The sequence below is a fragment of the Cryobacterium roopkundense genome, assembly GCF_014200405.1.
Classification (GTDB): Bacteria; Actinomycetota; Actinomycetes; order Actinomycetales; family Microbacteriaceae; genus Cryobacterium; species Cryobacterium roopkundense.
Genome location: NZ_JACHBQ010000001.1, coordinates 340683 through 396157 on the forward strand (window position 1 = coordinate 340683; position 55475 = coordinate 396157).

General features: G+C 67.1%; 57 protein-coding genes (1 of these 57 only partly in view). 36 read left to right on the forward strand and 21 right to left on the reverse strand.

Annotated elements, in window-relative coordinates:
- Nucleotides 1-210 carry the 3' portion of a hypothetical protein gene (locus BJ997_RS01650; protein WP_035835508.1) on the forward strand. Its footprint begins 42 nt before the window's first position, so the window shows 210 of its 252 coding nt (coding positions 43-252); its start codon lies off the left edge, out of view; it ends in the stop codon at nt 208-210.
- A 224-nt stretch (nt 211-434) separates the two neighbouring features.
- Entirely contained in the window at nt 435-767 is a 333-nt protein-coding gene (locus BJ997_RS01655) for a GNAT family N-acetyltransferase (RefSeq protein WP_268871352.1), read from the forward strand.
- 1 nt (nt 768) lies between these two features.
- Here BJ997_RS01655 and BJ997_RS01660 read toward each other — a convergent pair whose 3' ends face one another.
- The 5 genes from BJ997_RS01660 to BJ997_RS01680 form a co-directional block, all read right to left on the reverse strand.
- Nucleotides 769-2229: a multicopper oxidase family protein gene (locus tag BJ997_RS01660; RefSeq protein WP_035835507.1), complete on the reverse strand. Its 1461-nt coding sequence runs from the start codon at nt 2227-2229 to the stop codon at nt 769-771.
- The gene (locus BJ997_RS01665) at nt 2229-2474 is read right to left on the reverse strand and encodes an SHOCT domain-containing protein (protein WP_035835506.1); all 246 of its coding nucleotides are present in this window, start codon (nt 2472-2474) and stop codon (nt 2229-2231) included. The genes BJ997_RS01660 and BJ997_RS01665 overlap by 1 nt, the downstream gene beginning before the upstream one ends.
- A 65-nt stretch (nt 2475-2539) precedes the next feature.
- Nucleotides 2540-3211 (reverse strand): M23 family metallopeptidase, encoded by a 672-nt coding sequence (locus tag BJ997_RS01670; RefSeq protein WP_160175842.1) that lies wholly within the window; start codon nt 3209-3211, stop codon nt 2540-2542.
- Nucleotides 3212-3655: 444 nt separating this feature from the next.
- Nucleotides 3656-4999, reverse strand: coding sequence for a threonine/serine exporter family protein (locus tag BJ997_RS01675; RefSeq protein ID WP_035835505.1), 1344 nt, complete (start codon nt 4997-4999; stop codon nt 3656-3658).
- 15 nt (nt 5000-5014) lie between these two features.
- The gene (locus BJ997_RS01680) at nt 5015-5923 is read right to left on the reverse strand and encodes a DUF4349 domain-containing protein (protein WP_035835504.1); all 909 of its coding nucleotides are present in this window, start codon (nt 5921-5923) and stop codon (nt 5015-5017) included.
- Between the two features lie 157 nt (nt 5924-6080).
- Between BJ997_RS01680 and BJ997_RS01685 the strand changes: the two genes are divergently transcribed.
- A complete protein-coding gene (locus BJ997_RS01685) occupies nt 6081-6281 on the forward strand; it encodes a hypothetical protein (protein WP_035835503.1) in 201 nt (66 codons plus the stop codon).
- Nucleotides 6282-6284: 3 nt separating this feature from the next.
- Nucleotides 6285-7166 (forward strand): alpha/beta fold hydrolase, encoded by an 882-nt coding sequence (locus BJ997_RS01690; RefSeq protein WP_035835502.1) that lies wholly within the window; start codon nt 6285-6287, stop codon nt 7164-7166.
- 17 nt (nt 7167-7183) lie between these two features.
- On the opposite strand, the gene BJ997_RS01695 is transcribed toward BJ997_RS01690, so the two are convergent.
- Entirely contained in the window at nt 7184-7477 is a 294-nt protein-coding gene (locus BJ997_RS01695; RefSeq protein ID WP_052541979.1) for a hypothetical protein, read from the reverse strand.
- Between the two features lie 32 nt (nt 7478-7509).
- Nucleotides 7510-8529, reverse strand: a complete 1020-nt coding sequence (locus BJ997_RS01700) for an LLM class flavin-dependent oxidoreductase (RefSeq protein WP_183323223.1) — start codon at nt 8527-8529, stop codon at nt 7510-7512.
- A gap of 12 nt (nt 8530-8541) precedes the next feature.
- Between BJ997_RS01700 and BJ997_RS21705 the strand changes: the two genes are divergently transcribed.
- Both BJ997_RS21705 and BJ997_RS01705 read left to right on the forward strand, forming a co-directional pair.
- Nucleotides 8542-8676, forward strand: a complete 135-nt coding sequence (locus BJ997_RS21705; protein WP_268871351.1) for a hypothetical protein — start codon at nt 8542-8544, stop codon at nt 8674-8676.
- Between the two features lie 62 nt (nt 8677-8738).
- The gene (locus BJ997_RS01705) at nt 8739-9155 is read left to right on the forward strand and encodes a hypothetical protein (RefSeq protein WP_035835500.1); all 417 of its coding nucleotides are present in this window, start codon (nt 8739-8741) and stop codon (nt 9153-9155) included.
- A 1-nt stretch (nt 9156) separates the two neighbouring features.
- On the opposite strand, the gene BJ997_RS01710 is transcribed toward BJ997_RS01705, so the two are convergent.
- The gene (locus tag BJ997_RS01710) at nt 9157-10110 is read right to left on the reverse strand and encodes an SDR family oxidoreductase (protein ID WP_035835499.1); all 954 of its coding nucleotides are present in this window, start codon (nt 10108-10110) and stop codon (nt 9157-9159) included.
- Between the two features lie 163 nt (nt 10111-10273).
- On the opposite strand from BJ997_RS01710, the gene BJ997_RS01715 reads away from it, so the two are divergent.
- Together BJ997_RS01715 and BJ997_RS01720 are read left to right on the forward strand one after the other, a co-directional pair.
- Nucleotides 10274-10426 (forward strand): hypothetical protein, encoded by a 153-nt coding sequence (locus BJ997_RS01715; protein ID WP_169743163.1) that lies wholly within the window; start codon nt 10274-10276, stop codon nt 10424-10426.
- Between the two features lie 84 nt (nt 10427-10510).
- Entirely contained in the window at nt 10511-11497 is a 987-nt protein-coding gene (locus tag BJ997_RS01720) for an aldo/keto reductase (protein ID WP_035835498.1), read from the forward strand.
- Nucleotides 11498-11654: 157 nt separating this feature from the next.
- On the opposite strand, the gene BJ997_RS01725 is transcribed toward BJ997_RS01720, so the two are convergent.
- Complete coding sequence (locus BJ997_RS01725; RefSeq protein WP_035835497.1) at nt 11655-12479, reverse strand: aldo/keto reductase; 825 nt, start codon at nt 12477-12479, stop codon at nt 11655-11657.
- Between the two features lie 164 nt (nt 12480-12643).
- On the reverse strand, nt 12644-13852 hold the full coding sequence (locus BJ997_RS01730) for an MFS transporter (RefSeq protein ID WP_035835496.1): 1209 nt from the start codon (nt 13850-13852) through the stop codon (nt 12644-12646).
- A gap of 84 nt (nt 13853-13936) precedes the next feature.
- On the opposite strand from BJ997_RS01730, the gene BJ997_RS01735 reads away from it, so the two are divergent.
- Entirely contained in the window at nt 13937-14761 is an 825-nt protein-coding gene (locus BJ997_RS01735; protein ID WP_035835495.1) for a sulfurtransferase, read from the forward strand.
- Here the strand turns inward: BJ997_RS01735 and BJ997_RS01740 are convergent.
- Nucleotides 14758-15273: a pyridoxine/pyridoxamine 5'-phosphate oxidase gene (locus tag BJ997_RS01740; protein WP_035835494.1), complete on the reverse strand. Its 516-nt coding sequence runs from the start codon at nt 15271-15273 to the stop codon at nt 14758-14760. The two genes, BJ997_RS01735 and BJ997_RS01740, sit on opposite strands and share 4 nt — an antisense overlap.
- An 88-nt stretch (nt 15274-15361) precedes the next feature.
- Here BJ997_RS01740 and BJ997_RS01745 point away from each other — a divergent pair, with 88 nt between their 5' ends.
- The 8 genes from BJ997_RS01745 to BJ997_RS01780 all read left to right on the forward strand — a co-directional run bounded on the left by BJ997_RS01745 (nt 15362) and on the right by BJ997_RS01780 (nt 23496).
- Nucleotides 15362-16354, forward strand: a complete 993-nt coding sequence (locus tag BJ997_RS01745) for a siderophore-interacting protein (protein ID WP_236628823.1) — start codon at nt 15362-15364, stop codon at nt 16352-16354.
- Between the two features lie 83 nt (nt 16355-16437).
- On the forward strand, nt 16438-17424 hold the full coding sequence (locus tag BJ997_RS01750; protein ID WP_183323224.1) for a FecCD family ABC transporter permease: 987 nt from the start codon (nt 16438-16440) through the stop codon (nt 17422-17424).
- Between the two features lie 8 nt (nt 17425-17432).
- The gene (locus BJ997_RS01755) at nt 17433-18563 is read left to right on the forward strand and encodes a FecCD family ABC transporter permease (RefSeq protein WP_236628822.1); all 1131 of its coding nucleotides are present in this window, start codon (nt 17433-17435) and stop codon (nt 18561-18563) included.
- Nucleotides 18563-19408, forward strand: coding sequence for an ABC transporter ATP-binding protein (locus BJ997_RS01760; RefSeq protein ID WP_035835492.1), 846 nt, complete (start codon nt 18563-18565; stop codon nt 19406-19408). Before BJ997_RS01755 ends, BJ997_RS01760 begins: the two co-directional genes overlap by 1 nt.
- Nucleotides 19409-19460: 52 nt before the next feature.
- Entirely contained in the window at nt 19461-20480 is a 1020-nt protein-coding gene (locus BJ997_RS01765; RefSeq protein WP_035835491.1) for an iron-siderophore ABC transporter substrate-binding protein, read from the forward strand.
- A gap of 320 nt (nt 20481-20800) precedes the next feature.
- Nucleotides 20801-21691 carry an ABC transporter substrate-binding protein gene (locus BJ997_RS01770; RefSeq protein ID WP_035835490.1) on the forward strand — a complete coding sequence of 297 codons (891 nt, stop codon included), beginning with the start codon at nt 20801-20803 and terminating at the stop codon, nt 21689-21691.
- A 3-nt stretch (nt 21692-21694) separates the two neighbouring features.
- Nucleotides 21695-22693: an amino acid ABC transporter permease gene (locus BJ997_RS01775; protein ID WP_052541978.1), complete on the forward strand. Its 999-nt coding sequence runs from the start codon at nt 21695-21697 to the stop codon at nt 22691-22693.
- A 50-nt stretch (nt 22694-22743) separates the two neighbouring features.
- Nucleotides 22744-23496 carry an amino acid ABC transporter ATP-binding protein gene (locus tag BJ997_RS01780; protein ID WP_035835527.1) on the forward strand — a complete coding sequence of 251 codons (753 nt, stop codon included), beginning with the start codon at nt 22744-22746 and terminating at the stop codon, nt 23494-23496.
- Between the two features lie 251 nt (nt 23497-23747).
- On the opposite strand, the gene BJ997_RS21140 is transcribed toward BJ997_RS01780, so the two are convergent.
- The gene (locus BJ997_RS21140) at nt 23748-27899 is read right to left on the reverse strand and encodes a DUF3418 domain-containing protein (RefSeq protein WP_035835489.1); all 4152 of its coding nucleotides are present in this window, start codon (nt 27897-27899) and stop codon (nt 23748-23750) included.
- 55 nt (nt 27900-27954) lie between these two features.
- On the opposite strand from BJ997_RS21140, the gene BJ997_RS01795 reads away from it, so the two are divergent.
- From BJ997_RS01795 to BJ997_RS01820, 6 genes are all read left to right on the forward strand, one after another.
- The gene (locus tag BJ997_RS01795) at nt 27955-28377 is read left to right on the forward strand and encodes a VOC family protein (RefSeq protein WP_035835488.1); all 423 of its coding nucleotides are present in this window, start codon (nt 27955-27957) and stop codon (nt 28375-28377) included.
- Nucleotides 28378-28426: 49 nt separating this feature from the next.
- Nucleotides 28427-29260 (forward strand): aldo/keto reductase, encoded by an 834-nt coding sequence (locus BJ997_RS01800; RefSeq protein WP_035835487.1) that lies wholly within the window; start codon nt 28427-28429, stop codon nt 29258-29260.
- Between the two features lie 202 nt (nt 29261-29462).
- Nucleotides 29463-30128 carry a nicotinamide riboside transporter PnuC gene (pnuC, locus tag BJ997_RS01805; RefSeq protein ID WP_035835486.1) on the forward strand — a complete coding sequence of 222 codons (666 nt, stop codon included), beginning with the start codon at nt 29463-29465 and terminating at the stop codon, nt 30126-30128.
- A 22-nt stretch (nt 30129-30150) separates the two neighbouring features.
- A complete protein-coding gene (locus BJ997_RS01810) occupies nt 30151-32055 on the forward strand; it encodes a thioredoxin domain-containing protein (protein WP_035835485.1) in 1905 nt (634 codons plus the stop codon).
- Between the two features lie 68 nt (nt 32056-32123).
- The gene (locus BJ997_RS01815) at nt 32124-32552 is read left to right on the forward strand and encodes a DUF1761 domain-containing protein (protein WP_035835484.1); all 429 of its coding nucleotides are present in this window, start codon (nt 32124-32126) and stop codon (nt 32550-32552) included.
- A gap of 229 nt (nt 32553-32781) precedes the next feature.
- On the forward strand, nt 32782-34539 hold the full coding sequence (locus BJ997_RS01820) for a stealth family protein (RefSeq protein ID WP_084141067.1): 1758 nt from the start codon (nt 32782-32784) through the stop codon (nt 34537-34539).
- On the opposite strand, the gene BJ997_RS01825 is transcribed toward BJ997_RS01820, so the two are convergent.
- The gene (locus BJ997_RS01825; protein WP_035835483.1) at nt 34466-35419 is read right to left on the reverse strand and encodes a phosphodiesterase; all 954 of its coding nucleotides are present in this window, start codon (nt 35417-35419) and stop codon (nt 34466-34468) included. The genes BJ997_RS01820 and BJ997_RS01825 overlap by 74 nt on opposite strands.
- Nucleotides 35420-35554: 135 nt before the next feature.
- Between BJ997_RS01825 and BJ997_RS01830 the strand changes: the two genes are divergently transcribed.
- Nucleotides 35555-36472, forward strand: a complete 918-nt coding sequence (locus BJ997_RS01830; protein ID WP_035835482.1) for an NADP-dependent oxidoreductase — start codon at nt 35555-35557, stop codon at nt 36470-36472.
- A gap of 171 nt (nt 36473-36643) precedes the next feature.
- Here the strand turns inward: BJ997_RS01830 and BJ997_RS01835 are convergent, their stop codons facing one another.
- Nucleotides 36644-36916: a hypothetical protein gene (locus BJ997_RS01835; protein ID WP_152602082.1), complete on the reverse strand. Its 273-nt coding sequence runs from the start codon at nt 36914-36916 to the stop codon at nt 36644-36646.
- A gap of 48 nt (nt 36917-36964) precedes the next feature.
- Between BJ997_RS01835 and BJ997_RS01840 the strand changes: the two genes are divergently transcribed.
- From BJ997_RS01840 to BJ997_RS01865, 6 genes are all read left to right on the forward strand, one after another.
- Nucleotides 36965-37867 (forward strand): phosphatase PAP2 family protein, encoded by a 903-nt coding sequence (locus BJ997_RS01840; protein WP_084141066.1) that lies wholly within the window; start codon nt 36965-36967, stop codon nt 37865-37867.
- 64 nt (nt 37868-37931) lie between these two features.
- Nucleotides 37932-39161, forward strand: a complete 1230-nt coding sequence (locus BJ997_RS01845) for a type III polyketide synthase (RefSeq protein ID WP_035835480.1) — start codon at nt 37932-37934, stop codon at nt 39159-39161.
- Nucleotides 39158-39937, forward strand: coding sequence for a class I SAM-dependent methyltransferase (locus BJ997_RS01850; RefSeq protein ID WP_338080914.1), 780 nt, complete (start codon nt 39158-39160; stop codon nt 39935-39937). Before BJ997_RS01845 ends, BJ997_RS01850 begins: the two co-directional genes overlap by 4 nt.
- Nucleotides 39930-41057, forward strand: coding sequence for an FAD-dependent oxidoreductase (locus tag BJ997_RS01855; RefSeq protein ID WP_035835479.1), 1128 nt, complete (start codon nt 39930-39932; stop codon nt 41055-41057). The genes BJ997_RS01850 and BJ997_RS01855 overlap by 8 nt, the downstream gene beginning before the upstream one ends.
- 31 nt (nt 41058-41088) lie before the next feature.
- Nucleotides 41089-42651, forward strand: a complete 1563-nt coding sequence (locus BJ997_RS01860; protein ID WP_183323225.1) for a DUF7059 domain-containing protein — start codon at nt 41089-41091, stop codon at nt 42649-42651.
- Nucleotides 42652-42784: 133 nt separating this feature from the next.
- Nucleotides 42785-44221 (forward strand): flavin monoamine oxidase family protein, encoded by a 1437-nt coding sequence (locus tag BJ997_RS01865; protein WP_152602081.1) that lies wholly within the window; start codon nt 42785-42787, stop codon nt 44219-44221.
- Here BJ997_RS01865 and BJ997_RS01870 read toward each other — a convergent pair.
- From BJ997_RS01870 to BJ997_RS01885, 4 genes are all read right to left on the reverse strand, one after another.
- Nucleotides 44180-44947 carry a Pr6Pr family membrane protein gene (locus BJ997_RS01870; protein ID WP_152602080.1) on the reverse strand — a complete coding sequence of 256 codons (768 nt, stop codon included), beginning with the start codon at nt 44945-44947 and terminating at the stop codon, nt 44180-44182. The two genes, BJ997_RS01865 and BJ997_RS01870, sit on opposite strands and share 42 nt — an antisense overlap.
- A gap of 99 nt (nt 44948-45046) precedes the next feature.
- The gene (locus tag BJ997_RS01875) at nt 45047-45316 is read right to left on the reverse strand and encodes an acylphosphatase (RefSeq protein WP_035835476.1); all 270 of its coding nucleotides are present in this window, start codon (nt 45314-45316) and stop codon (nt 45047-45049) included.
- Nucleotides 45317-45432: 116 nt separating this feature from the next.
- Entirely contained in the window at nt 45433-46116 is a 684-nt protein-coding gene (locus BJ997_RS01880) for a hypothetical protein (protein ID WP_183323226.1), read from the reverse strand.
- Between the two features lie 141 nt (nt 46117-46257).
- A complete protein-coding gene (locus BJ997_RS01885) occupies nt 46258-47856 on the reverse strand; it encodes a PucR family transcriptional regulator (RefSeq protein WP_052542647.1) in 1599 nt (532 codons plus the stop codon).
- Nucleotides 47857-47909: 53 nt separating this feature from the next.
- Here BJ997_RS01885 and BJ997_RS01890 point away from each other — a divergent pair, with 53 nt between their 5' ends.
- The 5 genes from BJ997_RS01890 to BJ997_RS01910 are packed head-to-tail and all read left to right on the forward strand — an operon-like array spanning nt 47910 to nt 52688.
- The gene (locus BJ997_RS01890) at nt 47910-48824 is read left to right on the forward strand and encodes a hypothetical protein (protein ID WP_052542646.1); all 915 of its coding nucleotides are present in this window, start codon (nt 47910-47912) and stop codon (nt 48822-48824) included.
- Entirely contained in the window at nt 48821-49930 is a 1110-nt protein-coding gene (gene menC, locus BJ997_RS01895) for an o-succinylbenzoate synthase (RefSeq protein ID WP_035839572.1), read from the forward strand. Before BJ997_RS01890 ends, menC begins: the two co-directional genes overlap by 4 nt.
- A gap of 49 nt (nt 49931-49979) precedes the next feature.
- Complete coding sequence (locus tag BJ997_RS01900; RefSeq protein ID WP_052542645.1) at nt 49980-50912, forward strand: ABC transporter substrate-binding protein; 933 nt, start codon at nt 49980-49982, stop codon at nt 50910-50912.
- A 4-nt stretch (nt 50913-50916) separates the two neighbouring features.
- Nucleotides 50917-51891 carry an amino acid ABC transporter permease gene (locus BJ997_RS01905; RefSeq protein ID WP_052542644.1) on the forward strand — a complete coding sequence of 325 codons (975 nt, stop codon included), beginning with the start codon at nt 50917-50919 and terminating at the stop codon, nt 51889-51891.
- Complete coding sequence (locus BJ997_RS01910; RefSeq protein ID WP_276525037.1) at nt 51888-52688, forward strand: amino acid ABC transporter ATP-binding protein; 801 nt, start codon at nt 51888-51890, stop codon at nt 52686-52688. Before BJ997_RS01905 ends, BJ997_RS01910 begins: the two co-directional genes overlap by 4 nt.
- Nucleotides 52689-52711: 23 nt before the next feature.
- Here the strand turns inward: BJ997_RS01910 and BJ997_RS01915 are convergent, their stop codons facing one another.
- Nucleotides 52712-53545: a hypothetical protein gene (locus tag BJ997_RS01915; RefSeq protein WP_052542643.1), complete on the reverse strand. Its 834-nt coding sequence runs from the start codon at nt 53543-53545 to the stop codon at nt 52712-52714.
- A complete protein-coding gene (locus BJ997_RS01920; protein ID WP_035839567.1) occupies nt 53521-54135 on the reverse strand; it encodes a hypothetical protein in 615 nt (204 codons plus the stop codon). Before BJ997_RS01920 ends, BJ997_RS01915 begins: the two co-directional genes overlap by 25 nt.
- A gap of 125 nt (nt 54136-54260) precedes the next feature.
- Between BJ997_RS01920 and rraA the strand changes: the two genes are divergently transcribed.
- Nucleotides 54261-54728: a ribonuclease E activity regulator RraA gene (rraA, locus tag BJ997_RS01925; RefSeq protein ID WP_035839565.1), complete on the forward strand. Its 468-nt coding sequence runs from the start codon at nt 54261-54263 to the stop codon at nt 54726-54728.
- Between the two features lie 70 nt (nt 54729-54798).
- Here the strand turns inward: rraA and BJ997_RS01930 are convergent, their stop codons facing one another.
- The gene (locus BJ997_RS01930; RefSeq protein ID WP_160175918.1) at nt 54799-55359 is read right to left on the reverse strand and encodes a PepSY domain-containing protein; all 561 of its coding nucleotides are present in this window, start codon (nt 55357-55359) and stop codon (nt 54799-54801) included.
- Nucleotides 55360-55475: the final 116 nt, after the last annotated feature.

A 55475-nucleotide genomic window follows, 5' to 3' on the forward strand; every position in this document is an offset into this window, starting at 1 on the left:
AACCCCATGGCTTCCGGCATGGAACTCGACCTGGAATTCGTGGACGGCGAGTACCAGGACACCGTCGTGCTCGAGGCCGTCGACGAGGGCATCGTGATCATGCGCAGCTATCGTCGCGGTCACGAAACCGAGGAGCCCGTGCCGTACCGATTTTTCGAAGAGGTGGACGAAGAGCTTTCGGGCCAGGCCGAACCCGACGTGCCCAACTAGTCGTCCCGTCGTCGGAGTTTGCGGCGGACGGTCGCCAGCGCGCGGCACGTAGGGTGTAGTTCATGGTGCCCGCCCTACCCGTTATCGTTTCCGTGACGTCGCCGACATCCGCTGACGCGCTCGACATATCGTTTCGCTACTACGAGGAACTCGTGGGGCGCTATCATGGGCGTTCCGCTTCCTGAAAAGAGATTCTCGACGCCCAGCGCGAGTATCCCGGTGATGTGCTCGCGGCCCCGACGGGATTGCTGCTCCTTGCCCATCGGGGAGCTGGCGTGCTTGGCTGTGCGGGACTACGGGTGTGTGCCGGCGGGGTCGGCGAGGTGACGCGAGTATTCGTGCTGCCGACCGCACGTGGGCAGGGCGTGGCACGGCTGCTCATGCGGGAGCTCGAACGCGAGGCGCGGGTTCTGGGGCTGCAGGCTCTCCGCCTGGACACCCGAACCGATCTCGTCGAAGCGCGCGGCCTCTACTCCTCTCTCGGCTACCTCGAAGGGGAGGCGCACAACGCCGACCCATACGCGAACCACTGGTTTCGCAAGGATCTGGTCGGCTGACTCAGCGCGCCTCTACGACGCCCATCATGCCGGCATCCTCGTGATCGAGAATGTGGCAGTGATAAACGGTTCGTCCGCTGAAATCGCTGAACGCGATCCGAACACGCGTCGTGCTGCGTGCCGGGATGTTGACGACGTCCTGCCAGATCACGGTGTCGACGGGCTGGCCGCCCTCCTCGACAATTTGCATCGGCCACACGTGCAGGTGCAGGGGGTGATCCAGCGTGCTGGTGTTCGTGAGGAGCCAGTCTTCTACGCTTCCGAGCTGCACCGTCTCGTCGATCCTGGCCGCATCGAACGCGCGGCCGTTGATGGTGGGTGCCATCATGGCACCCCCCATGCCGCCCATCCCCATCGAGAAGACAAGCTCCCGTCGCGCGGTCACGGTGGCGGTACGCAGGTCGCGTGGAGTCGGCTGGGCGGGCACGGCGGCCGCTGCTGCGACGGTCTCGCCCGCGACCCTGAACGTGGCCAGGGACATGTCGCCGCCGGCCGGGGATATACCGCCGCCCATCATGCCTCCGGCTGTTCCGCGGTCGTAGTTGAGGGCGCGAAGCGCAGCGTCACCGCCGGTGACGGTCACCAGGAGGTCGGCGCGATTTCCGGGCGCGAGCACGATCTCGGTCACTGGGCGAGCGGATGCGAAACGTCCGGAGTCCAGACCGAGGAGCGCCAGCTCGTGCCCGTCGAGACGCAACCGCAGATATCGGGACACGCAGGCGTTGACGATGCGCCATCGTTCACGTTCGCCGGGGCGGGCCGTCATGGTGGGCCCGAGCTGCCCGTTGATCAGAACCAGAGCTCCCTCACGACCTGACATCTTCTCCGTCGCCCGTGCTGCGGCCGGTGCTCCTGTCGAGTCGACGGTGATGTCGGAGATCACGAGCAGGCGATCCCTGCTCGCGGGGATCGGAATCGGATCTTCGACAACGATTGCTCCGTACAGGCCGCCGAACACCTGGTCGGCGACCAACCCGTGATGGTGAGGGTGATACCAGTACACGCCGGGGGGATGGTTCGCCGGCAGCTCGTATCGATAGTCGAAGGAGTCTCCGCCCGGGACAGTGACGAACATGTTGTCGCCGTTGCCTTCGGGGGAGACGTGTAGGCCGTGCACGTGAAGGTTGCTCGGGTCCGTGAGATCGTTGCGCAGACTCACACCCAGGGCATCGCCCGCGCGAAGGCGCAGCGTCGGTCCGGGCACCCCGTCGTTGTAGGTGAGCGCGCGCACCGAGCGCCCGGCGAGGGTCACCTGTCGGGCTGCGGCGTTGAGGGTGACGGCCAGGGCGCCATCCGTGCTGTGTAGCTCGAGAGGTTCCAGGAGTTCGGTGCCGCTCGCGGACGCGGCCGTTGGAGGGGACGAGACTTTTTGGGTGACAAGCAGGCCCGTTCCGCCGACGGCCACACCTGCAAGCCCCACGCCGCCCAGAATCAGGGCATTGCGCCGGGTGAGCGGGCGCACTATCTACCCTCGTCGAGCATCCGCAGGTGGTCGCGATATTGCTCGGCGGTCAGCTCCCCTCGCGCGAAACGCTCATCCAGGATGCGTCGGGCACCGGTCGGCTCTGGCGAATTGGGGACCGAGGGGGGTGGTGCGCCCGTGTTCGCGAGAAGACGAACGACGACGTACATAATCACCGCTAGGCCCGCGATCGCGAGCAATCCGAAGACCCACGACCAGCCCATCGTTCCCAGGCCCCACATCATCAGCTCGCCCCTTCGTCGACTCCGTCGCCGCCATATTATACCCGTGGGGGGTATTAGCGCGGTGCTCAGCCCAGATAAACTCCGCGGGAACTCATGAACGTCTCGGGGTTGAGCATGGTTCCGTCCACTCGGATCTCAAAGTGCACGTGGCATCCGCTTGAGGATCCGGTGGAACCCACCAAAGCGATGACCTGGCCGGCGGCGACGCTTTGCCCAGTGTCGACGAGGAGTTCGCTGCTGTGGGCGTATCCGGACTCCACGCCATCGCCGTGGTCGATGAGGATCCACTGACCGTAGGACCCCCGATAACCTGACTCCACAACGGTTCCTCCCGTCGCGGCGAACACGGGCTGGCCGCAAGGGGCGGCGATGTCGGTTCCGTTGTGGTGGTCCCCGACGCCTTCGACCGGCTTGTCCGGGCGAGGACCGAAGGTGCTCGTGATGCGGCCGAGCGCGGGCAAGGCCCAACCCTGGTCTGTGAGCTGGCTCTGATCGAGACTGGCCCACTGTCCGTTGTCGGCGATCTCGGTGAACGACGCGGGCGTCGGCGTGGGCTTGGGAATGTCGGTCACCGTGAAGCCATCGCGTTCGAGGGGAGACGACTGCGCCTGGGAGAAGGTGAGGCTTTGCGTGTCTGCGGAGTCGGCCGCCGTGGGCATGGCCGTCAGCGCCGTACCCGGGTTCACCGCCAGGGCGGGCAGGGTTGCGCTCACGGTGAAGAGGGCGATCATCGCCATGGCGCCAACGGCAGCCGCCCGGCTGCGAATCGAGGCCCGTTTCGTCGCGGTTCGCGCGGGCCTCGGCTGACGCGGAAGGGATCGGCTCGCGCGCACCCGGTTCTCGAGCGCACGAAGGTCTCGCCGAGACATCGTCGGTGAGCCGGCGCTATCCACGCAAGGCCGCGGGGTGACTGACGTGCGGAGGAGAGAGGAAAAGCATTGAAAGAATCCTTGCGGGGGTGTGGAAAATGGAACAGGGCGCAGGCACGACGGTGCCTTCGCCAGTCGACGGGTGGACAGGCGCACCGTCGTGGTGGCCCGCTGCAGGGGGGAGAAGCTCCGCCATGTGTTGATACCTGCGCGGTCGGAGGCACCCAAGTCTTATGTTGAACGTTAGCTCATCGTCCCCTGTGGAGCCTGAGAGCGTTGTCGAGTTGGGCTGGCTCCGCCCTGCCGCGGAGGCTAGATGCGTTTCGTGCTGCCGCGGCCCAGGCGCACGGGCAGCGCCATGAGGGGCCCCACGAAGCGTCGCTGCAGCCGGCGCGCGGGGCCCCAGACGTACTGCACAACATACTGGGCCAGGATGGCGCCGGCAGCGAGTGCGAGCGCCACCGCGGCCGCGGTCAGCAGGTTGAGGAGGCCGTTAATATCGCCGTTCGAGAGTTGCAGCAGCCCGCGGAACAGGATGAGCCCCGGCACGAGCGGCACGAGAGCGGTGACCATGATCACGAGGGGCGGGGTTCGCACGATGCGGGCCGCCACGGACGCCGCGAGGCCCACGCCGATGGCGCTCATGCCCGAGGCCCAGACCAGCCCGAGGCCGGCCAGGTCGCCGATCAGGTAGAGGAACTCGGCGAGGGCGCCCAGCAAGCACACCACCCACCACGCCCGCCACGGCACCTGCACGGCCAGGCTGAAGCCAATGACGATCACAACGGATGCCGCAAGAAGCAACGGCAGATCGAGCAGAGTCGGCACCCACCGCGACTGCACGGTGAGATCGAGTCCGAATCGGCTCACGAACAGGGTGGCGCCAGCGACACCGGTGACGAGGCCGCCGGTAATGAGCACGGCCTCCACCATGCGGGCGGTGCCGGTGAGGTAGAACCCTGAGAGTGTGTCATGCACCGCGCCGAACGTGGTCACCCCGGCGAGCAGCATGATGATGGTCGCGACCACGACGATGGACGGGTTGACCGTGGGATCGATGATGTGCACGATCGCGGCGGCGAGTGGCCCCATGGCGCCGCCGACCACGGTCTGGTAGAAGAGGGGAACCTGGCGGTGGTCAAGGGTTGTCGTGATCAGGTCGATGAGGTAGGTCGCGATGAACGCGGCCATCATGACGACGGGCCCGCCGCCGATCAGTACGGCAGCGCCGGCGCCCACGAGGCTCCACCCCAGACGACGGAAGCGCACGGTCACCTGCGGCTTGGAACTCACGATGATGGCCAAGCGCTTCCGCGCCTCGGCGATGTCTACAGGGTGCTCGATGAGTTCGGCGATCAGCTCAGACGTGAGGGTGAGCTTCGTGTAGTCCAGGGTGCGGTACTTCACGTTACGGCTACGCGTGATGGACTCGTGGGTGGCCTGGTCCTCCTGCGTGAGGGTGATGATCGTGTGCGTGATGTTCGCCTCGGTGCCCTTGAGCCCGTAGGCACGCGTGAGCGCTTCCATCGCGGCAGTGGCGTCTTCCGCGCCGGCGCCGGCCGTGAAAATGACCTCCGCGAGGCGCATTGTGAGGTCGAGAACCGCGCGTGTATAGGCGGCGTGATCGAGCGGGATTGCCCCTGTGAGGTCATTCATCTGGGCAGGGGGCTATCAGGAAGAAACGCGATCACTTCCCGAGTTTACGTGACCCTTGCGCCTGCGTGTGAACAGCCGAACTATCAGGAGCACACCGAGCCCGAGAACGGCGATTGCGCCGATCCACGGGACGGCCACGCCGATGGCCACGACGATCCCGCCGAGGGTTGCCAGGAGGGCGTTCCATCCGGCGACGAGCCCGGCCCAGAAGTCGTCCGGTGCGCCGGGGGCGACGGTGCCGTCTTCGTAGATTTCCAGCGTGATCGTGGAGAAGTCGATTTGGTCGGCCAGGTAATCGCGCTGGCTGCGCAGAGCCTCGAGCTCGGCCTGGCGCGTTGACAGGGCGCCCTCGATTGCGATCAGGTCTGTCGTGGTGGTCGCCGTGCTCATGAGGGAGAGCAGACGGTCGACCGAGGTCTGGAGAGCCGTGATGCGGGCATCGAGGTCTTGGCTCTGCTGCGTCACATCCGTTGCGTTGAGGGAGACGAAATTCACCGTACCGAGCCCCTTGAGTTCGCCGAGCGTGCGGTCGAGTTCGTCAGAGGGGATGCGCAGGGTGAGGGAAGCGCTCGCCGCCTGAGTATCTGTGGCGGGGGTTTCGTTGCGGCTGTCGACTCGGCCGTTGGCCCGTTCGGTGATCGTCGCGGCCTCCTGCGCTGTTGTGATCGGGTCGACTGCCGTGATCGACACCGAGCCCGTGGTGACCACGTCGCGGTTCGCCGTGTTCACCTCGGTCGTGGTGCCGTCGACCGAGAAGTCCGCGGACCTGTCGCCGGCTCCAGGTTCGGTCACGCCAGTGGGGACGCCCTGGCTGTCGGTGCTGCTGGCGGCTCCGCCGCTGCCCATGGTGCAGCCCGCCAGCAGCAAGCACGTCAGCACGACCGCGGCCAACGTCGCCGGTGTGCGGCCCCGTAAACGATTCATGTTTCACAGTATTCTCCGTGCCCGCCACTCTGTCTGCCCGATTTCTGGGAGACGCATCACAATTCAGACTCGATTGAGCCGCTCGAAGTAGTGTCGGGTGATCGGGCCACCATCCACGTGGTCGACGCCATCACAATTCGTTCAGCTGGAGGAATATATGGGAATCACAGACGACGCCAAGGACGCACTGAGCGCAACCGGAGAAAAAATCTCACGAGCGGTTGACGATGCCCGTGAGAAGGTCTCCGACAAGGTCGACGAGGCACAGGCCGACGCCAAGGTGAAGCACGCCGAGGCCGAGCGCGACGCCACCAAGGCCAAGAACGACTACAAGGAAGAGTTGCGCGACCATAATTGAGGTATGACGTGGTGGGCGACGGGCAATCGGCAGAGCCGACTCCGTCGTCCACCCCTCCTGCACATCGCCGCAGATGAGGGGTCCGGTCCGGTCGTCATTCTCGTGCATGGGATCGCGTCGTCGTCGGTGACATTCCAGGAGGTCATTCCCCTCCTGACGCCCCGGCACCGCGTGATCGCCATCGATATTCTGGGTTTCGGGCAATCGCCCGCTCCGGACGGTTGCGAGTACCTGCTCGAGGATCATGTTTCCTCGCTCGCCGTCACGATCCGCTCTCTTGATTTGCGAGAGCCGTTCGTTCTGGTGGGCCACTCCCTCGGGAGCCTGATCGGCACCCGCTACGCCGCGCTCAACCGCCGCGGCACCCTGCGGGGCCTCTGGAATCGACTCACTCGCCACGGCGGCGTCTCCAGGGTCGTGCTCGTGGGACCGCCGGTCTACCTCTCACCCCAAGACATCGGTGATCCGCGCGTGCGTGCCCGGGTGGCCGCGTACCTGCGTGCCTACGACTACCTGCGCACGAACAAGGACTTCACCCTCGCCAACGCCGGCATCATCTCCCGGCTGCTGCCCAAGGGAATCTTCGAGATCACCACGGACAACTGGACGCCATTCGTCAAGTCCCTCGAGCACTGCATCGAATCGCAGACCGTGGTGAGCGACATCGCGAGCCTGCACGTGCCGATCGACGTGATCTACGGCGCGCTCGACCAGTTCATCGCACCGGGCAGCATGACAGTGATCGAGCGGATGCGCCACGTCACCATGCACCGCGTCGAGGCCAACGACCACATCATTCGACGGGGCCTCGCACGCGTGCTCGTGCGGGTCATCGAAGCGGATGGCGCGGCGCCCGCCGAGCCCGCCGCATCCGGATCTCGCTGACATCAGCTGGTGATTTTCTACGGGTCGGAGAGATACCCGGTTGCGGGGTCGATCCCCGCGAGGAAGTCACGGATAGCGTCCACGTGCCGTTCAGGACTGCGCGGCCCCCGGCCGCCGGATTCGCTGAACCCATAGCCGTCATTGGGCCCCGAGATCCAGTCATAGTGCGTCGAACCATCGTTGTCGCGCGTGCGCACAAAGAAAGTCTCGCCATCCACTGTGACGGTCCCGAGTTGTGTGTAGGTGTCAGCGTCCGGTGGCGCAGGGGCATAGAACCCGCCCGCGCCCGTGGGGTTGCGATCGCTCTCCATGCGTTCCACCCTATCGGCGGCCTGGGCCACTGCTAGCGCCAGCCGAGGGCGGGGGCGACCTGCTGCACGATCGTGCCGAGCAGGTGCGCGTTGTAGTCCACGCCGAGCTGGTTGGGGATGGTGACGAGCACGGTGTCGGCGGCGTGCACCGCGGCATCCGTTTCGAGTTGCGTCACGATGGCGGCGGGCTCGCCCACGTAACTCTTGCCGAAGCGGGCGAGGCCGCCGTCGAGGTGACCTACCTGGTCCTCGCTGCCGGCCTCCGCCGCGCGGCCGAAGTAGGCACGGTCGAGGTCGTTGACGATGGGCATGATGCTGCGGCTCACCGAGACCCGCGGAGTACCGGCGTGCCCGGCGTCGGTCCAGGCCTGCCGGTAGATGCTGATTTGTTCGGCCTGCAGGTCACCGAACGCCACACCGGTGTCTTCGGTGAGCAGGGTCGAGCTCATCAGGTTCATGCCCTGTTCGCCGACCCACTTGGCCGTCTTGCGGGTGCCGGCGCCCCACCAGATGCGCCCGCTCAGCCCGGGGGACTGCGGTTCGATGGCGAGGAGGCGGGAGTGGCCGGTCATCTGCGGGTTAGCCGCGGCCATTCCGGATCCGCCGATGGCGGCGCGGAAGACGGCCGTGCGGTCGCGGGCGTCATCGGCATCGGTACGGCCCACTGCGGGTACATACCCGAAGGCTTCGTAGCCGCGCAGCGCAGTCTCGGGCGACCCGCGGCTGAGGCCGAGCTGCAGGCGGCCGTTGCTGATGAGGTCGGTGATCGCCGCCTCCTCGGCCATGTACAGGGGATTTTCGTAGCGCATGTCGATAACGCCGGTGCCGAGTTCGATGCGGCTGGTGCGCGCGGCCATCGCCGCGAGCAGCGGGAACGGCGACGCAAACTGGCGCGCGAAGTGGTGCACCCTCAGGTAGGCACCGTCGATGCCGAGTTCTTCGGCCGCCACGGCGAGCTCGATGGCCTGCAGCAGTGCGTCGCTCGCGGTGCGGGCCGCCGAGCCGGGCACGGGCTGGTAATGGCCGAAAGAGAGAAATCCGATGCGCTTCATGCTGGCTGTAGCGTGCGCGGGGCCCGCCTATTCCCGGGCTGGGGCGCCGTGTTGCCGTGGCGAATTCAGGAAAACCACGCCGGGCTGGCCTGGCTGCCCCCTGAGCTGCGGCAGGTGGCATCCGCAGCGGAGGATCTCCTGATTTAGCCACGCGCGGGTCCGCGAGGTGAGGCTACGATCGGGGCACCGTCGCACACAGGGGAGAGCGGATGCCGACTCGCATCGAATCAGCGCAGGGCAAGGCCGGCTACGTCATTGTGGGACTTGTTTTCGGCGTATTTGCGGCGATGGCCCTCGCCGTCACCGTGGAGGGGCCCGCAGCATCCTTGGGTTGGGGGATCTACCTGCTGGTCTGGGTCGGCCTCGCCGCGCGCACGTTTCGGGGAGACAACGAGTCTCTCGCTGCTCCGCGCGCATGGTGGCGCATGACGGCCAGGCCGCCGAGCGGCTTCGTTTTGGCGACGGTCTTTGTGGCCCAGGCGTATCTCGCCATCACGTCCGGCCGGAGGCCCGACGACGGCTCGGCTCTGGCAGTCGCGGCGCTGAACGCGCTGATCGCGGTGGCCTACCTGCACTCGTCGGTCCGGCTGCGCGCCGCCGCCGAATCGACCGGCGCGGGCGCGTAGTTCAGGCCGGAACGGCGCTGGGGAATGCTGCCGTCGTGAGCTGCTCCGACACGCGCCACAGTCGTTCTGCGTCGGCATCGTTGAGCGCGCGTACGGGCAGGCGTGCAGGTGAGGGGCCACCGGTGAGCTCGCCGAACCCGTCGGGCCCGTAGTAGCCGCCGCCGGCCGCCTGTGGACTCGTTGCCGCGAAGAGTGCGGGCAGGATTCCCTGGGGAATCTGCTGCCACAACCAGCCGATGCGCTGGGTCGCCTCGGTGATGGTGAGCATGGCCTTGGCCGAGGCCCCGCCGTGGGTCGGGCCGGTGATCTGCAGGTTGGTGACCGTGGCGCCGGGATGCGCGGCCACGCTGCGGATACCCCAGCCCGCCGCGACGCTGCGACGATTGAGTTCGCGGGCGAACATAAGCGTCGCGAGCTTGGACAGCCCGTAGGCGCGGGTCGGCCGGTAGTTCTTGCCTTGCAGATCGTCGAAGTCCAGGCGTCCGGTGCGGGCGATCAAGCTGCTCAGGCTCACGACGCGCGCGTCGCCGGCCGCCTGCAGCAGCGGCAGCAGATGCGCGGTCAGCGCAAAGTGGCCGAGGTGATTACTGCCGAACTGCAGCTCGAAGCCGTCTTCGGTCACATCGCGCTTCGGCGTCATCATGATGCCCGCATTGTTGATGAGGATGTCAATCGGTCGCCCCTCGGCAGCGAGCTGCTCGCCGAGCGCGGTGACCGTCTTCAGCGACGCGAGGTCGAGATGGCGGATGCTGAGCTTCGCACCCGGCACCTGCGCGAGGATGCGCTCGATCGCTGCCTCACCCTTTGCCTGGTTGCGAATGGCGAGGATCACCTCGGCGCCCGCCTTCGCAAGCCGGCCGGTGAGGCCGAAGCCGAGGCCGCTGTTGGCGCCGGTGACGACGGCCAGTTTTCCGGTGAGGTCTGGGACCACGATGTCCGCCAGCTCGCGTGCCATGAGTTCTCCCGTATTCGTTTGGTGTGTCGACTATCCAACTCTCTCGACCGGTCGAAGTCGAACTCGCGCGGCATATTCACGGCTGCGTGGTTCGGCGGTTCTGCCCTGGGCCGGATGGGGCGCGGCCGGAGGGCCTCTGCTTGGCGGGCCGTAGGATTCAGCCATGGATGGTTCAGTGGTGACGACAGGTGCGCTGGCGGTTGTGAGTGCGGCCGGGGGCTTCTACGTTTTTTACCTCGTGGTGCGCGCGGCGGTGCGGGACGGCATCGTGCAGGCGAGGGAAGACAAACCGGAAGAAGGCACCGGGCCGGCGTAAAAATCTCGCCGGTGTGAACGATTGAGGTCCTTTACACTCAGGTTCACTGCGACTCAGTGGGGCGCAGAATAATAAACTTGCTGCATGCAGACAAGAATCCTGGGACGTACCGGCCGCGCAGTCTCCGTGATGGGCCTGGGTACCTGGCAGCTCGGCGGAGATTGGGGAGCCGTCACTGATGCTGATGCGCTCGGCGTGCTCGCGGCATCCGTTGACGCCGGCGTCACCTTCTTCGACACCGCCGACGTCTACGGTGACGGGCGCAGTGAGCGTCTGATCGGGGATTTTCTTGCCAATGACGCGCAAGGTGAAGAGATCACCGTGGCCACGAAGATGGGGCGTCGACTGGCTCAGGTGCCGGAGAACTACGTTCTCGCGAACTTTCGAGAGTGGACAGACCGCTCACGCCGCAACTTGCGCACCGAAACGCTCGACCTCGTGCAGGTGCACTGCCCGCCGAGCGCCGTGCTGGAATCCGACGAGGTGTACGACGCCCTCGACACCCTGGTGGCCGAGCAGGTGATCGAGAGCTACGGTGTGAGCGTGGAGACGTGCGAGCAGGCGCTCGCCGCCATCGCGCGGCCCGGCGTGGCCACCGTACAGATCGTGTTCAATGCGTTCAGGCTCAAGCCGCTCGACGCCGTGGTGCCGGCGGCCCGCGAAGCCGGAGTGGGCATTATTGCCCGGGTTCCGCTCGCGAGTGGCCTGCTCACCGGCAAGTACACGACCGCCACCGTGTTTGCGGAGTCCGATCACCGCAACTTCAACCGCGACGGCAGCCACTTCGACGTGGGAGAGACCTTCTCGGGCGTGGACTTCGAGGTAGGGCTGCAGGCGGCCACGGAGTTCGCTGCGCTCGCGCCCGCCGGAGTCACCGCCACACAGGCAGCCTTGTCGTGGGTCGCGCAGATCGATGGCGTAAGCGCCGTGATCCCTGGCGCGCGTTCGGTGGCGCAGGCGCAGGGCAACGCGACCGCCGGGGTGGCCGAGGAACTCAGCCTCGAGTTCAACGAGGGCGTGCAGGACATCTACGACCGCTTACTGCGCGACGCGATCCACCCGCGCTGGTAGCCGGCGGCGCGCGCCCCTGTGGCCGCGCGCTGCCGCTGTGGCGGCCGCGCCACGCGGTAGCGGCGCGTGCGTCATACCGGCGCGCCGCTGCGGCCGCATGCTGCCGCTGTGGCGGCAGCGGGCCGCGATAGCGGCGCGGATGCCCGCACCGCTGGGGTCAGCCCAGGTCGTCGGGGTCCTTGCCGGTGCGCTCGCCGGAGTCGAGCGCCGCGATCGCGGTCAGGTCGGCGGCGTCCAGCACAAAGTCGAACACGTCGATGTTGTCGCGGATGCGCTGCGGCGTCACTGACTTGGGAATCACCACGTTGCCCAGCTGCAGGTGCCACCGGATGACGACCTGCGCCGCGGACTTGCCGTAACGTGCCCCGATGCCGTCGAGCGTCTCGTTACCGATCGCGCGACCGCGGGCGAGCGGCGACCAGGCCTCGGTGAGGATGCCGTGGCCCGCGTCGTACTCCCTCACATCGGCCTGCTGCAGCCACGGGTGCAGCTCTACCTGGTTGATCGCCGGCACGACCGCGGTCTCGGCGAGCAGGCGGTCGAGGTGGTGCGTGTGGAAATTCGACACTCCGATCGAGCGTGCGCGGCCGTCGGCGCGCAGGGTCTCGAGGGCCCGGTAGGTGTCGACGTACCGGTCCTGCCGCGGGGCCGGCCAGTGGATGAGGTACAGGTCCACGTAGTCGAGGCCGAGCTTGCCGAGGCTCTCGTCGAACGCGCGCAGGGTCTGGTCGTAGCCGTGCTGGTCGTTCCAGACCTTGGTCGTGACGAAGACATCCTCCCGGGGGAGACCGGCGCGGGAGAGGCCAACGCCCACGCCCTTCTCGTTCTCGTAGAGTGCGGCGGTGTCCACACGTCGGTAGCCGGCCTCGAGGGCCACGGCCACGGCATCCGCTGCGAGATCGTCGGCGATCTTGTAGACGCCGAGGCCGAGCTGTGGGATCGAGTGTCCGTCGTTGAGAGCAAGGAGCGGGGAAGAAGTCATTCTCCTATTTAACCCGGTCGGCGTCGTGGCCAATGCAGGCTATCCGAGCCCTGTTGCCGGTCGGTGCCCCACAGGCACCGGCGGGGCCGGCCCGTCTCGCTTAGATTTCCTGAACTGACCACAGGGCTGCGGGTCGAACGGGGGAGCGGATGCCCCGGCGCGTTTTAGGAGACCATCACCTGGATCGGCTCGGTGTCGGGGATGGGGCTCGGGTCGCGCCCTCGCAGGTCGGGGTGCCAGCGCCGACCGAGCGCGGGGATGATGCAGCCGAGCCCGGCGAAGCCAGCAGCGAGGAAGATCGCCGACGCGGCGCCGGAGTGGTCGATGGCGAACCCCGCGAGGGCCGACCCCATCGCGGCGCCTATCAGCTGGCCGGTGCCGATCCAACCGTAGGCCTCGGCGGTGTCGCTGAACTTCACGCTCGCCGAGACTATGCCGAACAGCACCGCGAACGCCGGCGCGATGCCGATGCCGGCCAGAAAGAGCGTGGCTGCGAGCCAGGCGAAGTTCAGCCAGATGCCGGCAAGGGCCATGCCAACGGCCACGATGAGCATGCGGCTCGCGAGCGCCCACGGGCCGATGGGCGCGTGGCCGAGGGCGAGCCCTCCCACGAGGGAGCCGAGGGCGAAGATGCACAGGATCCAGCCGGAGTTGGCGCTGCCGTGGCCGAACGCGGCGACGATGCCGGCCTCGAGAGCGGCGCATGCCGCAACGAGCATGAAGCCGACGATCGTGCTGAGCAGCACGGCCGGGCGTTTGAGAACCACGCCGAGTTTGCGGCGGCTGCGGGGGATGCGCACTCGGCCCACCTCGGGCAGCACCAGAAACCAGATGCCGCCGCCGATGAGGAACACGGCCGCGAGCAGGATGCCTGCGACGGTGCTCACCTGGATGGCCACGAAGGTGGCGATCACCGGGCCGAGCACCCAGATGATCTCCTGCGCGGAGGCGTCTAGCGAGAAGAGCGGGGTGAGCTGGCGCGAGTTGACGATCTTGGGGTAGATCGTGCGCACGGCAGGCTGGATGGGCGGGGTCGACAACCCGGCGATCAGCCCGATGATCATTAGCGAGGGGATCGATAAGGGCAACAGGGCCATCGAGATGATCGACGTGGCGCAAATCACCAGGGTGACGATGATCACCGGGCGGATGCCCCAGCGGCCCATCAGGCGACTCGTGAGCGGCCCTGCGACGGCCTGGCCGATGCTCATGGCGCCGAGCACAAGGCCAGCGGCGGCGTAGGAGTCGAAAATCTGCTCGATATGAATGAGGAAGGCGAGCGAGAGCATGCCGAATGGGAATCGAGCCGTCAACTGTGCGCCGATCAGGCGTGCCACGCCCGGCGTTTTCAGAAGACTCACATAACTGCTCACGGTGCAAGTCTAGGTGTCTGCCCCCTGCGGCGGGGGCGGGTGCTGTGCGGGTCGGTCGGGGCGGCTTCGGAGTACGGTGAGAGGGTGACGACATTGATCTCGCCCCACGACTTGGCCCGCGAACTCGACGCCCGCAGCGATCTCCGCGTGCTGGACGTGCGCTGGAAGCTCGGCGCTCCTCCCGGATTCCACGACTATCGCTCCGGCCATATTCCTGGAGCCGCATACGTCGATCTCGAGCGGGAGCTGGCCGGGCACGGCGCACCGACCGAGGGTCGGCATCCGCTGCCTCCGATCGATGTTCTGCAGGCCGCCGCCCGCTCGTGGGGAATCAACCCGGGCGACACCGTGGTGGTCTACGACGATCTCGGCAACCAATCGGCCGCGCGGGCCTGGTGGCTGCTGCGTCATGCGGGGGTCGAGAAGGTGCTGCTGCTAGACGGCGCTCTCGCGGCCTGGCGCCGCGCCGGGCTGCCGCTCGAGACCGGCGACGCACTGCCCGCACCGGGCACCGTGTCACTGGGGTACGGGGGCCTGCCCACGCTCGACGCCGACTCGGCCGCGCACCTGGCCCGCACGGGAATACTGCTCGACGCGCGTGCGGCCGCGCGCTTTCGCGGCGACGTCGAACCGATCGACCCACGGGCCGGCCACATTCCCGGCGCCATCAGCGCCCCGGGGGGCGATTTGCTCGACGCCGAGGATTGCTTCCTCCCGGTGGAACGCTTGCGTGCCCACTTTATTCGACTCGGGGCAACGGATGCCGTGGGCGTCTACTGCGGGTCGGGCGTCACGGCCGCGCACACCGCGGCTGCCCTCGCCATTGCCGGATTCACACCCGCGCTGTACCCGGGGTCCTGGTCGCAATGGTCGAATCTGCCCGACCGGCCCGTCGCCACCGGAGACTAGAACTCGTAACGGTGCCTCACATGGTGCCGGTCGGCGCTCGCCTGCCAGAACTCAACTTCGGTGGGGCGTAGCGCGTAGAGCTGCCAGGCAGGGTTGGCCGAGCCGTCGGTCGCCGGCCGGGCATCCCAGTCGGCGGCGGATGCCTCGGCCGAGAGCTCCCGAACGACCCCGCACACGCGCACCTGGCGGCCGAGCGCCGACCAGTAGAAATTCATCGCCGCCCGAGGATTCTCGCTCAGTTCGCGGCCCTTGCGGGAGAGCCTCGAGGTGGCGAACTGCCATCCGTCGTCGATGTCTTTCAGGATCAGCATTCGGGACGACACATTCCCGGCGGCCGTGCTCGTGGCGAGGCTGAACGCGTGCGGCTGGGGCACCCCCGCGGCCAGCGCGCCGTCGAGCCACTGGCGAAACAGGACCGTGGGGTCGGCGTCGGCCGTGGCCGGATCGAACCGGGGGAGCCCGTTGCCGAAATCGGGCAGCGCGCGCAGCATCTGACGGAAGGATTCGCTCATAAACACACCCTAGGGCCGTCCCCTGAACCGGCCCTGCGCGTGTCAGCCGGCTTGACGGAAGTGAGGTAAGGCATGCCATACTAAGGTAATGCTTACCTTGGTTGAGAATGCGGCGGTCCCGCCGGTCGTAGTAATCGAACGGATGCCCTCGGATCGCCCGGCCTACCGCCCGTACGCCGCGCAGGTGGCTGGCATTCGCACCCTCGGCGAACACTCCACCCGGGTGACGTTCACGGGGGCGGACTTCGCGACCTTCGGCACATCCGGACTCGACCAGCGCATCAAGATCGTCTTCCCGCTTCCCGGCATCGGCGTGAGCGATATCGGCGCGAGCGACCCGGCCACGATCGACGACGGCTCTTGGTACGCCCGCTGGCGAGCCCTGCCCGACGCCGCCCGCAACCCGTTCCGTACCTACACGATCCGCGCGGTGCGGCCCGCGGACCGCGAGGTGGACGTCGACTTCGTCATGCATGCCCACGCCGACGGCACCGACGACGCCGGCCCGGCGGCGCGCTGGCTGCGCAGCGTCGCGCTCCGCGACCAGCTCGTGATCATCGGCCCCGATGCCCGCAGCGCCCACGCCGCCACGGGCCTCGACTGGCACCCCGGCTGCGCCACCGTGTTGCTGCTCGCCGGCGATGAGACCGCCGCCCCCGCCATCTGCAGCATCCTCGAAAGCCTGCCCTCGCACAGCCGTGCCCACGCGTTCATCGAGTTGCCCGCCGAAACGGATGCCGCCCGCCCTGTGATTCCGGCCGGTTGCGAGATCACGTGGCTGGCCCGCGGCTCCGCGCCGCACGGCACCCTCCTCGACGCCGCCGTGCGCGGCTGGGTGGCCCGCAACCCGCACCGGCTCGCCGTCGCGCCGAGCGCACCCCTCGGCGACATCGACGTGGACCGCGACCTGCTCTGGGATTCCCCCGGCACCGCGCCCGACGGAGACTTCTACGCCTGGCTCGCCGGAGAGGCCGCGTCCATCAAGCTGCTGCGCCGGTTCCTCGTGACCGAGACAGGCATCGACCGCCGCCGCGTGGCCTTCATGGGCTACTGGCGCCGCGGCCGGGCCGAAGCACAGTGACCCGGACGACGCTATTCGGTACAGTTTCCCTCCAGCACAGCCGATCCGCGCGGGAACAGCCGCCCGCCGCCCGCCGTCGACGTATGGTCGCGGGCCTCCTCGTGGCGGTGCTCCTGCTGGCCCTCGCCATCGCGGCCTCCCTCGCCATCGGCACCCGCGACGTGAGCCTGGTCACGGTGATTGATGCCCTGTTCCGCCCCGACCCCGCCGTCACCGACCACGTGGTCGTGCGCGACCTGCGCATTCCGCGCACCGTGGTGGGCCTGCTCGCCGGTCTCGCCCTCGGTCTCGCCGGCGCACTCATGCAGGGCGTCACCCGCAACCCACTGGCCGACCCCGGCCTGCTCGGCGTCAACGCCGGCGCCTCGCTCTTCGTCGTGGCCGGCATCGCCTGGTTCGGTGTCACCTCCGCGCTCGGCTACGTCTGGTTCGCTTTCGCCGGCGCGGCCGTCGCCGCGGTCGTCGTCTACGTCATCGGGTCCCTCGGCCGCGAGGGCGCCACTCCCGTGAAACTAGCCCTCGCCGGCACGGCCCTCACGGCTGCCCTCACCTCCCTCATCACCATCGTGCTGCTGAGCAACAGCGAGGCCTTCGACCGCTACCGTTTCTGGGCCGCCGGCTCGCTCGTGGCCCGCGGCCTCGACTCGACGCTGCCCCTCGTTCCCTTCATCGCGATCGGCGTTGTGCTGGCCGTGGCCGCCGCACGCATGCTCAACGCGCTGGCCCTCGGCGACGACCTCGCCCGCGGCCTCGGCCAGAACCTCGTCACCGCCCGTATCGTGTGCGCCGTCGCCATCGTGCTGCTGTGCGGCTCGGCCACCGCCATGGCCGGCCCCATCGTGTTCGTCGGCCTCGCCGTGCCGCACCTCGCGCGCTGGTTCACCGGCCCCGACTACCGCCTCATCCTGCTGTTCTCCGCGATCCTTGGCCCCACCCTTCTCCTCGCAGCGGATGTTGTGGGCCGCGTCATCGGCCGCCCCGGCGAAATCGAGGCGGGTCTCGTGGTGGCCTTCCTCGGAGCCCCCGTGCTCATCGCGCTCGTGCGCCGCGCGAAGCCGGCCGGACTGTGAGCGGGCCCGTGCGCGAAGCGCCGGCCGGCGCCCGCAGTCAAACCGCGACAGCCTCGCCGCGCGGTTCCGGCGCGCCCGCCGGGCCGACGGCATCCGTTGTGAGAGCACGGCCCGGGGGTAACCTCGCCGTGGAGCGCGCCCGGCGGCGCCGCCGCGAACTGCGCGTCGTGCTCGTGCTCGCGGCCGCGGTCGTCGTGGTGGCGGCGTTGAGCCTCGCCGTCGGCGCGTACTCGCTCAGCGTCGCCGACCTCCTGCGCACCCTTACGGGCCAGGGCTCGCGCAGCGAGAATTTCATCGTCTTCACGCTGCGGATGCCGCGGTTCGTGCTCGCCGTGCTCGTGGGCGTGGCCTTCTCCCTGGCCGGCGCGGTGTTCCAGAGTGTGCTGCGCAACCCGCTCGCGAGCCCGGACATCATCGGGGTCACTGGCGGAGCGAGCGCGGCCGCCGTGTTCGGCATGCTCATGCTCGGCTTCGGCGGCCTCGCCACCTCGTTCGCAGCCTTCGGCGGCGCTGTCGTGGTGGCCGCGGCCATCTACCTGCTCGCCTGGCGTGGGGGAGTGGTCGGGTACCGCTTCGTGCTCATCGGGGTGGGCGTGGCCTTCATGGTGCAGGGGCTGCTCGCGTACCTGCTTTCGCGCGCCGACCTCCGTGACGCGCAGGACGCGCTTGTCTGGCTCGTCGGCAGCGTGAGCGGCGCCCGCTGGGTTGACATCGGTGTGGTCGCGGCGCTCCTCGCCGTGCTCCTGCCAGTGCTCTGGGTACTCTCCGGTCGGCTGCGCACCCTGCAACTCGGCGACGACACGGCACGAAGCCTTGGGGTGAGAGTCGAAAGCTCGCGTCTCGCCCTGCTCGCGCTGGCGGTAGCCCTCGCCGCCGTCGCCACGGCCGCGGTCGGCCCGCTCGCCTTCGTGGCCTTCGTGGCGGCGCCAATCGCGCGCCGCATCACGCGCACCGGCGGGCTCGCGCTCCTGCCAGCCGCGCTCGTGGGCGCACTCATCACCACGGTGGCGGACTTCGCTGCCCAACACCTGCTGCCCGGTGCCCTCCAACTGCCCGCCGGCATCGTCACCGGCGCGATCGGCGCGCCCTATCTGCTCTGGCTGCTCGCCACCTCCAACAAATCCGGAAAGGGAGCCTGATGCCACGTCCCACCAGCGCATCCGCTGATCGCGTCGCCGCCCACGACTTCAAAGCCGAGTCGCTTACCCTCGGCTACGACGGCACCACGATCGTCGACGGGCTCTCCCTCACCGTGGTCGCCGGCGCCATCACGGTGATCGTGGGCGCGAACGCCTCGGGCAAGTCCACGCTGCTGCGCGGCATGGCCCGGCTGCTCAAGCCGCAGGCGGGCCTCGTGAGCCTCGACGGCCGCGACATCGCCGCCCGGCCGAGTAAGGAGGTGGCCACCATTGTGGGGCTCCTGCCCCAGCAGCCTGTCGCCCCCGAGGGCATCACGGTGGCCGACCTCGTGGGCCGCGGCCGCTACCCGCACCAGGGCTGGTTTCGCACGTGGATGAGCACCGACGACGAGATCGTCGCCGACGCGATGGAGGCGACGAACACGATCGAGCTTGCCGAGCGCCGCCTCGAAGACCTCTCCGGCGGCCAGCGCCAGCGGGTCTGGATCGCCATGGCCCTCGCCCAGAACGCCGACATCCTGCTGCTCGACGAGCCCACGACCTTCCTCGACGTGGCCCACCAGGTGGACGTGCTCGACCTGCTCTTCGAGCTTAACCGCACGCGCGGCACGACCATCGTCATGGTGCTGCACGACCTCAACCTCGCTGCCCGCTACGCCGACCACCTCGTGGTCATGAAAGAGGGCAGCATCCGCGCGAACGGCTCGCCGGCCGACACCCTCACGAGCGGCCTCGTGCAGGAGGCCTTCGGCCTCGCGGCCACGATCGCGCCGGATCCGCTCTGCGGCTCGCCCATGGTCGTGCCGCGGGGACGCTTTCACGGCGCCGCCGCATCCGTTCTCTAGGCATCAGTTTATTAGGATAGGCTATCCTAACAACCCTTCGACAGGAGACCCTGTGTCACGACGCACCACCCTTACCCTCGCCGCAGCGGCGATCACCCTCGCTCTCGCCCTCAGCGGCTGCTCGGCTTCTGGCACCGACGACACAGCGGATGCCGCGGCGTCCGGCAGCTTCCCCGTCACGATGGAGCACGCCTTCGGTGAAACCACGATCGAGGCACAGCCCGAGCGCGTGGCCACCTGGGGCTGGGGGAGCGCCGACGACGCGATCGCCCTCGGCGTCGTTCCGGTGGCGATGCCGTTCCAGGAATACGGCGGCGACGAAGACGGCGTTCTGCCGTGGATCGGCGAGGCCCTCGACGAGATGGGCGCCGAGCTCCCGATCATGCTACCGGCCTCGGAGGAGCCGCCCTACGAGGAGATCGCCGCGGCGGCGCCCGACGTGATTCTCGCGGCCTACTCCGGCATCACGCAGGAGCAGTACGACCTGCTGAGCGAGATCGCCCCCGTCGTCGCCTACCCCGGCGCGGCCTGGGGCACCGACTGGCGCGAACTGATCGAGATCACCGGAACGGCCCTCGGCAAGACCGACGAGGCAGACACCGTGCTCGCCGACATCGACACCGAGCTCGCCGCGCAGGCGGCCGCCCACCCCGAGTTCGCCGGCAAGAGTATCGCCATGACAGCCGACACCACGGACACCTTCTACGTATATACCCCGTCGGACCCCCGCGTGGACTTCACCCTCGACCTCGGATTCGTGAACGCCCCGAGCGTGACCGAGCTCGCGACGGACCCGGCCGCGTTCTCCTATACGCTCAGCTACGAAGAACTCGACAAGCTCACGAGTGACGTTCTGGTGAACTTCGGTACGACCCAGGAGATGGCCGACGCCTTCCTCGGTGCCGGCTATGCCCAGGTGTTGCCGCAGGTCACCGGCGGAGCCGTCGCGTCGCCGATCGGGGAGGCTTTCACAGCCTCGGTCTCACCGCCGAACGCACTGTCCCTGCTCTGGGGCCTGGATGACTACGTGGCGCTGCTCTCCACGGCCACCGCGGCGGCCGACGCGCAGTAGCGCCGGAATCCTTCACGTCGATCATGGGCACTAGCGCGCGCCCGTCGACGAGGAATCGTAATCAGTGGCAAAATAAGGCGGCGGCGTCGCGTGGCCACGTGTCTGCGACTCGCTTCTCAGGTTCGCCCCTCTGGTTCGTTTCCTCGCCGACAAACGCTCAATCTCGCGCAACATTCCGATCATGACGCTCGTAAAGTGGGTTCAAACCTGCTTGCGACGCAAGAAATCGTCGTACGCCGGTGCTATAGGCTCGTCCCTGTCGTATCTCGTACACGGCTTCAATGACGAACCCACCTCCAGATCACAACGAAGGACTCCCAATGCGCGCCAGATACGTAATCCCGGCATTCGCTGCCGTGGCCGCCCTCCTGCTCACCGGTTGTGTCGACAACTCCACTCCCTCCACCGGGTCGACGGATTCGGGCTCGAGCGTCACGAAAGACGACGCGGCGGCCGCCCTGCTGCCCGACGCTGTCGCTTCCTCCGGCAAGCTCATCGTGGGCACGGACGCCGCCTATCCGCCCAACGAGTTCAAAGACGCTGAGGGCAAGCCGATCGGCTGGGGAATCGAGATCGCCAGTGCGATCGCCGCAAAGCTCGGCCTGGAGCCGGACTACCAGATCTCCAAGTTCGACAACATCATCCCGAGCATCATGGGCGGCAAGGTCGACATCGGTGAGTCCTCCTTTACCGACACGATCGAGCGCGAGAAGCAGGTCGACTTCGTGAGCTATTACACCGCTGGAATCCTCTGGGCCTCCGCGGCAGGTACGACGGTCGACCCCAACGACGCGTGCGGGCTCACCGTCGCCGTGCAAGCCACCACCTACCAGGACACCGACGAGGTGCCCGCCAAGAGCGAGGCCTGCGTCGCCGCCGGCAAGCCGCCCATCAACAAGGTGCCCTACGACACCCAGGACTTCGTAGCCCAGGCCGTCATCCTTGGCAGCGCCGACGCGATGAGCGCCGACTCTCCAGTGACGCTCTACGCGATCGCGCAGAGCGACGGCAAAATGCAGTCCGCCGGTGAGGCCTTCGAGGTGGCGCCGTACGGCATCGCCGTGGCAAAGGACGGCGGAATGGGTGAGGCTGTTCAGTTCGCACTGCAGTCGATGATCGACGACGGGTCCTACCAGGAGATCCTCGACAAGTGGGGTGTCGCAGACGGCGGCATCGACACTGTCACGATCAACGCCGCTGCGAACGGTTAAGCCATGAGTGGTGCACCCGAGGGGACGGCCTCCGCGCCGCCCATTAAGGCCATCAGGCTGCGGCATCCGCTGCGCAACGTTTTTGCCGTCGTGCTCGTGCTGTTCTTCGCGTTCTTCATCGTGGACGCGGCGCAGCGACCGGCCTATGACTGGGAGTCCGTCGGCAAGTACGTGTTCGACCGGCGCATTTCCGAGGCCGCCCTGAACACCCTGCAACTCACGATCTACTCCATGGTGATCGCTATCATTCTGGGCGTCACGCTCGCCGTGATGCGGCTCTCGCCGAACGTGGTCGTGAAAAGCTTGGCCTGGTTCTACCTCTGGGTATTCCGTGGCACTCCTGTCTACGTGCAGCTCGTGTTCTGGGGCCTGCTGTCGATCATCTATCAGTCGATTGACATCGGAATCCCGTTCATGGAGCCGTGGTTCTCGTTCCAGACGAACGCGGCGCTGAGCACGTTCACCCTCGCCATCATCGGCCTGGCGCTCAATGAAGCCGCCTATATGGCTGAAATCGTGCGTGCCGGGTTGCTGTCGGTCGACAAGGGTCAGGAAGAGGCCGCGACGGCGCTCGGCATGAGCTGGCTGCAGACCATGTGGCGGGTCATCCTGCCGCAGTCGATGCGGGTGATCATTCCGCCGACCGGCAACGAGGTGATCTCGATGCTGAAGACCACGTCGCTCGTGACCGCCGTGCCGTACAGCTTTGACCTCTACACCCGGTCGCGGGACATCTCCGCGGAGACGTTTAACCCCATCCCATTGCTGATCGTGGCGTCGATCTGGTACCTGTTCTTCACCTCCGTGCTCATGATCGGCCAGTACTTCCTCGAGAAGCGCTTCGCCCGCGGTGTGGGCGACCGACGCCCCGACCGCAAGGCCGACGACGCCACCGGCGCCTTCACCGGCATCGTTCCCGTCGTCGGAGCGGGCCAGGCCACCGTGATTCTGCCGCCGGCCGGCACGGAACCACCGAAACCGCCGACCGGAGGAGCGCAGTGAGTGAGCAGAGCGTGACAGTGAACGTGAGCGGGGCGGCATCCGCTGTACCGATGGTGCTCGCCGAAGCCGTGTCGAAGAGTTTCGGCACCAACGAGGTGCTCAAGAGCATCTCCCTCGAGGTGAAGCGCGGCGAGGTGATGTGTCTCGTCGGGCCGTCAGGTTCGGGAAAGTCCACGTTTTTGCGATGCATCAACCACCTCGAGGTCGTGTCGTCGGGGCGGTTGAGCGTGGATGGTGACCTGATCGGTTACCACGAGGCCAACGGCAAGCTCTATGAGATGCACCCGAAGCAAGCGGCCCTGCAGCGCAGGGACATCGGCATGGTGTTCCAGCGCTTCAACCTGTTTCCGCACATGACGGCGCTCGAGAACGTGATGGAAGCGCCCATCCGGGTGAAGCGCCAGTCGAAGGCCAAGGTTGAGGCCTCGGCCCGTGCCCTGCTGGCCCGGGTCGGGCTCGCCGAGCGTGCCGACTACTACCCGGCGCACCTCTCGGGCGGTCAGCAGCAGCGTGTGGCGATTGCCCGCGCGCTCGCGATGGAGCCCAAGCTCATGCTCTTCGACGAGCCGACGAGCGCGCTCGACCCCGAGCTGGTGGGTGAGGTGCTCGACGTGATGCAGGGCCTCGCCGCGTCGGGAATGACCATGATCGTGGTCACGCACGAGATGGGCTTCGCCCGCGAGGTGGCCGACTCGCTCGTGTTCATGGACGGCGGCGTGGTCGTGGAGTCCGGAGTGCCCACCGAGGTGCTAGCGAACCCCCAACACGCACGCACCCAGGCCTTCCTCTCCAAGGTCCTGTAGCACCTCCTTCTGCACGGGGCCCGGGCCCCGAACGCGGGCCCAGTTTATAGACTGGGCCCACGTTTGTAAGGTAGGCCCGGGTGCCGGGTGCCGGGTGCCGGGTGCCGGGTGCCGGGTGCCGGGCGCCGGGCGTGGGCGCCACGAAGGGTGCCGGGCCCGGGTGACCACGACGTGTTCCGGGCCCAGGCCCGGAACACGGGCCCAGTTTATAGACTGGGCCCAGGTTCCGGGCCCGGGCCCCGTGCAGGGTGCTAGGTGGCGAGGACCTTTTGGATGCGCTGCAGGGAGACCGACTCGGCGGCCTTCAGTTCTTGGGCGAAGAGGCTGATGCGCAGCTCCTCGATCATCCAGCGGGCACGCACGAGGTTGGCCGCGGCATCCGCTGCCAGGGGAATCGTGCCGCCGGCATTCTCGAACCGGGTCGTGGCGGCCTGGGTCTCGTTCATCCAGACCCTGTCGCGACCCGGGTTGTCGACGAGCTTCGGGATGCGCGCGGTGATGCCGGCGAGGTAGCGCGGCACGTGACGCAGCTGCGGCAGACCAGTGGCCAGCACGAACCCCGGGTACACGAGGCCCGCGAGCTGGGCGCGCGCGTCGCTCAGCGCCGGCAGCAGCGCCATACTCGTGGCGGCCTTAAGCGCCTTGTCGGTGGCCCGGCTCGCGGTGAGCACCCGGGCCACGAGGCCCACGGTCTCGAACATCGAGTCCATAACCACGCCGGAGACCCTGTCGCGGATGGTGTCGAACTCAGCCTTCATGAACACCTGCCCGTCGGGCCGCACCCTGTAGAGCACGTCGTCGACGCACGCCGCGAGGCAGTCCTCGAACAGCGCCTGGGTGCCCCGGTACGGGCTCGTGGCCAGGCTCATCTTCTCGGCACCGGTGAGGTGGTTCTGCACGTACGCGGAGGGCGAGGGCGTGGCGAGCAGCAGCAGGCGCCGCACCCCGGCCGGCAGCGTGCGCGCCTGCTCGGCCTCGGTGCTCATCATGCGAATCGACACCGACGTGCCGTCGTCGATGAGAGTCGGGTAGCCCCGAATAGTGTTGTCGCCCTGCTTCGTGTCGAGAAAACGGGGGAGCTCGCCGAGGTCCCACGTGGTGAGCCCGGCGCGCTCGATCGCGTTCTTGGGGATCGAAGCGGATACCGCGGCCACGCTTTCGCGCGCCCGGCTGCCGAGCCGCCGCTGCAACTCGGAGAGGTCCTTGCCGGCGGCGACCGTACGGCCGCGCTCGTCGGCCACCACGAAAGTCATGCGCAGGTGCGAGGGAACCCTGTCGAGCTCGAAATCCGAGGCCTTCACCGGTACGTAGGTGAGCTTCTGAATGAGCGCCGCGAGCGTCGTCGCGAACGAGTCTTCGGGAGCCGACACCTGCGCCGCGTCCACGAGGCCCGGCTGGGCGGGAAGCTCGTTCACAAGGCGCGCCGCCCAGTCCGCCGCCGGAACGACGTTACGACGGATGCTCTTCGGCAACGACTTGATCATCGCGGCCACGAGCTCGCTGCGCAGCCCCGGAACCTGCCAGTCGAAGCCCGTGGGGGAGAGGCGGGCCAGCAGCGCGAGCGGAACCTGCACCGTCACGCCGTCGTCGTCCTCGCCCGGTTCGAAGCGGTAGCTCAGTGACAGCCGCTGGTCGCCCTGCTGCCAGCTCGGCGGGAACACGCCCTCGTCGATCTCGGGGGAGTCCTCGGCCACGAGGGCATCCGCTGTCATGGTGAGCAGCTGAGGAGTCTCGAGCCTGGCCTTGCGCCACCAGCCCTCGAAGCTCTTGGTCGACGAGACGTCGGCGGGGATGCGCCGCTGGTAGAACTCGAACACTGCCTCGTCGTCGAAGAGGATGTCGCGGCGGCGGGTGCGTTCCTCGAGCTCGGCGAGCTCCGCGCGCAGCTGCGCGTTGGCGCGCTCGAACGCCCACATTCCAGGGTCGCCGGTCTGTCCGGGCCGGCCGCCCCGAGCGGCGGCCGACCCGACGCCCTGGCCGCGGCCAGCGGATGCTTCGCCGCCGTCGGCCGAAATCGACACACGTTCGTTGCGCGAGGGACCGCGTCCGCCGCGGTCTGCTTCGGTGTCGGCCGGGGTCTCGACAAGCTCGACCAGCGGACGGCGGGCACCGGACGCGCGGTCCCACTCGCCCTCGACGAGCGCGTGCCTGATGAACAGCTCGCGGGCATAGGCCGGGTCGATGCGGGAGAACTGCACGCGGCGGCGCGCCACGATCGGCACGCCATACAGCGTGACGCGTTCGTAGACCACGGCGGCGCCCTGCTTCATCTCCCAATGCGGTTCGGAGTAGCTGCGCTTGCAGAGGTCACCGGCGAGGGGCTCGGCCCAGGCGGGGTCGACGACGGCGTTCATGCGCGCGAACAGCCGGCTCGTCTCCACGAGCTCTGCGCTCATCACTGACTGCGGCTGCTTCTTGGCGAGCGTCGAGCCGGGGAACAGCACGAAACGCTGCTGGCGGGCGCCCACATAATCCTTCTTGGCCACGTCCTTCAGCCCGATGTGCGAGAGCAGCCCGGCCAGCAGGGAGCGGTGCACGCCGTCGGGGTTCGTGCTCGGCTCGCCGAGGTGCAGGCCGAGCGGTTTGGCGAGTTGGCGCAACTGCCGCAGCACGTCCTGCCACTCGCGCACCCGCAGGTAGTTGAGGTACTCGTTCTTGCACAGGCGACGAAACGCGCTGGAGCCGAGCTCGTTCTGCTGCTTCTCGAGATAGTTCCACAGGTTGAGCAGGGTGAGGAAGTCGCTCGTGGGGTCGGCGAAACGCGCGTGCAGCTGGTCGGCCTGGGCGCGGCGTTCGAGCGGGCGCTCGCGCGGATCCTGGATGGTGAGGCCGGCCACGATGGCCATCACCTCACGGCTCGTGCCCTGCTTCTTCGACTCGATCACCATGCGGCCGAACCGGGGGTCGATCGGGAGCTGCGCGAGCTGCTGGCCGATGCGCGTGAGGCGAGGGCCGGCATCCGCTTTCTGGCCGGTTCCGTCGCGCGTCGCAGGGCCGGCGCCGTCTCGGTCGGAACCGGAGTCGCCGGCCCTCACGTCGGAGCTCGGGCCACCAGCCTCGTCGCGGCGCCCGCGGGAGCTCTTGGTGCGCCCGGCGCCGGCGGCCTCCACGGCGCCGAGTTCGGCGAGCAGGTCGAGGCCGTCCTTGATGTTGCGGGAATCCGGCGGGGTGAGGAACGGAAAGGAGGCGATGTCGCCGAGGCCGAGCGAGATCATCTGCAGGATGACTGCGGCGAGGTTGGTGCGCAAAATCTCCGGCTCGGTGTACTCGTCGCGGCGCAGGAAGTCTTCTTCGGAGTACAGCCGAATGGCGATGCCGTCGCTCGTGCGCCCGCTTCGCCCGGAGCGTTGGTTGCCCGACGCCTGCGAGATGGCCTCGATCGGCAGGCGCTGCACCTTGGAGCGCACGCTGTAGCGACTGATGCGCGCCGTGCCGGCATCGATCACGTAACGGATGCCCGGAACGGTCAGGCTGGTCTCGGCCACGTTCGTGGCGAGCACGATCCGGCGGCGCACCCCGGCCACCTTCGAGGGCTGGAACACCTTGTGCTGATCGGCGGAGGAGAGCCGCCCATACAGCGGCAGCACCTCGGTGGGGTTCGTGCTCGCGGAACGGGCGTACTTGCCCTGCAGGGCGTCCGCGGCGTCGCGGATCTCCGTCTCGCCGCTGAGGAACACGAGCACGTCGCCGTTCGACTCGCGTTCGAGCTCGTCAAGCGCCGCGGTAATGCCCTCGATGTAGTCGCGGTCGACGGGAGGGGCGGCATCCGTCGTGTCGTCGTCTTCGACGCCAGGCTCGGCCACGAGAGCACGGTAGCGGATCTCCACCGGGAACGTGCGCCCGGAGACCTCGACGACCGGTGCCGGGGTGCCGTCGGCGGCGGCGAAGTGCTTCGCGAAGCTCTGCGGGTCGATGGTGGCGGAGGTGATGATGAGCTTGAGTTCCGGGCGCTTGGGCAGGAGCTGGCGCAGGTAGCCGAGCAGGAAGTCGATGTTGAGGCTGCGCTCGTGCGCCTCGTCGATGATGATCGTGTCGTACTTGCGAAGCATCCGGTCGCGGTGGATCTCGTTGAGCAGGATGCCGTCGGTCATCAGCTTGATACGGGTATCGGGCCCCACGTGGTCGGTGAAGCGCACCTGGTAGCCCACGATGCCGCCGACTTCCTGGCCCATTTCCTCGGCGATGCGCTCGGCGATGGTGCGCGCGGCGAGGCGGCGCGGCTGGGTGTGGCCGATGTTCTTGCGGCCGAGCTCGAGACAGATCTTGGGCAGCTGGGTGGTCTTGCCCGAGCCGGTGGCGCCGGCCACGATCACCACCTGGTTGTCGCGGATGGCGTGGGCGATGTCCTCCCGACGCTGGCTGACTGGAAGTTCGGGCGGGAAGGTGATCTGAACGTGTTCCATGGATCTTCTATCGTACTTCTCCCGACCGTAACCCCGGCGGGGTACGGTTTTGCATATGGAACAACGCGTCAGCCTCATCACCCTCGCCGTTGCCGATACCGCGGTGTCGTACCGCTTCTACATCGAGGGGCTCGGCTGGGAAGCGAAGATGTACGTGCCCGGGGAGGTGCTGTTCATCACGGTGGGCGCGCAGCTCGTGCTCTCGTTGTGGAGCGAAGCGGAGTTCGAGCAGGAGGCGGGACCGATCAACCGAGGCAGCGGTACCGCCCCGGTGATGCTCGCCCACAACGTGGCCACCCCGGCCGAGGTGGACACCATCCTCGCGGAGGCCGTCACGGCCGGCGCCCGCCTGATCGCCGCCGGGAAGCAGGCCGCATGGGGTGGATACAGCGGGTACTTCGCTGATCCCGATGGTTATCACTGGGAGGTGGCGTACAACCCCGACGCCATCGGCCAGGCCGTGCTCGACACCGAGTGACGCGCACCCGGTCAGGCTGCTGATCAGGTCGGACGCCTAGAGTGTTCAGATGACGAATTCTGTACCCACGATCACCCTCAATGACGGCCACACCATTCCGCAGCTCGGTTTCGGAGTGTTCAAGGTCGATCCCGCCGAGACGACTCGCATCGTGCGGGACGCTCTTGAGGTGGGCTACCGGCACATCGACACCGCAGCGATTTACGGCAACGAGGAGGGCGTCGGTGCGGCGCTCGCCGAGTCCGGCGTGGCCCGCGATGACCTCTTCATCACCACGAAGCTCTGGAACGACCGCCAGGGCACCGAGTCGGCCTTCGCCGCCTTCGAGGAGAGCCTCGAGAAGCTCGGCCTCGACTACGTCGACATGTACCTGATCCACTGGCCGGCTCCCGCGAACGACAAGTTCGTCGAGAGCTGGAAGGCCCTCGAGAAGATCCGCGAGAGCGGTCGCGCCCGGTCCATCGGAGTCTCGAACTTCCTCGTGCCGCACCTCGAGCGACTGCTCGGTGAGACCGATATCGTTCCCGTGGTCAACCAGATCGAACTGCATCCCGCGCACCAGCAGCGCGAGGTCACGGAGTTCTCCCGCGAGCATGGCGTGCACATCGAGGCGTGGGGCCCGCTTGGACAGGGCAAGTACCCGCTCTTCGACGAGCTGGTTGTGGCGGATGCCGCCCAGGAGCACGGCAAATCGCCCGCCCAGGTGGTCATCCGCTGGCACCTGCAGACCGGAAACATCTTGTTCCCGAAGTCGAACCGACGCGAGCGCATGATTGAGAACTTCGACGTGTTCGACTTCGAGCTCAGCTCCACCGAGGTCGCGATGATCTCCTCCCTTGAGCGCGCCGGCCGCGTTTCCGCGCACCCGAACGACGTCAACTAGCCGGACGGTCGCCACGGCGCGCCTCCGGCGCCCGAAACCGGCTCGTGCGGGCGCGTTACCGCAAGCACGAGCCGGTTTGCGTCGCGCGGGCGTAGGGTTACGCGTCGTTGCACGCGCGAGCCGGGCATAACGCGCACGGGCGTAGCGTTACAGGCAGCAGAAGTCGCTGCGACGCCCGTTCGCAGCCCCGCCAGGGAGCACAATGAATCCGATCGAGTGGTTGTTCGACGCCCAGCTGCACATCGGAACCCAGACCATACTCTGGCGGGAGATCGTGGGCAACGGTTTCGGCATTCTCAGCGCCGTCGGCGGTATGCGCCGCAAGGTGTGGGCGTGGCCGGTCGGCATCGTGGGCAATGTGCTGCTGTTCACGGTGTTCCTCGGCGCGGTGTTCGGTACCCCGAACCCGGTGAACCTGCTCGGCCAGGCGGGGCGCCAGATCATGTTCATCGTGGTGTCGATCTTCGGCTGGGTGCAGTGGCAGCGCAGTAAGGACTCCGCCGTGCACGTGGCGGTGGTTCCGCACTGGGCCGGCAACCGTACGCGCATCCTGTTGGCCCTGGGCCTCGTCGCCGGCACGCTCGTGCTCACACCGATTTTCCGCGCGCTGGGATCCTTCGAGCCGGTCTGGGCGGATGCCTGGATCTTCACGGGTTCGCTTCTCGCCACCTACGGCATGGCCAAGGGCTGGACCGAGTTCTGGTTGATCTGGGTGGCCGTCGACATCGTGGGTGTGCCCCTGCTGATCAGCGCGGGTTACTACGCCTCCGCCGTGCTCTACCTGTTCTACGGCGCGTTCACCATCGTGGGCTTCATCGTGTGGGCGCGCGTGCACCGCCGCACCCAGACGCTGCTCGGCACTCCCTAACTCGGCGGAGCACAATGGAGGCATGCCCAACCTCCTCGCCGATGCCATCAGCCCCTACCTGCGCTCGCACGCCGACAACCCGGTGAACTGGCAGGGCTGGGGCGCTGAGGCCTTCGCCGAGGCTCAGGAACGCGACCTGCCCGTTCTCGTGTCGATCGGCTACTCCACCTGCCACTGGTGCCACGTGATGGCGCGCGAGAGCTTCAGCGATCCCGAGCTGGCCGAGTACCTCAACGCCCACTTCGTGAGCATCAAGGTAGATCGCGAGGAACACCCCGATGTCGACGCGAGCTACCTCGCCGCCGCGAGCGCCTTCGTTCAGGGCCTCGGCTGGCCGCTCAACGTGTTCGTCACGCCAGAGGGCCGGGCCTTCCACGCCGGCACCTATTTTCCGCCGCAGCCGATGCAGGGCCATCCCTCGTTTCGACAGGTGCTTGAAGCCGTAGCGGATGCGTGGGCCACCCGGCGCCCGGAGGTCACGGCCGGCGCTGCACGCGTTGCCGAGGCCCTCGCGGAGTCCGCCCTGCAGTCGCGCGCCACGGGCACACTGCCGACCGAGGCCGTGTTCGAACGCGCGGTGGCCGAACTCGCCGCCTCCGAGGACGCCCGGTTCGGCGGCTTCGGGGGAGCGCCGAAGTTTCCAGTGGCACCGGCGCTCGGCTTTCTCCTGGGCCGCATCGACGGCCGGGACCTCGCCCTGCGCACGCTCATGCGCATGGGAGCGTCTCCGCTGCGCGACCCGGTCGAAGGCGGGTTCTTCCGCTACGCCGTCAACCGCGACTGGAGCGACCCGCACTACGAGCGAATGCTCTACGACAACGCCCAGTTGCTCGACCTCTACACCCAGGCCTGGAAGCTCACCGGCGAGAGCTGGGCAGCCCGCGTCGCCGAGGGCGTTGGCGAGTTTCTGACCGAGGTGATGCAGCTCCAGGAGGGCGGGTTCGCGAGCGCGCAGGATTCCGAAAGCATGGTGGGCGGCGAACGGGTAGAAGGAGGCTACTACGCGCTCGACGAGCACGGCCGTCGGGCCGAAGTTCCGCCCGCCCTCGACGAAAAGGTGCTCACCGGGTGGAACGGCCTAGCGATCGCCGCCCTCGCTCGTGCCGGCTTCGCCTTCGCCCGCACAGAGTTCACCGCGTCGGCCCGCAGCGCCGCAGACTACCTGCTGGCGCGTCACGTGCGCCCCGACGGAACTCTCGTGCGCGCCTCCGTCCCCGGTCGCGGTGTCATCGGTCGAGGCGTGGCCGGCCGCACCTCGACTGCCCAGGCCACGCTGGAGGACTTCGGCATGGGCGCACGGGGCCTCCTCGAGCTGTCGTTGGCAACGGGTGAGGCGAGCTACGCTGTGGCCGCTCGCCGCCTGATAGACGGCACACTAGACACGGCCACTGACACCACTCCGTTCCGCGTGCCGAACGGCGCCGACCCGGTGCTCGCCGCTCAGGGACTCGCCATCGACCTTGACCCTTCCGAGGGCGCATACCCCTCCGGCCTCACGGCGACCGCCGAGGCCTCCCAACTGCTCTACCTGCTCACCGCCGACGACCGCTACCGGGTCGCTGCCGAGGCAGGCATGGCCCTCGTGGCAGCCCTCGCACCTGACCGACCGCTCGCCTATGGAGCCGCCCTCCGGCTGTTGAACGCCCTCGGGTCGCCGGCCGAACAACTCGTGGTCGTGACCGGCCTCCCGGACGCCGAACCGAAAGGCACCGGCCGAGGCCTCATCGACGCGGCACGTCGGCACGCCACCGGGCTCGTGGCAGGCGTCACCGAAGCACAGGCCCGGGCGTTCGCGGATGCTGGATTCGAGCTCTTCGAGGGCCGTATCTCACCGACGACGCCCGCCACGGCGTACCTCTGCCGGGATTTCGTGTGCGCTCTGCCCGTGACGACAGGGTCAGAGCTCGACACTCTTTCTGCCCGCTGACCGGCCGATGTCCCCCCGTGTGGGGAGCACGAGCGCTACCATCGGAGCATTCACGAAAGGACGCCACCATGGTTCCCGAGATCAACATCTGGGCAGTTCTGCTCGCCACCGCCTCGAGCATGGTCGTGGGCGCGATCTGGTATTCCAAGCGAGTCTTCGGAACCTACTGGATGAAGGCCGTCGGCCACGACGAAGAAAGCATTAAGTCGGGCTCGGCAGCTCCGCTCGTCATTACGGCTGTCGTTAGCTTTATCACCGCAGCCGTGCTTGCCGGAGCGGCCGCCATTGCGCAGAACTTCTATGGCGGCGGCTTCCTGCCGAATACGCTCCTGACCTCGGTTATTCTCTGGGCAGGGTTCACGGCCGCGCGCATGGTCACCCACGATGCCTTCGATCGACGCCCGGCGGGCCTGACCGTGCTCAACCTGGCACACGAGCTCGTCACGATTCTGCTGATGGCCCTGATCATCGGACTCTTCGGCATCAATGCGGCGTAGCCCGCGTTGGCCCCGCGCCGGGCCCCCGCCGACGCTCCACAACGATTCACACAGCATCCGTTCATTCCGTGCAGCGTAGAATCAACCCAGCGCCACCGCGTTCCACCGGCCGCTTCGCTTTCGATGCAAACATCCAGGGCGTGTGGCGAGCCGATGTACCAGGGCGCACTCCCCGAGGCATAGCGCGTGGTTGCCCCGTGATCGAGTGCTCCATTTTTCGAGGAGGACCATGGCGACAATCGATATTCCGGACGCACAACCGGACGCGCACTTCAGCGCCAACGGTTCGCTCAGCCCCGACGATTTGCCCACGAACACCGAGTACGCCCCATCCGGCGCCGAGCACATTCCGGCCCCGCTCCTCAACCCGGAGCCCGAGCTCGTGCTCGTCACACCGGATGCCCGCACTCGCCGCTTCAACCGCGACGACCTGGTCGTGCGTAAGGGTGAAATAGCCCTCATCAACGGTCACTTCACCCCGCACGAATCGATGGTGAAAGACCTCGTTGCCGTACACGATGCCCTGCAGGCAGCCGGCATCGACTTCCTGCTCGTTCGCGGCGACCACGACCGCCCGGTGATCGCCGTCGATCGCAAGCGTCGCAAGCAGATCACCCGCATCCTCGCCACGGCCTTCGCCAACGAACCCTTCTACGCCAAGCCGCTCGACGGCAACCAGACGCTCCCGCTGCTGCTGGCCGACGGCGTGTTGACGACAATGCGCAAATCGTCGGTCTTTCGGGTGTACCGCCCCCGCATCGAGCCGATCGGCCGGCTGCGCTACGGCGCCGAAACCGCGTTCCAGCTCGAACTGTGGCGCTTCGGCGACGAGGAGATTATCGCTCCGGTGGAGAATGCGCTCATGCGCACCCGCCTGCCGCGTTCGGAAGCGCGCGAAACCACTATCGAGCTCTACGGACGCACCTGGCTGACGTTGCAGAACATGTTCGACGACCTCGCGAGCGACGTGAGCTTCGACATCGACCTCGTCTTCTCCTGGGTCGACGGCTCCTCCGACGAGTTCCAGCGCGAGCGTGCCAAGCGCATGCAGAGCTACGTAGTGGGCGAGGGCGACGACTCGGATGCGCGGTTCCGCCAGATCGACGAACTCAAATACGCGCTCCGCAGCGTGTACATGTTCGCGCCCTGGATCCGTCGAATCTTCATCGCCACCGACTCAGCGGCGCCGGTGTGGCTCGCCGACCACCCGCGCGTCACGATCATGCGCAGCGAAGACTTTTTCGTGGACACGAGCGTGCTCCCCATCCACAACTCGCACGCTGTGGAGAGCCAGCTGCACCACATCCCCGGGCTCGCCGAGCACTTCCTGTACTCCAATGACGACATGTTCTTCGGTCGTCCGGTCGGTCCGGAGATGTTCTTCTCACCCGGTGGAATCACGAAGTTTGTCGAGGCATCCACTCGCATCGGTCTGGGTGAGAACGACCCAACGCGCAGCGGATTCGAGAACGCCGCGCGCGTGAACCGCGCCCTGCTGCACGGCCGCTTCGGCAAGGTCACCACGCGTCACCTCGAGCACACCCCCGCACCGATGCGCAAGAGCGTGCTCCTCGAGCTGGAGAAGGAGTTCCCTGAGGACTTCGCCCGCACGGCGGCGAGCCGCTTCCGCTCGGCGACCGATATCTCGGTGACGAACTCGCTCTACCACTACTACGCGCTGATGACGGGGCGTGCTGTCGAGCAGACCCAGGCCCGGTCGATGTACATCGAAACCACGTTGCGGGTGGCGCTTCGGCAGATGAACCGGCTGCGCAAACGGCGGGACCAAGACATGTTCTGCCTCAACGACGGCAGCAATCCCGAGATCACACCCGACGTGCGCCGCGCGGCCGTGACTCTCTTCCTCGACCGGTACTTTCCGATCGTGGCGCCTTGGGAGCGCTCGAGCGCCTTTACGAGCTCAGAACCGGGATCGGCCTGGTCAGTGGCGGCTCGCGCCATGCAGGCACGGTTCCCGACGGGGTAACCACGATCTCCGACTCGCGCAGGCGGCGCTGGCTTTCGGCGGCATCGATGTAGTCGAGCGTCGGGTAACTGCCGAGTGGCACGACGGAGTGCAGCACTGTGTCCGGAAAGACATGTACCAGGTTGAACGCCCGGGCACCGTCGCGGCCGAGCGTGCCTCCGACCGGCACGTTGAGGTCCTGCGTGTAGCAGGTGGCCGATGCGACCGACACCGGGATGCCCGCGAAGGTGGCCGTGGAGGAGTAGTGCAGGTGGCCGGCGATGATGCTGCGCACGTCGGTGCCACGGAGCACTTCTGCTAACGGATGCTGGTTGCGCAGTTCCACAGACACCGCGAGGTCGAGCACGCTCGGCACGGGCGGGTGGTGCATGGCGAGGATGGTGCCGTCGGGGGCCGGCACTCTGAGCTCGTGTGCGAGCCAGGCGAGCGACTCCGGTGAGATCTCCCCATAGTGGTGGCCGGGCACGCTCGAGTCGAGGGTGATCAGGCGCAGGCCGTTGAGTTCGAAAACCCGGTTCACCGGCTCGTCCAGCGGCGCTTGGCCGGGCGGCTGGTCGAGCAGGCCTGTGCGGAAGGCCGCCCGGTCGTCGTGATTGCCCATCACCCAGATCACCCGAGCGCCGAGGCGCGCGGCGACGGGATCGACAATTTCTCGCAGCCGCTCGTAGGCGCCCGGTTCGCCCTTGTCGGCGAGGTCACCCGTGAAGACGATGGCCTCCGGCCGAGCGCCTGAGGCTTCCACCTCGGCGAAGAGGCCGCGAAGATGAGCGTCCACATCCACACTGCCGTAGAGGCGATTACCCCCCGCCAGCAGGTGGGTATCGCTCAGGTGTAACAGGAAATGGTCCGGCCGAGGGTATTCGGCCGTTCGAATGCTCACGGAGCTTCCATTCGTTCGGAGGTACGCACTCTGCGCGCGCGCACTCACGGTACTAACTACTATTTGATCAGATCTGGATGAATAGCGGATGTACGCCACGCAACTTGGCAATATCGGGAGCCCTATGCTGGCCGCATGGCTCGATATGTGATGTTCGACGAATTCGGCGGACCCGACGTTCTCCACATTGTGCACGACGGACGGCCGGAGGCGGGCCGCGGCGAGCTACGCGTTCGCGTACGTTTCGCCGGCCTCAACCCGGTGGACTACAAGATCTTGCACGGCGGTGAGGCCGCCGTGCGCTACAACGCGGTTCCGCCGTGTGGCAACGGCAACGACTTCTCCGGCGTCGTCGACGAGGTGGGCGACGGCGTCACGGGCTTCGTCGTGGGCGACGCCGTGTTCGGCGGTAAGCGGATGCAGGGCCAAGCCGACTGGGTGGTGATCGACGCGACCCGGGTCATCCGCTTGCCCGATGGGCTCACGTTTGAGCAGGCGGGAGCGCTCGACATTGCCGGACGTGCCGCCTGGGCGAGCGTGCGGCAGCTGGGGCTCGGCGCCGACGACACCGTGCTCGTGAGCGCAGCAGCTGGCGGCGTGGGCGTGATCGCGTGCCAGCTTGCGCTGCGGGCCGGGGCGACAGTGATCGGCACCGCGAGCGCCGGGCAGCACGATTTTCTGCGCGGCCTCGGGGTGATTCCGGTGGAGTACGGGCCCGGGCTCGTCGACCGGGTGCGCGCCGTGAGTGACCGGGTCACCGCCGTGCTGGATTACCACGGACCGGAGACGATTGACGCGGGGCTGACCCTCGGTGTTCCGGGTGCCCGAATCAACACGATCGCCGCGCGCGGCCACCGAACGGGAACGGGCGTGACGGACGTGGGCGGCCAAGCCGCAAGCCTCGCCGACCTCGCGCAACTCGCCGCCCTGATCGCGGCCGGTGCCGTGGTGCTGCCCATTGATAGCGTCTATCCCCTCGAGCAGGTGCGCGAGGCCTACGCCCGTCTGATGGGCGGCCACCTGCGCGGCAAGATCGTGCTCGCCGTCTCGTAGAGGCGCGCCCAAAACGCTGGTCGAGGCGCGACGAAGGAGCGATCGAGACCTCGCAGGCCGATCCTCAGACGTGGCTTGCGCTCTGAGGAGCATCTCACCCGGTCTCGATCGCTCGTGCCTCGCGCCTCGACCAGCGGGAGTGGCGCTCGTGCCTCGCGCCAGTCAGGGGCACTACGGGTGGGTCACTCCAGACCAGCCGCCGGGCAGGTGCGACCTATCGTCGTGCTGGTAGGGCCGCGCCCGCTCGTCGCCGACGGCCCGTCGCCGCTCCGCCTCGAAATCGCCCTCCAGACCGGTGAATCCGCGTTCCTCGGCCGGCGGCGGGGGTGCGGCACGATGTTTGGGCGTTCTCGGCGGGCTGCGCAAGCTCGTCGAGGCGCTCGAGGCGCCCGCGGCCTGCGTGGAAGCCTGATCTGTCTTCTGTCGGCGATGTATCCCGAACATGATTCTGTTGTACGCTTTTGTTCGCCAATGTCAAGGGGTTGACGGTGATTGGCTGGTGCCGCTGTGGCATGCTGGAATGTGCGCTTCTCCTTTCCCCACGAATCCGCGCGATACCTCGGCGGAGCCGCGCTGGTGTCGGTGGCGTTCATCGCCCTCTACGTGTTCTTTGTCACGATCCAGGCCGGCCAGTACGCCGACCAGTTGGCCTACGACGGTGCACAATTCGGGCGTCGCAGCGTCACGCCGTTCACGGCAGAACTGCTGGATTCCGTGCCCACGGTATCGTTGGTGCTCGGGCTGATCGGAACCGTGGCTATCGCCCTGAAGCGCCGCAACTGGCGCACTCTCCTCGTGGCGCTCGGTGTGGCCGCGGCGGCCGTGGTGTCGGCCCAACTGCTGAAGTACGGCGTGCTTCAGCGCCCGGACCTCGGCGTGACGGGCTACGCCGGAAATTCTTTCCCCTCGGGGCACACAACGGTGGCGGCGGCATCCGCTCTCGTGGTCTTTCTCGTCTCGGGTCCGCGGATGCGCCCGGTTCTTGCCGTGGGAGGCACCGCCTTCGCCGTTCTGGCGGGGGTCTCCACGCTTGCGAACCAGTGGCATCGCCCGAGCGACGTGATCGCCTCGATGCTGTGCGTGGCGTTCTGGGGCTGCGTCGGGGGAGCGGTGCTCGCCTGGCCGGGCCTCGCGTGGGCGGGAGCGGATGCGCCCGTGCGCCGGGCAGCCGGCGGAGGCACGCGGCGACGGGCATCCGCTGTGATGCGACCGTTGCGCTGGGTGCTGCTGCCGTTCGCGGCGCTCGCCGGGCTCGCGCTCGCGGGCACATTCCTGTTCGACTTCGGGGAATCGGCCGACCTGCTCGTGGCGTACATCGGCGGAGTGGCATCGATTGTGACCTCCGGGCTGCTGCTTGCGCTCTGCGGCATCCGTCTGTTTGCCCGGTTGCCCTGAGCGGCCCCCGCGCGGCGCGGGCTTGAATTCCTGCGAAAAGCGAAGCTGCGTGCGACACTGTCGTATGGCCGTCACGCTGAGAGCGATCCAGACCGCAGTTCCGCCCACCGTGCTGTACCAGGAGCAGGTGCGCGACGTGTTCGCCGCCCAGCCCGGGCTCAGCCGCCTGGCCCAGCGCATCGTGAACACGTCGTTCAACGTGTCGGGGATCGAGACTCGACATACCGTGATCGAGGAGCTCACCCTCGACGCCTCCGGCGAAGCCCCGAAATTCTTCGACCCCGTGGAGCAGCGGCTGTTGATGCCGGGCACCCGGGCGCGCAATGAGCTCTACATTCTCGAGGCCACGAAGCTCTTCGTGGAGGCCGGGCGCCGGGCGCTCGAGGCGTGCCCGGGCGTCGAGGCTGCTGACATCACCCATGTTGTCACGGTCTCCTGCACGGGTTTCTACGCGCCAGGGCCCGACTACATGCTCGTGCGCGAGCTGGGGCTGAGCCCCGCCACCCAGCGATACCACCTCGGATTCATGGGCTGCTACGCCGCGATGCCCGCGTTGCGCACAGCGAAGCAGTTCGTGGAGGCCGACCCCAACGCTGTCGTGCTCGTGGTCAGCGCCGAGCTCTGCTCCCTGCACCTGCGCACCTCGAACGATCCCGACACCATCGTGGCCTCGTCGCTGTTCTCCGACGGCGCCGCCGCCGGGATTGTGAGCTCGCGCCCGTTGCATCCCGGTGAGAAGGCCCTCGACCTCGACCTGTTCGAGACCGTGATCACGCCCGTCGGTGAGGGCGACATGGCGTGGAAAATCGGCGACGAAGGCTTCGAGATGGTGCTCAGCACCTACGTGCCGCACATCATCGACGAACACATCGAGGGAGCCCTCGCGCCCCTGATGGCTCGGGATCCGCTGCTTGCGGGGCTGCTCACCGACGACGGCCTCGGATTCACGGCCACCCGGGAGCTCGAGGCAGAGGGAGCCGAGGTGCTCGTCGGCTCGGTTGCCACCCTGGTGGCCCCGGCCATGAGCGACGCGATAGCGCACTGGGCCATCCACCCCGGCGGTCGCAGCATCCTCGACAAGACCGAGGCAAAGCTCGGGCTCAGCGAGACACAGCTGCGTCCCTCGCGCGAGACCCTGCGCAACCACGGCAACATGAGCAGCGCCACGATCCTGTTCGTGATGAAGGCCATCCTCGACGAGCCGGCCAGCACCGACGGCGAGCGGGTCTGCGCCATGGCGTTCGGCCCCGGCCTCACCGTGGAATCCGCGCTCATGACAGTGCGCCTGGGGTGAGCGCGCTGTTCCTGCCCGATCTGCGTGTGCGCGCGGATGACGCCGTCGAGATCATGGACGGACCCTGCGACCCCGACATGCTCACGCGAACCTACGCAGACTTCCGTGTCGTGAACGCCGTCGTCTCGGGCTGGGGCACCGTGTACCGCCGGGAGATCCGACCGGCGCTCTCCACGACGCGCCTCACGACGCTGCTCGACATTGGCTCGGGCGGCGGGGACCTGTCCAGGTCGCTCGCCCGCTGGGCCGCCCGCGACGGCCTCCGACTGAGCGTGCTCGGCATCGATCCGGATGCCCGCGCGCACGCGTTCTGCCTGGGTCTGCCCGCCCGGCCGGGCATCTCGTTCCGGCGCGCGTTCAGTTCCGAGCTCGTGGCCGAGGGACAGAGCTTCGATTTCGTGGTGTCCAACCACATGCTGCACCACCTGGGGCCGGCCGAACTCGGCGCGCTGCTCGTGGATTCCGAGCGGCTCTGCCGCGGCCGTGTGCTGCACGCCGACATCGAACGCTCGCGGCACGCGTACCTCGGGTTCTCCCTCGGCACCTGGCCGTTCTTCCGGCGTTCGTACATCAGGCCGGACGGCCTCACGTCGATTCGGCGCAGCTTCACCGCACGCGAACTTCGTGTCGCGGCGCCGCCCGGCTGGCGGGTGACCCGCGGGTTGCCCTCGCGGCTTGTGCTCGAGTGGAGCGCACCGGGAGCCCACGAGGACCGATCGGGGGCGGCATCCGATTCACGCTCGCTGCCCGAGGGTCACGGCGGCTCCGATGCGTGATGTGCTGATCGTGGGCGGCGGACCGGTGGGCACCATGCTCGGGTGTTTGCTCGCCTTGCGCGGACTCGACGTGCAGGTGCTCGAGAGGCGCACAGAGCCCTCGCTGCGGTCGCGGGCCATCGGAATTCACCCTCCGCTGCTCGGCGTTCTCGAACAGGTCGGTGTGGCGGAGGCCCTCGTGCGCCGGGCCACGCACGTGGAGGAGGGCAGCGTGCGCTGCGACGGTCGGACGCTGGGGCGACTGTCATTTTCGGCGCTGCCCACGCCCTACCCCTACGTGGCGATGCTGCCGCAATACGAGACCGAATCCCTGCTGCGGGAGCGCTTTCAGGAGCTGCGGCCGGGCGGTTTACGCGGGGGAGTCTCGGTGAGCGAGGTTCGGCGACGGCACGACTACGCGGAAGTCGTCACCGACGCCGGCGAGACCTTCCAGGCCCGGTACGTTGTGGGCGCGGACGGCGCCCGCAGCCGCGTGCGTGAGTCGGCGGGCCTGCCCTGGCTTGCGGTGGGTGGCCGCGAAACATACCTGATGTGTGATTATGGCGACACCGGCATATACGGCGCCGATGCCGTGCTCTACTTCGAACGCGGCGGCGTGGTCGAGTCCTTCCCGCTGCCGGACGGCACCCGGCGCTGGGTCGCGATGACCGATTTTCTGGCCGAGCATGCCTCGAGCAGCGACCTCGCCGACGTGGTGCGTCACCGCACCGGCGCTGTCGTGGGCCAGGCGCGCGGGGTGGCAAGCGCCTTCGAGGTGCAGCAACACCGCACGAACCGGATGGTCGCCGGGCGGGTGCTGCTCGTGGGCGACGCCGCGCACCAGATCAGCCCGATCGGCGGCCAGGGTATGAACCTCGGTTGGCTCGAGGCGGCGGCACTCGCACCGGCACTCGCGCGGGCCGTCGCCGAGGGCGACGCGGCGGCATCCGCTCTGGCGATGTATAGCCGAACGCGCATGCGTGCCGCGCGTATGGCGATGCGGCAGGCCGGCTTCAACATGAGCATGGGGCGTCCGGTGCGCGGCCTTCGCCTGCAGGCCCGCAACGCGCTCGTGCGCACCCTGGCGGTGCCGCCCACGAGCGCGCTCGTCGCCCGCGCGTTCACCATGCGCTGGCTGTGAGCCGCATCGGGTTCGTGCAGCGTCGGCTTTAATGGGAACTGTGACTTCAGCCCTGATCGACCTGCTCCGCACCGACCTCACCGCCGCTCACTATTCGGTGAGCGCCCTCACCGGGCTGTGGGGCATCGAAGCGGATGCCGCGCTGCGGCGCAACCAGCGGGTACCGGCCCGCCGTGCCCTCGTGGCCCTGCGCGAGACGCTCGGCCGCGAGGAAACCACCGCGACCCTCGCGCGGCTGTTCGTGCTCGGGGAACCGGTCTCTCGCGAGAACCTTGACGCGGCGCTTCCCCTGCTCGGGGCCGTCGGCGCCGAAAAACTCGGACTCGTGGTGCCGGTCGGCGACGGTGACGCGGTGCGACCGCTGCTCGATTTGCGTCCGTACAGCTTCATTGATGCAGCGGGCGCGGGCAGCTGGTGGATCGTGTCTGATCTCGGGGAGCTGGCCCTCGGGCATCCGCTTGGTGAGAACCACGTGCTCGGCGTGGGCGGGGCCTCCCTCACGCTCAGCGGGCTCATCATGCCCACCCCCGTTGAATCGGTGCTCGACCTTGGTACCGGCTGCGGGATCCAGGCCATGCACGCGGCCCGGCACGCCGACAGGGTGGTGGCCACAGACATCTCTGCCCGCGCCCTCGAGCTTGCGGCGATCAATGTGCGCCTCAACGGCATCGACAACGTGGAGTTTCGGCTCGGTAGCCTGTACGAGCCGGTGGCGGGGGAGCGCTTCGACCACATCATCTCGAACCCGCCGTTCGTGATCACCCCGCGCGCCCCCGGCGTGCCGAGCTACGAGTATCGCGACGGCGGCATGGAGGGTGACGCGCTCGTGGAAGCAGTGGTGCGCGGCGCGGTAGACCACCTGACGCCCGGCGGCGTGGCACAGATGCTCGGCAACTGGGAATACCGCAGCGACTCGGACGCCTTCGACCGGCTCGAAACCTGGCTCGGCGAGAATGCGCTCGACGCGTGGATCATCGAGCGTGAGGTGCAGCAGCCCACGCAGTACGCCGAAACCTGGATTCGCGACGGTGGCACCCGCCCCGACACCGCCGACTTCGACCGGCTCTACGAGGCGTGGCTCGAGGATTTCGCCGCCCGCACCGTGACCCGCGTGGGTTTCGGCTACCTCCTGCTGCGCCGCCCGGTCGCCGACAAGCATACGCTGCGCCGGCTGGAGCGGCTGGCCGACGCCCTCGGGCACAACGCCGCCGGAATCGGCGCTCACCTCGCCCAATGCCTCGCCGCACACGACTGGCAGGCGGCAACGGATGACGCCCAGCTCGCCCGCGCAACGCTCACCGTGGCATCCGATGTCACCGAGGAACGCCACTACTGGCCCGGCCAGGACGACCCCACGCTCATGAGCCTGCACCAGGGCAGCGGCTTCGGGCGCTCCGTGCCGCTGACCACGCCGCTTGCCGCGCTCGTGGGTGCGTGCGACGGAGAGCTGGCGGTCGGGGCGATCGTGGGCGCACTGGCCCAACTGCTCGAAGCCGACGAGAACGACCTGCTCGCGGAGCTGCTTCCACAGGTACGCGGTCTCGTCTCCGACGGGTTTCTCGAAGCGCCGGCTGCCGCCCCGGGTTCACACTAAGTAAAATTGGTCATTCTCGCGACACACCGTGTGACGTGGCGTCCCGACCCGCGTGGCCCGAAAATCAGCGGTTTTATGTGGGTGGGCATCCGCTGAGGTAGTTTGGAACCATGAATGGCGCAGGGTCGGTAACGTGCACACTCCCCGCAATAGTGACGAACGCCCGGTGATGAAACGTCGCACGTTCCTGCTCGGAACGGCCTCCGGCCTCTCGGTGATGGTACTCGCGGCATGTGGTGCGCCATCGCCCCTGCCCACGCCCACAGTTGTGCCCACCACGGCGCCCTCGGTGATCCCCCAACCCGTCGCGATGCAGCGCACCTCCTGGTCTGTCGACCCTTTCGCGCGCGGATCCTTCAGCTTCCCCGCCGTTGGCGCCACACCCGAGCACCGCGCGGCCCTCGCAGTACCCGTCATTGACCGGGTCTTTTTCGCCGGAGAAGCCACCGCGGCCACGGAACCCGGAACCGTGCAGGGAGCCCGAGAGTCGGGTCTGCGCGCCGCAGACCAGGTGCAGTCGGTGGCTCAGAGCGGCGAGCGCATCACGGTGATCGGCGCGGGCATCGCCGGGCTCGCCGCGGCGACCCAACTGCGCAGCGCCGGGTACAGCGTGATCGTGGTGGAGGCGCGGGACCGCGTGGGCGGGCGCATCGAGACCGTCACGAAAGACTGGCCGATGCCGATCGAACTCGGTCCCTCGTTCATTCATAACACCACGGTGAACACGCTCGACGACGAATTCACTGCGCTCGGTGTGACCACCCTGCCGTTCTCCCAAGTACCAGAGGCCCGCACCCGCACGGGTGAGGTCGTACCCGTCAACCCGGTGGGTGCCGAGGCCGTGGCCGCAGCGCTTGTCTGGGCCGCCGGGCAACCGCAGGACGTGTCCGTGGAGCGCGCGCTCGTGGATTCGGGCGAGAATCAACTCTCCGCCTCTCTCAACGCCGAGGGCCTGTCGGAGGCCGACTGGCTCGAATACGAGATCTCCACCCGGCTCAAGATGGATTCGGGCTCCACCCCCAGCGAGGAATCAGGCTGGTACACACCGAGTCCGGACACAGCAGACGACGACTACGTCGTGGTGGGCGGCTACGGCACGCTCCTGAAAGCGGATGCCGACGCCCTCGACGTGACGATGTCGAGCGTTGTCACCTTCATCGCTTATACCGACTCCGGCGTGAGCCTGCGACTCGGCGCGGGGGAGGCCCTCTCCGCCGACCGCGTGATCGTGACGGTTCCGCTCGGCGTGCTCAAGGACGGGGCCGTGGAGTTCTCCCCGGCCCTGCCGTTCGCACATAAGGGCGCCATCGCCGCGCTGGGCGTGGGCGTACTCGACAAGATCTGGCTGCGCTTCGACGAACCTTTCTGGGACACATCCGCGCCGTTGTGGACTGTCGTGGGAACCGATTCCGACTTCCCAGTGTGGGTCAACATGCTGCCGATCACGGGCGAACCGGTTCTCATGGGCATGGTGGCCGCCGAGAACGCGGTGCGCCTGGCCGAGGTGAGCGACGAAGAATTTCTCGCGTCAGCCCTGCACTCGCTCGAGCCGTTCCGCACCGCGGAGTAGTTCGGCATGCTCCGCATCCGTGGGGTCGATCTCCGCTGCCGGTGAGGCCTCCGAAGACTCGGACGCGGCTGTGTTCGTGCCCGAGCCCCAGTCGGACCGCAGGTGCCGCGGCATCCGCTTGATACGTGTGAGGGTGATCAGGAGCGCCGAGATACCTGTGATGATGACCACGATGATGGCGCAGTAGAAAACGGTCTCCGCGGGTCCGCTCACTTGGCGGGAATCGAGGAAGAAATACGGGTACCAGCCCACCATGGGACCGCGTACGAGGGTGAAGACAAGCCAGGCGATGGGGAACACGATCACCCAGCCGAGGTAGCGCCACGGCACTCGGGTCTTGAACGGGTCGACGATCCAGTCGATCAGGGCCAGGGCGGGAATCCAGAAGTGCAGAATCTGACTCGACCACGGCACGGCAATCGAATAGTTGGCGCTTGCGGACTGCCAGACGATGATGGCGTAGACCACCCCCGACACCATAATGTAGGTCGTCATCATAGCCCGGGCCATGTCGAGCCAGGCCGGATCCTGGGGGCGACGCAGTGCAGTCACCCCCGCAGCAAGCAGCACCAGCACAGCCGCAATAGCGCTCAGCACAGTGAAGTAGGTGAAGAAATTGGCGATGGCAAAGGTCGCCACGCCGAGTGAGTAGCTGAAGTACCCGGTCAGCGACACTATCCCAAGCGTCGCCAGCAGAAGTCGGGCAGTGCCGAACCTTCTGCGCATGCTTGCTCCCGTCGAAAAAGACCGCCCGCTTGCCCACGGGAATGTATCAACGCTACGCCAGCTTTCTGGTCGGTTGGTCGGTTGGGTTCCGCGACTCGGTCAATGAATCACGGAGAAGCGACTTTCGCCGGTCACGGGCACGTCCTTGACCCGCGTCTGGGCGACGACGGCGGAACTCGGACCGGTCTGCAGCCAGGCGAGCATGCGCGCTACAGCGGCCTGCTCGCCCTCGATTTCGACCTCCACCGAACCGTCGGGGAGGTTGTGCACGTAGCCGGTCAAACCCCATCGCTCCGCCTTGCCCCGGGTGTAGTAGCGAAATCCGACACCCTGAACGTGGCCCTGCACAATCACATGTTTTCGGATCACGTGACCATTGTGCCCTCGGCTCGTGCCCCTGCCAACGGTGCGTTTTAGGGCCGGGTGCGCAGAAACGGGCCCGTCGCGTGTGCGACGGGCCCGTTTCTGTTTCGAGGTGAGGGCTGTTACTTCGTGGCGACCGTGATGGTGGCGATGCCGACGAGGAGCTGGTCGGCGACGGCGTCGGTTCCGAACGTGGTGTTCAGCAGGCCGGCGGCGTCGGCGGAGATGTGGACGGTGGTGCCGGTGAGGATGGCGTTGTCGCCGTCCATCTCGAGGGGCTTCAGGGTTCCGCCGTAGAGGTCGAAGACCTTGACCTGGGTGGCGGCGGACTCGCCGTTCACGGCCACGTCACCGAAGAGCTCCGAGGTGCCGGGGTCGATGGTGAAGTTGGTCAGTTCCACGACGGTGTCGCCGGCGGTGAGGGAGAAGCCGGAGCCTTCGTGCTCGAGGGTGCCCTGCACGTAGGGGCGCACGGTGCCGTTCGGGTCGTAGTAGTCAACGTTTCCGCCGGTGATGGGGAAGTGCAGGCTGCCCTCTTCGAGGGTGGCGCCTCCGATGACGCCCGGCGTCAGGCCGAGGGTTCCGAGAGCGGCGGCGAAGTCGGCGTCCAGGAGAACGGCCGTGTCGACTCCGGAGAGGCTGGGGATGGATGCGAGGGGAGCCTCGGGGGTAGCGGAGCTGGAGCTCGAGGAGCTCGTGGCGCTGGAGGAGGACGTGGTCGCGGCGTCGGTTGAGCAACCGGCGAGGACGGCCATCAGAATTCCGGCGGAAGCGAAACCGATGGTGGACTTGGCGAATGTACGCATGATGAGGGATTCCTTGTCTGTGTGCTGTGATGGTGTGGGGTGGTGATGAGGTCTGACTGGTGTTCGGTTCCACCCTCGAAAAGGTTTGGAAACCCACCAACCTGTTACCGTTCCGTTACCAACTTCAGCAAACACACAGGTTCAGTCGAATTCGATCACGCGCAGGCTCAGCCACAGCGCGAGAGTGTCATCAGCGTTGTCCAGGTCGATTGCGAAGAGTTCGTGGCATCGCTTCAATCGGTATCTCAGAGTGTTCTGGTGCACCGAGAGTCGTGCCGCGGTCACGGCGGAATCGCGGGAGCCGTCGAGATACGTGCGCAGTGTCTTGGCGTAGTCGGTACCCGAACGCTCATCCGATTCGAGCACCTGCCTGGCGTGCGGTGACATGAAACGTGGCGTGTCACGAAACACCTGCGCCAGTTCGAGGAACATGAGGCGGCTCCTCATATCGTGCGCACTGGCAACGACGCTCGTGTGTGTGCGGGTCGTTTGGAGCATCAGAACCAGATCCGCATCGCGTCGCGACCGGCTGATCTGGGCGACCTGGGCCGCGCTGGAACCGATCGCGGCGCGCACCGATACGCGCAGGCCGCCACCGGCCCGCTCAACAATGCGATGGGCCATGAAGTTCAGCCCGCTCGTATCGCCCGCGGACGCGCCGGAGAACACCGCGTAGATCGTGGTGCCGTTCACCGCGCACTCGGCCCCATGTTGGTACGCCTCGCACTGGGTGGCAATCAGGTCGACCAATCGGCTCAGCCTGAGCTCCTCGCCGCTCGCACCAAACTCCGGTTGAAACGCGACGACCGCAAACGGTCCGCCGGCATCGAGATCCAGCTGCACGGCTACCAGCCGGGAGTCTTCGCCTCCCTCGAGCAGTCTGCGCACCAGCTCGGTGCGGCGCTGCCGCACCAGATCTGCCGCGCTCCGAGCTCGCAAAATGTGCAGGGCGGCAATATCTGCGGCTCGTTCCAGAGCCTGTGCCGCATCCGTGTCCAACGCGCCGTTTTCATCGACCACCCAGATCGATCCCAGTGGTTGGGTGCCCGCTCGGATCGCCACTGCCATCCGCGGCATCCCCGGTGCCAACGCGGGGAGTCGGAGTGCGCCGGGTGATCGATAAACGGATGCGTAGGCATTGGCGTTGTCGGGATCGTCAGGTACCTGTCGCCCCAGGATTCCCTCCCGCCGCGTGACGTCGATTGGCTGGGCCGGCAGGGTCGAGTACGCGAGAATCCGAGTCTGGAGATCTTCAATTGCCGTCGCTCCGCCCACGAGGGCTGCGATGGCATTGGCCAGGGCGAAGAGGTCTCCGACGGCAAGACCTGTCGCCGAACCCGGCTCCGCGGCCGAGGTCAATGTGGAGTTGAGGAGCGACTCCAGCTGCCGCCACTCAACGTCATCGTGCACCACGAGAAGGGCGATTCCTGACGCATCCGCTACCGCGGCGAGCGTTTCCACGCTCAAGGAGAGCGACTTGATCACGACGGCGTCGAAACCGCGTAGGGCCGCACCGCGCACAACGAGCGCGGCATCCGGCGCTTCGGGGTGTACGCCGATGCCCAGCAAGATACCGTTTCGCCGGCCGATGAAGGGCACCATGGAGTCGAACAGGGTGGGGCTCGTCAGTGCCACAGTCCTGTTCGCCGCGCTGGAAGCCAGGTGTAAGCCTGAGCCCTCAAGAGTGGTGAGGAGTTCGGACACGGCCACTCGGGGTGCCTCGAATGGGATTGTGTTCATCAGGCCACGCTAGCCCTCATTGTGTTGCTCGACATAGAAGGAGCCAGATCTTCATGCTGAACGCTAAAGATACCGTTGACAGCCTCGACCAGACTGTGGCAATGACGCTGAGTACGCACCTTCGATCGGTAGCCGATCACGCTCACCTGACGGCGACAGACGCGGCACGCTCCGCGGGGGTGAGCGTGCATGACGAGCGCGAACTGCCGGGGTTTGCGAGCATAGAAGCCCTCTTCAGCCTGGTCTGGGGGCTGCCTCCCCGCGAGCCGCCGATCCCGGCGGAACTGCTACGAAGCATCAGCCACGCCGGTTGCAACGTCACTGCCGCCTACGACTCGCACGGCACGCTGACGGGTGCGGCGGTGGCCATCGTCTCACCGGGAGATACCTCCATGTATTCCTTGATCGCCGGTGTTCTGCCGGGCACGGCCGACCGCGGCGTGGGATTCGCGCTCAAACTGCACCAGCGCGCCTGGGGGCTTGCCCGGGGCATCCCCACCATGACGTGGACGTTCGATCCTCTGGTCAGCCGGAATGCGCGGTTCAACCTCACCAAGCTCGGCGCGCACGCCGGGGAGTACGAGCAGGATTTTTACGGGCCGATGCACGGCGCGATCAATGCCAATGACGACAGCGATCGCCTCATCGCCGTGTGGCCTCTGGCCCGTCAGCGCTCGGTGGACTGCAGCGAAGCGCGCGCCGAACAGCCGGAGCTTCCAATCTTCCCCGTCGAATCGGTGCGGAGCCTCGGTCCGGACGGTGACCCTGCGGTGATTGACGACGCAGGAGTGTGGTGGTGCCGTGTACCGGAGGACATCGTTCGGCTGCGTGCGCAGAACCCGACGCTCGCCGCCGAGTGGCGACGCAGCATCCGTTCAGTCTTCACGGAACTTTTCGCCGCTGGCTATGTCGCGAGTGGTGTCACCCGATCCGGTTGGTACCGGTTCGTTTCAGGAGGTCAGGCATGAAGATTGAAAACATCGAGTTGCATCGGGTGCGTCTGCCCCTGGTGCGACCGTTCCGCACGTCATTCGGCACGGCGGTGGAACGTGAGACCACGCTCGTGCGCGTGGTCACAGCCAACGCTGAAGGGTGGGCGGAGTGCGCTGCCGAGCCCGACCCGCTGTACAGCTCGGAGTTTTTGGACGCGAGCGACCTCGTGATTCGGGATCACCTGATTCCGCGTTTGCAGGCTCTGGGTGACCGGCTGACCGCCGAGTTGGTGGCGACCGCGCTCGAACCTGTCAAAGGTCACTTCATGTCGAAAGCCGTTCTCGAGACGGCAATTCTCGACGCCCAGCTCAAAGAAACCGGAGTCTCCTTCGGCGGATATCTCGGCGCCGTTCACGACACTGTGCCGGCGGGCGTTTCTGTCGGCATCATGGACTCGATTGACGAGCTTCTGGAGGTTGTCGAGGGCTATCTGGCCGAGGGCTACCTGCGCATCAAACTCAAGATTGAACCCGGATGGGACATCGACCCCGTTCGCGCCGTGCGTGAACGATTCGGTGATGACATGCTGCTTCAGGTCGATGCGAACACCGCGTACACGCTGGCGGATGCTCGTCACCTCGCCCGGCTTGACCCCTTCGACCTGCTCCTGATGGAGCAACCGATGAAAAAGGATGACCTGCTGGGTCATGCCAACCTCGCCAAGCTCATTTCGACGCCGATTTGTCTCGACGAGTCGATCGAGTCCGCCCGTGACGCCGCAACGGCGATAACCCTGGGTGCCTGCAGCATCATCAACGTGAAACCGGCCCGGGTCGGTGGTTACCTCGAGGCGCGGCGCATTCACGATGTCGCCGCGGCGCACGGGGTGCCGGTGTGGTGCGGCGGCATGCTCGAAACCGGTATCGGGCGGGCAGCCAATGTGGCCTTGGCCGGTTTGCCCAACTTCGTGCTGCCGGGGGATACCTCAGCGTCCAACCGGTACTACGCCGAAGACCTGACCGCGCCCTTCGTTCTCGACAACGGCCACCTTGCTGTGCCCACGGGCCCCGGCATCGGTGTCGAGGTGCTGCCCGACGTGCTCAAGCGCGTGACAGTGGCAACGACACGCATCACCTACTGAGCATCACTTTCTGACCATCCGCTCACCGAAACACATTTGGGGACAACGAATGACGATCACACAGCGCACAACCTCCACCTGGAAGATCATGGCGTCGATCGGGATGGTGGCGGCTCTGGCCCTCACCGGGTGTTCCGCGACTGTCGCTCCGCAGCCGACAGCCGACGCGGCGCCGGTGGGGTCCATCGACGCGGCCGCGGCGGCTGCACTGCCGGCCGACATCAAGGCGGCCGGAATCATCAAGGCCGCATCGGACATTCCCTATCCGCCGATGGAGATGTACGACGCCGACCAGAACGTGACGGGCTTCGACCACGACCTCGCCCAGGCCATCGGTGCCAAGCTGGGCGTGAAGTTCGAGCTGCAGAAGCAATCGTTCGCGGCTGCCATTCCCTCCCTCCAGGCCGGAAAACACGACGTCATCATGTCGGGCATGAACGACACGAAGGAACGTCAGCAGACGCTGGATTTCGTGGACTACTTTCATGCCGGGTTCACGATTCTGGTTGTGAAGGGCAACCCGGAGGGCATCGGCGGGGTGCTCGACCTCTGTGGCAAGAACGTGGCTGTGCCGAAGGCCACGGTTCAGGCCGATATTCTGCGCGGTTACGACGACGACTGCATCGCCTCGGGGGCCGGTGTCGTGAACGTGATGGAACTACCGGGCGAAACGGATGTGCAGACCGCGGTGCGGTCCGGGCGTGCGGTGGCAGAGGTGGTCGACTCGGCCGTTGCCGCGTACACGGCGCAGACTGCCGGCGACGGCGAGATGTTCGACGTCGTGACCGACCCTGACAACCCCGCCGGATACAGCCCGGTCTACTCCGGGATCGGAATCCTCAAGGAGAAAAGCGAGTTGAGCAACGCCATCCTGCTGGCCTTCCAAGCCGTCATCGACGATGGAAGTTACCAGCAAATCCTCGCCAAATATGAGCTCTCCGACTACGGCCTTGATGTAGCCGGCTTCAACCTCGGTTCGTAAGGCCATGAACCCCTCGTTAGCGCACGCAGTGCGGGAGGCCGCCCCGGCGGCGACGGACTCCGACGACATCTCGGCGGTACCCCTGCGACATCCGTGGCGCTGGGTGATGGCCGCCGTACTTGCCGGGGGCTTCGCAGCCCTGGCTGTGTCACTCTGGCAGAACGACAACGTCAATCACCCGACCATCAGCGAGTTCATCTTTGATCGCCGCATCCTCGATGGGGTCGTTCTCACTTTGGTGCTGACCGTCGTGTCGATGATCATCTCCACGATCCTTGCCGTGGTCCTCGCGGTGATGCGGCTCTCGAACAATCCGGTGATGAGCGCCCTCGCGTGGCTCTACATTTGGGCTTTTCGTGGAACGCCGCTGCTGATCCAGATCGTGTTCTGGGGCTATCTCGGCCTCCTGTATGCCCAGATCTCACTCGGCATTCCATTCACCGACTTCACGATTTTCACCGTCGACACAAACACACTCATTCCCGCCTTTGCGGCTGGCCTGCTCGCGCTCACCCTGAACCAGGCAGCCTATTCGGCTGAGATCGTGCGGGCCGGCATGCTCTCGGTCGACGAGGGGCAATATGAGGCCGCGTACTCCGTGGGCATGAGCCCGGGATTCACCCTCTTCAAGGTCGTGTTGCCCCAGGCCATGCGGGTGATCATTCCACCCATGGGTAACGAGACCATCTCGATGCTCAAGAACACCTCACTGCTCTCGGTGATCGCCGTGCTCGAGATCTACACCGTCGCCACGCAGATATCATCGCAAAATCTGCGGCAGGTGGAGCTGCTCATCGTGGTGAGCTGCTGGTATCTCTTTCTCACGTCAGTCCTGTCCGTGCCGCAGTATTACCTGGAACGGCACTTCGGGCGCGGTAATGCCCGCAGCCTGCCGCCCACCCCGATTGCGCGGGTGCGGGCCGTTCTAGGCGGCCCCCGCTGGCCCCGGCCAACCCCTGAGAGAACGGATGCCTCGTGACCGAGACCACAGATCGTCCGCGGATCACGGAGAATGCGCCACCGCTGCTCAACGCCCGTAGGGTGCGCAAGAGCTTCGGCGGTGTGGAGGTGCTGAAGGGAATCTCGTTGACCGTTGATGCCGGTCAGGTCATGTGTCTCCTCGGCCCCAGCGGCTCGGGGAAGTCCACATTCCTCCGCTGTATCAACCATCTGGAACGCATTGACGGTGGCCGCATCTCCGTGAACGGCGAACTCGTCGGGTACGCGCAGCGGCACAATCGCATCTTCGAAATGAATCGGCGTGAGGTTGCCCGCCAGCGGCGGGGAATTGGCATGGTTTTCCAGAGATTCAACCTCTTTCCTCACATGACGGCGCTCGAAAATATCACCGTCGCGCCGATCGGGGTGCGCAAACTGCCCAAAGAGGGTGCCCTTGCCCGTGGGAAGGAGCTGCTGGATCGGGTGGGACTTGCAGATTTGGCCCAGTCCTATCCCGCGCAGCTTTCGGGTGGTCAACAACAGAGAGTCGCCATCGCACGGGCCCTCGCCATGGACCCCAAACTCCTGTTATTTGATGAACCGACCAGCGCCCTCGACCCCGAACTGGTGGGGGAGGTGCTCGATGTCATGCGCACCCTGGCCGCTGAGGGCATGACCATGATCGTGGTCACCCACGAGATCGGATTTGCCCGCGGCGCTGCGGATGAGGTGGTCTTCATGGACGGGGGCGTCGTCGTGGAGTCGGGGCCACCGTCACAGGTGCTCGACGATCCCCAGCACGCTCGAACCCGGGCGTTTCTGGATAGCGTGATGTGAGGCGGGGTTGCCCGGCCTGATGCTCAGCAGCCGATGCCGGCCGGATTCTGGATGCAGTCGTGCGCCACGAGCACGCTCTTGACGTGGCGTACGACCACCGGCAGCGGGTTGGCCGCCACTGCGAGGGTTCCCGTGACGGACTGCCAGCCGCTGCCGCCGACCCGGAACTCGGCGGAGTATTCCACTGACAGGGAGCTCACGTAGTCTCCGCGCACAGTGTAAATGTGGCTCGTGTCGGTGTCGGTGAATTCGGGAACACCGAGGTCATCCCAGGATGCTCCGCCGTTCGCAGAGGTGCCGCCTGCACCATCACCAAAGTCCCAACGGAAGGCCGTGGGTGTGAAGCGCACCTCGGCCGAGTTGCCGAGGAGCGTGCCGGAAACAACGTGAGCGGATGCCTCGGCGACGAAATTCGCGGCGAGCCCGACGATTGCGAGGCCGTTGGGTTCCATGCCCTGCGTGGGAAGCTGCGGGGAAAAGCCGACCAGGTCGCTCACGCTCGTGGCGATCGGTGCCGTGCAGGTGGGGCACGCAGGGAGCGGCGCAGCCGGGGCAGGCGCGGCGCCCCCATGGGAGCCGCCGACCCCCTCCTCCGCGACGTTCACCGGGGGTGTCGCTGTGCCGCCGCCGGTGCCTCCGCCCGCGTCGCCGTTCGTCGATCCGGTGTCGCCGTCTGTCAGTGTGTCGCGGCCCGCTGAGAGCTGTACTTGACCGCCGTTGGCCACCGCCTGCGCGTCGGGGCACTTGCCCTCCCGACGCTCTTGGCGTGTGCACGCACTCGCCGACGATGCCGTAATGACAGAAAAGGCCAGCGCGAGAATGACCGCGATGGCTAGCAGAAGTTTTGGCCGGGCCATACGTCCTCCTCGTCGATCAACAAGACTCTCGGATCGGACGGGCTCGACACGAGCGCAATCTGGAAGGGCACGCGGGCCAGCCGGGTTTTAGGCGTTACATCAATTCCCGCTCGGTCGACTACTTTCGTCTGCGATACGTCGTCGCAGAGGTAAATTGAGACGGCGGCGACGTCCCCTTTTTCATCGGCGTATCGAATCAGGGAGACGGTGTCGAAAGTTTCCGTCCCCGAGCTGGTGTGGCCGGTGTCTAACATGCCTTCGAATGACTTCAGGACGTCCGGAAGGTACTCCGCGCTAACGAACCCGGAGATGCGCTGGGCGTCGGCGCCGCCTTCAGCGAGAAGTGTTGTTGACATTGCCACGTACGCGCCGTAGGCGGCCGTGGCGGCCTCGAGGGCTTCGTCGTTGGACGCGAAGACCGGGGCAGCCGGGGTCTCGGGCGGCGAGGGAGTCACTTGCGGCGGTGGCGCGGAGGCGCAGCCGAGCAGGCAGAGCGAAGCGAGTGCCAGGGTGCCGAGGAGGGTGCCGCGAAGGGGAATGCGCATGCGGTCAATGTAGAGCACATCGGCCAGCCGTGTGAAGTTATCCACAGGGGAAGGGGCATCCGCTTCGTGATTAGTGTCTGTGGAGGGGTGCCTGCTCGGTCGTGCGTGTCGGTGAGGGACCCCTACGCTGGAGGGATCGAGCACGTGCCACACTCTTTCGGAGGATACTCATGACGCTGTTGACCGCTGACCTGTACGACGAGCGCGGAGAAGACCTGCAGTCCGTTCCGCTGCAGTTTCACACGATGGGTGGTCGTACCCGCTTCAGCGGCCCCATCCGCACCGTCACCTGCCTCGAAGACAACGCCCTCGTCAAGTCGGTACTCGCGACGCCCGGCGACGGTGCCGTGCTAGTGGTCGACGGCGGCGGGTCGCTCAACTCCGCCCTGATGGGCGACATGATCGCCGATTCCGCAGTCGCCAACGGATGGGCCGGTGTCGTGATCAACGGAGCCATTCGTGACCGGGTGGCCATCTCCGACCTCGATCTCGGGGTCAAGGCGCTCGGCAGTAACCCGCGCAAGAGCGCGAAGACCGGCAGCGGCGTCACCGATGCCGTCGTCACGTTTGCCGGAGTCACGTTCATTCCCGGGCGCACCATTTTCTGCGACGAAGACGGCATCCTCGTGGAGCGCTAAGCGCTGACCGAGCGCTGACCACGTTCGGCGCTGACCCTGGCAAATCAGGGGTCAGCGGCCGCAGCGAACGCTACTGAACGGCGTCGTCGAGCTTGGTCACGCGGAAGGTGGCGTCGAGTTCCACGTCCACATCGCGACCGTCGGGAAGGGTGACCTCCACCTCATAGAGGTGGTCCGCGTCGTCGCTGCGGTCGAACTCGGTGACGCTCCCGCTGCCAACAGCGGCCAGGGCGGCCGCTTCGGCGCTGGCGCGGTTCGCGGCGTCCTGATCGGCCGTGGGCTGGGCGGAAGCCGTGGCCACCGGCGCGGATGTCGCACCCAGGTTGTTCTGGTCAAGGTCGCCAACGTACACAACGGTGAACGAGCCGTCGAGCTCCACATCGACCTCGTCGCCGTTTTCAAGGCGAACTTCGAGGTTGTACTCGGGGCCGCCGTCGTCGGTGTGCTCGGCGCTCGTGACGGTGCCCGGTCCTACCTCGGCGAGGGCCGCATTGCTCGCACGCTCAAGAGTGTCTCCGGTGAGCGTGTCGCTGTCGTCGGCGATGTTGGCCACTCCGAGGGCGATTCCCGCTCCCGCCAGCGCCACAACGATGGCGGCGCCCGTGGCGATCAAAACATTTTTCTTCTTCATGTTGTGTGTCCTCTGTAGAAAGGGCCCCCGGCCTGCCCCTTGAACAAGGTACAGATAAAGCGTGTCCGTCAAGTTTACGTGTGAACGTGGGCGGTTGCGCATCCGCCTGTCTGAGC

Excerpts from the sequence above, each read along its gene's own strand:
- BJ997_RS01665 (WP_035835506.1), bottom strand. The coding sequence starts at position 2,474 with ATGATGTGGGGCCTGGGAACGATGGGCTGGTCGTGGGTCTTCGGATTG.
- BJ997_RS01670 (WP_160175842.1), bottom strand. The coding sequence starts at position 3,211 with ATGGCGATGATCGCCCTCTTCACCGTGAGCGCAACCCTGCCCGCCCTG.
- BJ997_RS01675 (WP_035835505.1), bottom strand. The coding sequence starts at position 4,999 with ATGAATGACCTCACAGGGGCAATCCCGCTCGATCACGCCGCCTATACA.
- BJ997_RS01680 (WP_035835504.1), bottom strand. The coding sequence starts at position 5,923 with ATGAATCGTTTACGGGGCCGCACACCGGCGACGTTGGCCGCGGTCGTG.
- BJ997_RS01685 (WP_035835503.1), top strand. The coding sequence starts at position 6,081 with ATGGGAATCACAGACGACGCCAAGGACGCACTGAGCGCAACCGGAGAA.
- BJ997_RS01690 (WP_035835502.1), top strand. The coding sequence starts at position 6,285 with ATGACGTGGTGGGCGACGGGCAATCGGCAGAGCCGACTCCGTCGTCCA.
- BJ997_RS01695 (WP_052541979.1), bottom strand. The coding sequence starts at position 7,477 with ATGGAGAGCGATCGCAACCCCACGGGCGCGGGCGGGTTCTATGCCCCT.
- BJ997_RS01700 (WP_183323223.1), bottom strand. The coding sequence starts at position 8,529 with ATGAAGCGCATCGGATTTCTCTCTTTCGGCCATTACCAGCCCGTGCCC.
- BJ997_RS01705 (WP_035835500.1), top strand. The coding sequence starts at position 8,739 with ATGCCGACTCGCATCGAATCAGCGCAGGGCAAGGCCGGCTACGTCATT.
- BJ997_RS01710 (WP_035835499.1), bottom strand. The coding sequence starts at position 10,110 with ATGGCACGCGAGCTGGCGGACATCGTGGTCCCAGACCTCACCGGAAAA.
- BJ997_RS01715 (WP_169743163.1), top strand. The coding sequence starts at position 10,274 with ATGGATGGTTCAGTGGTGACGACAGGTGCGCTGGCGGTTGTGAGTGCG.
- BJ997_RS01720 (WP_035835498.1), top strand. The coding sequence starts at position 10,511 with ATGCAGACAAGAATCCTGGGACGTACCGGCCGCGCAGTCTCCGTGATG.
- BJ997_RS01725 (WP_035835497.1), bottom strand. The coding sequence starts at position 12,479 with ATGACTTCTTCCCCGCTCCTTGCTCTCAACGACGGACACTCGATCCCA.
- BJ997_RS01740 (WP_035835494.1), bottom strand. The coding sequence starts at position 15,273 with ATGAGCGAATCCTTCCGTCAGATGCTGCGCGCGCTGCCCGATTTCGGC.
- BJ997_RS01745 (WP_236628823.1), top strand. The coding sequence starts at position 15,362 with ATGCTTACCTTGGTTGAGAATGCGGCGGTCCCGCCGGTCGTAGTAATC.
- BJ997_RS01750 (WP_183323224.1), top strand. The coding sequence starts at position 16,438 with ATGGTCGCGGGCCTCCTCGTGGCGGTGCTCCTGCTGGCCCTCGCCATC.
- BJ997_RS01760 (WP_035835492.1), top strand. The coding sequence starts at position 18,563 with ATGCCACGTCCCACCAGCGCATCCGCTGATCGCGTCGCCGCCCACGAC.
- BJ997_RS01770 (WP_035835490.1), top strand. The coding sequence starts at position 20,801 with ATGCGCGCCAGATACGTAATCCCGGCATTCGCTGCCGTGGCCGCCCTC.
- BJ997_RS01775 (WP_052541978.1), top strand. The coding sequence starts at position 21,695 with ATGAGTGGTGCACCCGAGGGGACGGCCTCCGCGCCGCCCATTAAGGCC.
- BJ997_RS01780 (WP_035835527.1), top strand. The coding sequence starts at position 22,744 with ATGGTGCTCGCCGAAGCCGTGTCGAAGAGTTTCGGCACCAACGAGGTG.
- BJ997_RS21140 (WP_035835489.1), bottom strand. The coding sequence starts at position 27,899 with ATGGAACACGTTCAGATCACCTTCCCGCCCGAACTTCCAGTCAGCCAG.
- BJ997_RS01795 (WP_035835488.1), top strand. The coding sequence starts at position 27,955 with ATGGAACAACGCGTCAGCCTCATCACCCTCGCCGTTGCCGATACCGCG.
- BJ997_RS01800 (WP_035835487.1), top strand. The coding sequence starts at position 28,427 with ATGACGAATTCTGTACCCACGATCACCCTCAATGACGGCCACACCATT.
- pnuC (WP_035835486.1), top strand. The coding sequence starts at position 29,463 with ATGAATCCGATCGAGTGGTTGTTCGACGCCCAGCTGCACATCGGAACC.
- BJ997_RS01810 (WP_035835485.1), top strand. The coding sequence starts at position 30,151 with ATGCCCAACCTCCTCGCCGATGCCATCAGCCCCTACCTGCGCTCGCAC.
- BJ997_RS01815 (WP_035835484.1), top strand. The coding sequence starts at position 32,124 with ATGGTTCCCGAGATCAACATCTGGGCAGTTCTGCTCGCCACCGCCTCG.
- BJ997_RS01820 (WP_084141067.1), top strand. The coding sequence starts at position 32,782 with ATGGCGACAATCGATATTCCGGACGCACAACCGGACGCGCACTTCAGC.
- BJ997_RS01830 (WP_035835482.1), top strand. The coding sequence starts at position 35,555 with ATGGCTCGATATGTGATGTTCGACGAATTCGGCGGACCCGACGTTCTC.
- BJ997_RS01835 (WP_152602082.1), bottom strand. The coding sequence starts at position 36,916 with ATGTTCGGGATACATCGCCGACAGAAGACAGATCAGGCTTCCACGCAG.
- BJ997_RS01845 (WP_035835480.1), top strand. The coding sequence starts at position 37,932 with ATGGCCGTCACGCTGAGAGCGATCCAGACCGCAGTTCCGCCCACCGTG.
- BJ997_RS01855 (WP_035835479.1), top strand. The coding sequence starts at position 39,930 with ATGCGTGATGTGCTGATCGTGGGCGGCGGACCGGTGGGCACCATGCTC.
- BJ997_RS01860 (WP_183323225.1), top strand. The coding sequence starts at position 41,089 with ATGGGAACTGTGACTTCAGCCCTGATCGACCTGCTCCGCACCGACCTC.
- BJ997_RS01870 (WP_152602080.1), bottom strand. The coding sequence starts at position 44,947 with ATGCGCAGAAGGTTCGGCACTGCCCGACTTCTGCTGGCGACGCTTGGG.
- BJ997_RS01880 (WP_183323226.1), bottom strand. The coding sequence starts at position 46,116 with ATGCGTACATTCGCCAAGTCCACCATCGGTTTCGCTTCCGCCGGAATT.
- BJ997_RS01885 (WP_052542647.1), bottom strand. The coding sequence starts at position 47,856 with ATGAACACAATCCCATTCGAGGCACCCCGAGTGGCCGTGTCCGAACTC.
- BJ997_RS01890 (WP_052542646.1), top strand. The coding sequence starts at position 47,910 with ATGCTGAACGCTAAAGATACCGTTGACAGCCTCGACCAGACTGTGGCA.
- menC (WP_035839572.1), top strand. The coding sequence starts at position 48,821 with ATGAAGATTGAAAACATCGAGTTGCATCGGGTGCGTCTGCCCCTGGTG.
- BJ997_RS01900 (WP_052542645.1), top strand. The coding sequence starts at position 49,980 with ATGACGATCACACAGCGCACAACCTCCACCTGGAAGATCATGGCGTCG.
- BJ997_RS01905 (WP_052542644.1), top strand. The coding sequence starts at position 50,917 with ATGAACCCCTCGTTAGCGCACGCAGTGCGGGAGGCCGCCCCGGCGGCG.
- BJ997_RS01915 (WP_052542643.1), bottom strand. The coding sequence starts at position 53,545 with ATGGCCCGGCCAAAACTTCTGCTAGCCATCGCGGTCATTCTCGCGCTG.
- rraA (WP_035839565.1), top strand. The coding sequence starts at position 54,261 with ATGACGCTGTTGACCGCTGACCTGTACGACGAGCGCGGAGAAGACCTG.
- BJ997_RS01930 (WP_160175918.1), bottom strand. The coding sequence starts at position 55,359 with ATGAAGAAGAAAAATGTTTTGATCGCCACGGGCGCCGCCATCGTTGTG.